The organism is Duganella sp. GW821-FHT01E12, from assembly GCF_059422325.1.
This window is the reverse complement of sequence record NZ_JBWKWR010000008.1, coordinates 112,636-168,580: the sequence shown is the minus strand read 5'-3', so window position 1 is coordinate 168,580 and position 55,945 is coordinate 112,636. Positions and strand designations below refer to the sequence as shown.

At 65.7% G+C, this 55,945-nt stretch carries 53 protein-coding genes and 1 pseudogene (2 of these 54 running past the window's edge); 30 read left to right on the top strand and 24 right to left on the bottom strand.

The genetic code is table 11. From position 1 onward, the window contains the following. Positions 1 to 173 carry the beginning of a hypothetical protein gene (locus AC07WS_RS21760; RefSeq protein WP_494731096.1) on the bottom strand. 343 nt of this gene lie to the left of the window's left edge, so 173 of the gene's 516 nt are visible here — the first part of the coding sequence; its start codon is at positions 171 to 173; its stop codon lies off the left edge, out of view. Continuing rightward, positions 173 to 358, bottom strand: a complete 186-nt coding sequence (locus tag AC07WS_RS21755) for a hypothetical protein (protein ID WP_494731095.1) — start codon at positions 356 to 358, stop codon at positions 173 to 175. The genes AC07WS_RS21760 and AC07WS_RS21755 overlap by 1 nt, the downstream gene beginning before the upstream one ends. Positions 359 to 574: 216 nt before the next feature. Between AC07WS_RS21755 and AC07WS_RS21750 the strand changes: the two genes are divergently transcribed. Next, positions 575 to 1,903: a head GIN domain-containing protein gene (locus AC07WS_RS21750; protein WP_494731094.1), complete on the top strand. Its 1,329-nt coding sequence runs from the start codon at positions 575 to 577 to the stop codon at positions 1,901 to 1,903. Between the two features lie 113 nt (positions 1,904 to 2,016). Here AC07WS_RS21750 and AC07WS_RS21745 read toward each other — a convergent pair whose 3' ends face one another. Further along, positions 2,017 to 2,286: a hypothetical protein gene (locus tag AC07WS_RS21745; protein ID WP_494731093.1), complete on the bottom strand. Its 270-nt coding sequence runs from the start codon at positions 2,284 to 2,286 to the stop codon at positions 2,017 to 2,019. Between the two features lie 279 nt (positions 2,287 to 2,565). Between AC07WS_RS21745 and AC07WS_RS21740 the strand changes: the two genes are divergently transcribed. From AC07WS_RS21740 to AC07WS_RS21690, 11 genes are all read left to right on the top strand, one after another. Continuing rightward, positions 2,566 to 3,435, top strand: coding sequence for a glucosamine kinase nucleotide-binding domain-containing protein (locus AC07WS_RS21740; RefSeq protein ID WP_494731092.1), 870 nt, complete (start codon positions 2,566 to 2,568; stop codon positions 3,433 to 3,435). 4 nt (positions 3,436 to 3,439) lie between these two features. After that, positions 3,440 to 4,174: a GntR family transcriptional regulator gene (locus AC07WS_RS21735; RefSeq protein ID WP_494731091.1), complete on the top strand. Its 735-nt coding sequence runs from the start codon at positions 3,440 to 3,442 to the stop codon at positions 4,172 to 4,174. Then, entirely contained in the window at positions 4,171 to 5,268 is a 1,098-nt protein-coding gene (gene nagA / locus AC07WS_RS21730) for an N-acetylglucosamine-6-phosphate deacetylase (protein WP_486064820.1), read from the top strand. The genes AC07WS_RS21735 and nagA overlap by 4 nt, the downstream gene beginning before the upstream one ends. Before the next feature lie 5 nt (positions 5,269 to 5,273). Next, on the top strand, positions 5,274 to 6,287 hold the full coding sequence (locus tag AC07WS_RS21725) for an SIS domain-containing protein (protein WP_494731197.1): 1,014 nt from the start codon (positions 5,274 to 5,276) through the stop codon (positions 6,285 to 6,287). A gap of 163 nt (positions 6,288 to 6,450) precedes the next feature. After that, the gene (locus AC07WS_RS21720) at positions 6,451 to 7,614 is read left to right on the top strand and encodes an ABC transporter substrate-binding protein (RefSeq protein WP_494731090.1); all 1,164 of its coding nucleotides are present in this window, start codon (positions 6,451 to 6,453) and stop codon (positions 7,612 to 7,614) included. A 1-nt stretch (position 7,615) separates the two neighbouring features. Further along, positions 7,616 to 8,476, top strand: a complete 861-nt coding sequence (locus AC07WS_RS21715) for a carbohydrate ABC transporter permease (protein WP_494731089.1) — start codon at positions 7,616 to 7,618, stop codon at positions 8,474 to 8,476. Beyond that, a complete protein-coding gene (locus AC07WS_RS21710; protein ID WP_494731088.1) occupies positions 8,473 to 9,276 on the top strand; it encodes a carbohydrate ABC transporter permease in 804 nt (267 codons plus the stop codon). The genes AC07WS_RS21715 and AC07WS_RS21710 overlap by 4 nt, the downstream gene beginning before the upstream one ends. After that, on the top strand, positions 9,273 to 10,766 hold the full coding sequence (gene nagZ, locus AC07WS_RS21705) for a beta-N-acetylhexosaminidase (protein WP_494731087.1): 1,494 nt from the start codon (positions 9,273 to 9,275) through the stop codon (positions 10,764 to 10,766). The genes AC07WS_RS21710 and nagZ overlap by 4 nt, the downstream gene beginning before the upstream one ends. Before the next feature lie 24 nt (positions 10,767 to 10,790). Continuing rightward, entirely contained in the window at positions 10,791 to 12,092 is a 1,302-nt protein-coding gene (locus tag AC07WS_RS21700) for an MFS transporter (RefSeq protein ID WP_494731086.1), read from the top strand. 4 nt (positions 12,093 to 12,096) lie between these two features. Continuing rightward, positions 12,097 to 13,203, top strand: a complete 1,107-nt coding sequence (locus tag AC07WS_RS21695; RefSeq protein ID WP_494731085.1) for an ABC transporter ATP-binding protein — start codon at positions 12,097 to 12,099, stop codon at positions 13,201 to 13,203. 105 nt (positions 13,204 to 13,308) lie between these two features. Continuing rightward, positions 13,309 to 14,613: a hypothetical protein gene (locus AC07WS_RS21690; protein ID WP_494731084.1), complete on the top strand. Its 1,305-nt coding sequence runs from the start codon at positions 13,309 to 13,311 to the stop codon at positions 14,611 to 14,613. Between the two features lie 31 nt (positions 14,614 to 14,644). Here the strand turns inward: AC07WS_RS21690 and AC07WS_RS21685 are convergent, their stop codons facing one another. Both AC07WS_RS21685 and AC07WS_RS21680 read right to left on the bottom strand, forming a co-directional pair. Further along, complete coding sequence (locus AC07WS_RS21685; protein WP_494731083.1) at positions 14,645 to 15,949, bottom strand: glycoside hydrolase family 18 protein; 1,305 nt, start codon at positions 15,947 to 15,949, stop codon at positions 14,645 to 14,647. 14 nt (positions 15,950 to 15,963) lie between these two features. Then, positions 15,964 to 16,704, bottom strand: a complete 741-nt coding sequence (locus AC07WS_RS21680) for a GntR family transcriptional regulator (RefSeq protein ID WP_494731082.1) — start codon at positions 16,702 to 16,704, stop codon at positions 15,964 to 15,966. Here AC07WS_RS21680 and AC07WS_RS21675 point away from each other — a divergent pair. From AC07WS_RS21675 to AC07WS_RS21660, 4 genes are all read left to right on the top strand, one after another. Beyond that, entirely contained in the window at positions 16,703 to 16,987 is a 285-nt protein-coding gene (locus AC07WS_RS21675; RefSeq protein WP_494731081.1) for a hypothetical protein, read from the top strand. The two genes, AC07WS_RS21680 and AC07WS_RS21675, sit on opposite strands and share 2 nt — an antisense overlap. A gap of 140 nt (positions 16,988 to 17,127) precedes the next feature. Beyond that, positions 17,128 to 19,869: a TonB-dependent receptor gene (locus AC07WS_RS21670; RefSeq protein ID WP_494731080.1), complete on the top strand. Its 2,742-nt coding sequence runs from the start codon at positions 17,128 to 17,130 to the stop codon at positions 19,867 to 19,869. An 83-nt stretch (positions 19,870 to 19,952) separates the two neighbouring features. Beyond that, positions 19,953 to 20,945: a cupin-like domain-containing protein gene (locus tag AC07WS_RS21665; protein WP_494731079.1), complete on the top strand. Its 993-nt coding sequence runs from the start codon at positions 19,953 to 19,955 to the stop codon at positions 20,943 to 20,945. Then, entirely contained in the window at positions 20,932 to 21,945 is a 1,014-nt protein-coding gene (locus tag AC07WS_RS21660; RefSeq protein WP_494731078.1) for a serine hydrolase domain-containing protein, read from the top strand. The genes AC07WS_RS21665 and AC07WS_RS21660 overlap by 14 nt, the downstream gene beginning before the upstream one ends. Positions 21,946 to 21,960: 15 nt before the next feature. On the opposite strand, the gene AC07WS_RS21655 is transcribed toward AC07WS_RS21660, so the two are convergent. Beyond that, positions 21,961 to 22,236 (bottom strand): acylphosphatase, encoded by a 276-nt coding sequence (locus AC07WS_RS21655; RefSeq protein ID WP_494731077.1) that lies wholly within the window; start codon positions 22,234 to 22,236, stop codon positions 21,961 to 21,963. Positions 22,237 to 22,419: 183 nt separating this feature from the next. Between AC07WS_RS21655 and AC07WS_RS21650 the strand changes: the two genes are divergently transcribed. Beyond that, entirely contained in the window at positions 22,420 to 23,019 is a 600-nt protein-coding gene (locus AC07WS_RS21650) for a hypothetical protein (protein ID WP_494731076.1), read from the top strand. A gap of 25 nt (positions 23,020 to 23,044) precedes the next feature. Here AC07WS_RS21650 and AC07WS_RS21645 read toward each other — a convergent pair whose 3' ends face one another. From AC07WS_RS21645 to rpsP, 8 genes are all read right to left on the bottom strand, one after another. Continuing rightward, positions 23,045 to 25,795, bottom strand: a complete 2,751-nt coding sequence (locus AC07WS_RS21645) for a M16 family metallopeptidase (protein ID WP_494731075.1) — start codon at positions 25,793 to 25,795, stop codon at positions 23,045 to 23,047. A gap of 91 nt (positions 25,796 to 25,886) precedes the next feature. Next, positions 25,887 to 26,222, bottom strand: coding sequence for a DUF3579 domain-containing protein (locus AC07WS_RS21640; protein WP_494731074.1), 336 nt, complete (start codon positions 26,220 to 26,222; stop codon positions 25,887 to 25,889). Between the two features lie 235 nt (positions 26,223 to 26,457). After that, positions 26,458 to 27,426 carry a CobD/CbiB family protein gene (locus tag AC07WS_RS21635; protein ID WP_494731073.1) on the bottom strand — a complete coding sequence of 323 codons (969 nt, stop codon included), beginning with the start codon at positions 27,424 to 27,426 and terminating at the stop codon, positions 26,458 to 26,460. Between the two features lie 55 nt (positions 27,427 to 27,481). Continuing rightward, positions 27,482 to 28,150, bottom strand: a complete 669-nt coding sequence (locus AC07WS_RS21630) for a CoA pyrophosphatase (protein WP_494731072.1) — start codon at positions 28,148 to 28,150, stop codon at positions 27,482 to 27,484. Between the two features lie 67 nt (positions 28,151 to 28,217). Continuing rightward, positions 28,218 to 28,604: a 50S ribosomal protein L19 gene (gene rplS / locus AC07WS_RS21625; protein ID WP_008446022.1), complete on the bottom strand. Its 387-nt coding sequence runs from the start codon at positions 28,602 to 28,604 to the stop codon at positions 28,218 to 28,220. Positions 28,605 to 28,718: 114 nt separating this feature from the next. Beyond that, a complete protein-coding gene (gene trmD, locus AC07WS_RS21620) occupies positions 28,719 to 29,465 on the bottom strand; it encodes a tRNA (guanosine(37)-N1)-methyltransferase TrmD (protein ID WP_117015473.1) in 747 nt (248 codons plus the stop codon). Between the two features lie 18 nt (positions 29,466 to 29,483). Next, positions 29,484 to 30,044: a ribosome maturation factor RimM gene (gene rimM, locus AC07WS_RS21615; protein WP_494731071.1), complete on the bottom strand. Its 561-nt coding sequence runs from the start codon at positions 30,042 to 30,044 to the stop codon at positions 29,484 to 29,486. 14 nt (positions 30,045 to 30,058) lie between these two features. Further along, positions 30,059 to 30,304 (bottom strand): 30S ribosomal protein S16, encoded by a 246-nt coding sequence (rpsP, locus tag AC07WS_RS21610; RefSeq protein ID WP_117015471.1) that lies wholly within the window; start codon positions 30,302 to 30,304, stop codon positions 30,059 to 30,061. Positions 30,305 to 30,523: 219 nt separating this feature from the next. Here rpsP and AC07WS_RS21605 point away from each other — a divergent pair, with 219 nt between their 5' ends. Genes AC07WS_RS21605 through AC07WS_RS21595 form a run of 3 tightly spaced genes read left to right on the top strand, consistent with a single transcriptional unit; the run spans position 30,524 to position 32,592 of the window. After that, the gene (locus AC07WS_RS21605; RefSeq protein WP_494731070.1) at positions 30,524 to 30,952 is read left to right on the top strand and encodes a hypothetical protein; all 429 of its coding nucleotides are present in this window, start codon (positions 30,524 to 30,526) and stop codon (positions 30,950 to 30,952) included. A gap of 13 nt (positions 30,953 to 30,965) precedes the next feature. After that, positions 30,966 to 31,553 carry an outer membrane lipoprotein gene (locus tag AC07WS_RS21600; RefSeq protein ID WP_494731069.1) on the top strand — a complete coding sequence of 196 codons (588 nt, stop codon included), beginning with the start codon at positions 30,966 to 30,968 and terminating at the stop codon, positions 31,551 to 31,553. 49 nt (positions 31,554 to 31,602) lie between these two features. Continuing rightward, entirely contained in the window at positions 31,603 to 32,592 is a 990-nt protein-coding gene (locus AC07WS_RS21595; protein ID WP_494731068.1) for a proline dehydrogenase family protein, read from the top strand. Between the two features lie 90 nt (positions 32,593 to 32,682). On the opposite strand, the gene AC07WS_RS21590 is transcribed toward AC07WS_RS21595, so the two are convergent. The 6 genes from AC07WS_RS21590 to ugpQ all read right to left on the bottom strand — a co-directional run bounded on the left by AC07WS_RS21590 (position 32,683) and on the right by ugpQ (position 40,304). After that, a complete protein-coding gene (locus tag AC07WS_RS21590) occupies positions 32,683 to 34,473 on the bottom strand; it encodes an acyl-CoA dehydrogenase (protein WP_494731067.1) in 1,791 nt (596 codons plus the stop codon). 75 nt (positions 34,474 to 34,548) lie between these two features. Next, entirely contained in the window at positions 34,549 to 35,481 is a 933-nt protein-coding gene (locus tag AC07WS_RS21585) for an electron transfer flavoprotein subunit alpha/FixB family protein (RefSeq protein ID WP_494731066.1), read from the bottom strand. Positions 35,482 to 35,491: 10 nt separating this feature from the next. Beyond that, on the bottom strand, positions 35,492 to 36,241 hold the full coding sequence (locus tag AC07WS_RS21580; protein ID WP_494731065.1) for an electron transfer flavoprotein subunit beta/FixA family protein: 750 nt from the start codon (positions 36,239 to 36,241) through the stop codon (positions 35,492 to 35,494). Between the two features lie 174 nt (positions 36,242 to 36,415). Continuing rightward, complete coding sequence (locus AC07WS_RS21575) at positions 36,416 to 36,673, bottom strand: sulfurtransferase TusA family protein (RefSeq protein WP_229219459.1); 258 nt, start codon at positions 36,671 to 36,673, stop codon at positions 36,416 to 36,418. Positions 36,674 to 36,874: 201 nt separating this feature from the next. Further along, complete coding sequence (gene alaS, locus AC07WS_RS21570) at positions 36,875 to 39,484, bottom strand: alanine--tRNA ligase (protein WP_494731064.1); 2,610 nt, start codon at positions 39,482 to 39,484, stop codon at positions 36,875 to 36,877. Positions 39,485 to 39,551: 67 nt separating this feature from the next. Then, a complete protein-coding gene (gene ugpQ / locus AC07WS_RS21565; RefSeq protein WP_494731063.1) occupies positions 39,552 to 40,304 on the bottom strand; it encodes a glycerophosphodiester phosphodiesterase in 753 nt (250 codons plus the stop codon). 58 nt (positions 40,305 to 40,362) lie between these two features. Between ugpQ and AC07WS_RS21560 the strand changes: the two genes are divergently transcribed. The 8 genes from AC07WS_RS21560 (at position 40,363) to AC07WS_RS21525 (ending at position 52,047) form a co-directional block, all read left to right on the top strand. After that, positions 40,363 to 41,121 carry a M48 family metalloprotease gene (locus tag AC07WS_RS21560; RefSeq protein ID WP_494731062.1) on the top strand — a complete coding sequence of 253 codons (759 nt, stop codon included), beginning with the start codon at positions 40,363 to 40,365 and terminating at the stop codon, positions 41,119 to 41,121. Between the two features lie 36 nt (positions 41,122 to 41,157). Beyond that, entirely contained in the window at positions 41,158 to 42,387 is a 1,230-nt protein-coding gene (locus AC07WS_RS21555; protein WP_494731061.1) for a CaiB/BaiF CoA transferase family protein, read from the top strand. After that, positions 42,387 to 43,184: a hypothetical protein gene (locus tag AC07WS_RS21550; RefSeq protein ID WP_494731060.1), complete on the top strand. Its 798-nt coding sequence runs from the start codon at positions 42,387 to 42,389 to the stop codon at positions 43,182 to 43,184. The genes AC07WS_RS21555 and AC07WS_RS21550 overlap by 1 nt, the downstream gene beginning before the upstream one ends. 171 nt (positions 43,185 to 43,355) lie before the next feature. Continuing rightward, complete coding sequence (locus AC07WS_RS21545; protein ID WP_494731059.1) at positions 43,356 to 45,218, top strand: GAF domain-containing protein; 1,863 nt, start codon at positions 43,356 to 43,358, stop codon at positions 45,216 to 45,218. Beyond that, complete coding sequence (locus AC07WS_RS21540; RefSeq protein WP_494731058.1) at positions 45,215 to 48,895, top strand: response regulator; 3,681 nt, start codon at positions 45,215 to 45,217, stop codon at positions 48,893 to 48,895. Before AC07WS_RS21545 ends, AC07WS_RS21540 begins: the two co-directional genes overlap by 4 nt. A 9-nt stretch (positions 48,896 to 48,904) precedes the next feature. Continuing rightward, positions 48,905 to 49,732: a CheR family methyltransferase gene (locus tag AC07WS_RS21535; RefSeq protein WP_494731057.1), complete on the top strand. Its 828-nt coding sequence runs from the start codon at positions 48,905 to 48,907 to the stop codon at positions 49,730 to 49,732. After that, the gene (locus tag AC07WS_RS21530; protein WP_494731056.1) at positions 49,725 to 50,333 is read left to right on the top strand and encodes a chemotaxis protein CheB; all 609 of its coding nucleotides are present in this window, start codon (positions 49,725 to 49,727) and stop codon (positions 50,331 to 50,333) included. The genes AC07WS_RS21535 and AC07WS_RS21530 overlap by 8 nt, the downstream gene beginning before the upstream one ends. Further along, on the top strand, positions 50,323 to 52,047 hold the full coding sequence (locus tag AC07WS_RS21525; RefSeq protein ID WP_494731055.1) for a PAS domain S-box protein: 1,725 nt from the start codon (positions 50,323 to 50,325) through the stop codon (positions 52,045 to 52,047). Before AC07WS_RS21530 ends, AC07WS_RS21525 begins: the two co-directional genes overlap by 11 nt. Before the next feature lie 15 nt (positions 52,048 to 52,062). Here AC07WS_RS21525 and AC07WS_RS21520 read toward each other — a convergent pair whose 3' ends face one another. The 3 genes from AC07WS_RS21520 to AC07WS_RS21510 all read right to left on the bottom strand — a co-directional run bounded on the left by AC07WS_RS21520 (position 52,063) and on the right by AC07WS_RS21510 (position 53,152). Further along, on the bottom strand, positions 52,063 to 52,398 hold the full coding sequence (locus AC07WS_RS21520) for a hypothetical protein (RefSeq protein WP_494731054.1): 336 nt from the start codon (positions 52,396 to 52,398) through the stop codon (positions 52,063 to 52,065). A gap of 154 nt (positions 52,399 to 52,552) precedes the next feature. Next, on the bottom strand, positions 52,553 to 52,906 hold the full coding sequence (locus AC07WS_RS21515; RefSeq protein WP_494731053.1) for a YkgJ family cysteine cluster protein: 354 nt from the start codon (positions 52,904 to 52,906) through the stop codon (positions 52,553 to 52,555). Between the two features lie 54 nt (positions 52,907 to 52,960). Then, positions 52,961 to 53,152, bottom strand: coding sequence for a CopG family transcriptional regulator (locus tag AC07WS_RS21510; protein ID WP_494731052.1), 192 nt, complete (start codon positions 53,150 to 53,152; stop codon positions 52,961 to 52,963). A gap of 146 nt (positions 53,153 to 53,298) precedes the next feature. Here AC07WS_RS21510 and AC07WS_RS21505 point away from each other — a divergent pair. Then, positions 53,299 to 54,048: pseudogene (locus AC07WS_RS21505) on the top strand (YoaK family protein); the annotation flags it as partial. A 69-nt stretch (positions 54,049 to 54,117) separates the two neighbouring features. On the opposite strand, the gene AC07WS_RS21500 reads toward AC07WS_RS21505, so the two are convergent. After that, complete coding sequence (locus tag AC07WS_RS21500; protein ID WP_494731051.1) at positions 54,118 to 54,318, bottom strand: CopG family transcriptional regulator; 201 nt, start codon at positions 54,316 to 54,318, stop codon at positions 54,118 to 54,120. Between the two features lie 130 nt (positions 54,319 to 54,448). On the opposite strand from AC07WS_RS21500, the gene hyfB reads away from it, so the two are divergent. After that, on the top strand, positions 54,449 to 55,945 hold the 5' portion of the coding sequence (hyfB, locus tag AC07WS_RS21495; RefSeq protein ID WP_494731050.1) for a hydrogenase 4 subunit B. 513 nt of this gene lie beyond the right edge of the window; 1,497 of the gene's 2,010 nt are visible here — the first part of the coding sequence; its start codon is at positions 54,449 to 54,451; the stop codon falls past the right edge of the window.

The window sequence follows — 55,945 nt, the reverse complement described above, 5'->3', positions numbered from 1 at the left end:
GCCTTGAGCAGATAGTCGTAGAAATACAGGTTGTCGGTCTGGTCGCGGCACAGCAGGCCGTTGCCGATGATGGTGCCGAAGGTGGTCGGCACCGACTGCGCGCCGGCGGCGCAACAGGCGGCCGCCAGCCCGGCGGCCAGGACGCCGCGCAGCACAGCCGGAAAGGACGGCATTATAGTTTCGACAGCCAGGAGCGGTTGGCGCTGATGCGCGCCTTGGCCGTGGCTGGAAGGGCTTCGTAACAGCCAGGATATTGTTTCAAAGCGCTTTCCCGAATTTCCTTGTGCAAGCCGTTAATCAAAAAAATATACAGCACCGAGCCGTCCTCTGTATTTTTGGTTCCCATATATCTGATCATGTGTACTCCCTTGATCCGCGCAGGTATTCCCCGGCTATACATGCTGGCGTCCATTATGACATTTAACGGCTGCGCCGGGCCGAAGTTGAATCGCGGTTCACCACCGTTATTTTGCAGCTGATCCCCCCGTTACGCGCGTCCGTCCCATTCCGCGCGCCGCCGGGCGGGAATTATCCTATCGTTCAATCCTCGCCACTTCCCATCATCGAGAACAATATGAAGCAGACGATCAAACATACCGCGCTGGTTTCGGCCCTGTTGCTGGCTTCCCTGGCCGGCGCCGCGGCCCAGGCCGACACCAGGCAGGACGACAGCACCGGCACCGAAACGCGCACCGTCGCGGCCTTCAGCAACATCGCCATCAGCGGCCCGTTCCGCGTGATCGTCACCGCGCAGCCGGGCAACACCATCGAACTGTCCGGCCTGCGCCGCAAGTTCGCCGACATTGAAACCTCGGTCAGCGGCGACACCCTCACCGTGCGCCAGCCGCGCATGAAAAGCAAGGGCTGGACCTTCAATTTCAGCTGGGGCAAGGACAACCACCCGCAGACGACCATCCGCATCAGCGCAGCCGGCCTGAAGAGCCTACGCAACTCCGGCAGCGGTGACGTTGATCTGCAACAGTTCCAGGGGCAACAATTGACCCTGACCTCGGAAGGCCCCGGCGACGTGCACGGCAGCGGCAGCGTGCGCGACCTGACCGTCAACGCCTCCGGCAGCGGCGACCTCGACCTGCGCACGCTCAAGGCGGCCAGCCTGAACCTGGTGATGAGCGGCCCCGGCGACATCAACGCCGGCGGCATGACGCAGGACGTCAACCTGTCCGTCACCGGCTCGGGCGACCTCGACCTCGACGACCTGCACGCGAACAAGATCAACGCCTCGCTGCACGGGCCGGGCTCGGTGTCGCTGCACGGCGCGGCCAAGGAAATCCGCGCCGAAGTGGCCGGCTCGGGCGATCTGGAGGCGTGCACGCTGAACACCGAGGCGGCCAGCGCCATGCTGCACGGCCCCGGCGAAGCCTGCCTGGCCGGCGCCATCAAGAAATTCGACGCCGAAGTGCACGGCTCGGGCGACCTGACCGTGCGCGGCCTGATGGCGCCGAGCGCGCGCGCCCTGCTCAGCGGGCCGGGCAATATGAACCTGTCGGGCAGCGTGGGCGTGCTCAGCGCGGAAGTGAGCGGCTCGGGCGACCTGGAAGGGCAGTCGCTGCAAGTGGCGCGCGCCGTCACGCGCAGCCGCGGGCCGGGCAACATCATCCTGAGCAAGGTCAGCGACGCGCTCGACGCCGAGCTCAGCGGCTCGGGCGACCTGAGCGCCACGGCAGCCTGCAAGAACGTCAAGCTCAACATGCACGGCCCGGGCGAGGTCAAGCTCGAAGGCAAGACCGACACGCTGGTCGCGCAGCTGAGCGGCTCGGGCAGCCTGCACGCGCGCCAGCTGTGGACCAGCCAGGCCGACGTCCACGTCAGCGGTCCCGGCAACGCGATCATCAACGTCGCCGACAAGGCCGTCACCTACGACCGCAAAGGCCGCCGCCAATAAAATTGGGGCAAATAAAATTGGGGTCAAGTCTGACATTCGGACACGAGCTCCGCAGTAAGCGCGCGCTTACTGCGGAGCTCGTGTCCGAATGTCAGACTTGACCCCAAAGTTGTTTAATCGAAGCAGAGGCGCTTCTTGGTGGCGGCGATCAGCTTGGCGTCGTACGGATGCAGGTTTTCGATGAACAGCAGCTCCGTCTCGTCCGGCTCCTCCAGGCACATCGCCAACATCATCGGACCATCCTCCATCCGCCCGATGAAATGCTTGGGCCAGCGATTCTTGCGGTTGGTCTTCATCACTTCCATCCCCAGCTTGGCCAGCGGCGCCTTCACGCCGGCAGCCAACGCTTCCTTCTGCCAGTCGTCCCAGTAATCGTTCATCATCTTGCCTTCAAAAGTGCACTAAAGCCATAGTGTACTCCCTCGCCCCCCTTCCCTACCAAAACCAGACCAAAGTGGCATGCAAATGCGACACCGGACCACTTGCCGCAAAAACCAACAATCACCAATAAAAACAATCACTTAAAAATACATTCCAAGTCGACAACGCAAGTCCACTTCAATATTTTTTAATACCAGTTAAATACCTGTTGACAAGCTGGTTTGCCTGCCCATATAGTGCCCTCAACACGGGACTTCCCGGCACAGCATTCTCGGATAATCATGATCGACTTTTTAATCGGCGTTGACGGCGGCGGCACCGGCACCAGGGTGCGCCTGGCCCGCATCGACGGCATGGAACTGGCCGAAGGCGTCAGCGGCCCGTCCGGCCTGATCCACGGCATCGCCAACGCCTGGGCCGCCGTCGAGGACGCGGCCGGCATGGCCTTCCGCGCCGCCGAACTGGAACTCCCGGCCAGGGACACCATCGCCATCGGCCTCGGCCTGGCCGGCGTGCACAACCGCGCCTGGGCCGCCGAGTTCGTCGCCGCCAATCCCGGCTACGCCCGCGTGGCGCTGGAGACCGACGGCCACACCACCGTGCTCGGCGCCCACCGCGGCCAGCCCGGCGCCATCATCGCGCTGGGCACCGGCAGCGTCGGCGAGATCAAGCGCATGGACGGCGTCCACGTCGAGGTCGGCGGCTGGGGCTTCCCGGCCGGCGACGAGGCCGGCGGCGCCTGGATCGGCCTGCGCGCCGTCAACCACGTGCAGCAGGTGCTCGACGGCCGCGTGCCGGCCAACGCCTTCAGCGCCGACCTGGCGCAGGCCTGCGGCGGCGGCCGCGACGCGCTGCAGAACTGGCTGGCCAAGGCCACGCAGACGCAATACGCGCAACTGGCGCGCATCGTGCTGCAGCACGGCGAGTCGAACGACACCGCGCGCGCCATCCTGCTCGAGGCGGGACGCCAGGTGGAACTGATGGGCAACGCGCTCGACGCCGGCGGCCAGCTGCCGATCGCGCTGTGCGGCGGGCTGGCGGCGCCGTTGCGCCCCTACCTGCCGGTGTCGATGTTGAAGCGGATCGTCGCGCCGCAGGGCGATTCCGCAGCAGGCGCCTTGCGGCTGATCCAACAACGTCTGAAGGAGTAAGCCCGTGCTAGCCCAGTTGAGCGATTTCCAGCCCGATGCCGACAGCGACACCCCGCTCTACATGCAGCTTGCCAACAAGCTGTCCGACGGGATCGCCGCCGGCGACTGGCGCGCCAACGAGGCCCTGCCATCCGAGCGCGTGCTGTCGGACATGCTGCACATCTCGCGTGTGACCGCCCGCAAGGCGATCGACATGCTGTGCGAGCGCGGCATGCTGACCCGCAAGCGCGGCTCCGGCACCTACATCACGCCCAAGCTGGAACAGCCCTTGTCGCGCCTGACCAGCTTTTCCGAGGAGCTGCGCGAGCGCGGCTTCACGGCCGGCTCGCGCTGGCTGCAGCGCGAAATCGGCATCGCCTCGCCGGTGGAGCTGCTCTCGCTCGGCCTGTCGCCCAACATGCCGGTGGCGCGCCTGAAGCGCCTGCGCACCGCCGACGACGTGGTGATGGCGATCGAAACCACCACCATCCCGGCCCAGTACATGCCCAACCCGCACAGCGTGACCGATTCGCTGTACGGCTACCTGGAGGCCAACGGCACCATCCCGATGCGCGCGCTGCAGCACATCCGCGCCGTCAACGCCAGCGCCGAGCAGGCGCGCCTGGCCAATATCCCTGCGGGTGCCGCCATGCTGCACATCACCCGCGTCAGTTATCTCGACAACGGCGCAGCGGTGGAACTGACCCACTCGTATTGCCGCAGTGATTATTATGAATTCGTAGCGGAGTCGCGCAGATGAGCAGTGCAATCCAAGGCAATATCCTGACGTCGGCGGGCTGGGTCCGCGGCGAGATCACCTTCAGCGACCGCATCGCCGCCATCCACGGCAGCAGCACCGATCCTTCGAAAAACGAAGACGCCTATATCCTGCCTGGCTTTATCGACCTGCACGTGCACGGCGGCGGCGGCAAGGACGTGATGGAGGGCGGCGACGCCGTCCACACCATCGCCGCCATCCACGCGCGCCACGGCACCACCAGCATGCTGGCCACCACGATGACGGCGCCGCCGGAGGACATCGACCTGGCGCTGCAAGGCATCGGCAAGGCCGCCGCCCAACGCGGCAAGGGCGAGGCGCGGGTGCTGGGCGTCCACCTGGAAGGCCCGTTCATCAACTCGGGAAAACTGGGCGCGCAGCCGCCCTACGCGCGCACCGCCAAGCTGGCCGACGTCGAGCGCCTGGAGGCGATCGCGCCGATCAAGCTGATCACCGTGGCGCCGGAAATCGGCGGCCACCTGGCGCTGGTGCGCGAGCTGTCCGACGCCGGCATGCGCGTGCAGATCGGCCACACCCTCGGCAGCTACGAGGACGGCGTGGCCGCGCTGGAGCACGGCGCGCACGGCTTCACCCACCTGTTCAACGCCATGACCGGCCTGCACCACCGCGAGCCCGGCATGGTCGGCGCCGCGCTGGCCCACGCGCAGTACGCCGAATTCATTCCCGACCTGCTGCACGTGCACCCCGGCGCCATCCGCACCGCGCTGCGCTGCATCCCGCAGCTGTACTGCGTGACCGATTCGACCGCCGCCACCGGCATGCCGGACGGCGAGTACATGCTGGGCCGCCACACCGTCATGAAGTGCATGGGCGGCGTGCGCCTGCCCGACGGCACGCTGGCCGGCAGCACCCTCACCATGGACCAGGCGCTGCGCAACCTGGTCGGACTCGGCCTCGATCTGGCGGACGCCTCGGCACGGGTCTCAACCTATGCGGCCGATTATCTCGGCCTGCAAGAGCGGGGCCGCCTGGCCCCCGGCGCCTACGCCGACTTCGTGGTGCTCGACCGTGACCTGAACCTCAAAGCCGTCTATATCGAAGGAGAATTGTTGTGACCTCAATGATGTTGAAAGAAGCCCTGTCCGCCGCTGATTGCGTAGCCCTGCAGCTGGCCAGCGATGGAGACCGTTACGCGGAGCTGGGCCGCAAATTGAGGAGCACGTCCTTCTCGACCGCGCTGACCATCGCGCGCGGCAGCTCGGACCACGCCTGCGCCTACGCGGCCTACCTGATCATGGCGCGCCTGGGCCGCGTGGTGGCCTCGCTGCCGATGTCGCTGGTCACCTTGAACAAGTCGCCGCTGATCACCCGCGACACCTTGGCGATCTCGATCTCGCAATCGGGCCAGAGCCCGGACGTGGTCGAGCCGATAAAGTACTTCCGCGACGGCGGCGCCACCACCATCGCGCTGGTCAACGACATCGACTCGCCGCTGGCGCACGCCGCCGAATGGGCGATCCCGCTGCGGGCCGGCAGAGAGCAGAGCGTGGCCGCCACCAAGAGCTTCATCACCAGCATGGTGGCCGGCGCGCGCCTGGTGGCGGCGTGGCAGAACGATCCGGAGCTGCTGGCCGGCCTGGAAGCGCTGCCCGAGTCGCTGCGCGCGGCGGCCAAGGAGGACTGGACCCCGGCCATCGAAGTGCTGGCGCCGGCCCGCAACATCATGGTGGTGGGACGCGGCATCAGCTTCCCGGTGGCGCTGGAAGCGTCGCTGAAATTCAAGGAGACTTCGGCGCTGCAGGCGGAAGCCTTCAGCGGCGCGGAGATCAAGCACGGCCCGATGGCGCTGATCGAGGAAGGCTACCCGCTGGTGATCTTCGCCACCCGCGGCCCGACGCAGGCGAGCCTGCTGCAGCTGGCCTCCGAGATGCGCGGCCGTGGCGCGCGCGTGCTGCTGGCCGCGCCGGCCGACGTGGCCGAACGCGACCTGACCCTGCCGGTGGCGGCCACGCCGGACCTCGATCCTATCGTGGCGATCCAGGCCTTCTACGTGATGGCGGCCCAGCTGTCGGCCGCGCGCGGCATGGACCCGGACGCGCCGCGCCACCTGAGCAAAGTCACCAAGACCAACTAAGTCCGTGAATGCGCCGCGTCCACCCCGCAAGCCGAAGGGGTCAGACCCTGTACAGGGTCTGACCCCGGCATGCCGCCGTGCGGGGTGGCTGCTGGCGTTGGCGGCGTTCTGCGCGAACCCGGCAAGCGCCGCCCCCGAAAAAATCGAATTCTGGACCTTCAGCATGAAGCCCAAGTTCACCCCCTACTTTGAGACGCTGGTGAAGAACTACGAAGCCGGCAATCCGGGCGTGAAAGTGGAATGGGTCGACTTCCCGTGGGACGTGATCCAGACCAAGCTGGTGACGCGCATCGTGGCCGGCACCCCGCCCGCGCTGGTCAACCTGAACGTGCCCTGGGCCGACGAATTCGCCCGCGACGGCCTGCTCGCCCCGGTCGACGCGCTGCTCGGCGAGGCCCGCCAGCGCTACCTTCCCAGCACGCTGGAAGACCTGCGCTTCGGTGGCAAGACCTACGGCTTCCCGATGTACAGCAACGTCGCCGTCATCGCCTACAACACGCAGATATTCAAAGCCGCCGGCATCACGAAAGCTCCGCGCGATCTCGACGAGCAGCTGCTGTTCGCGCGCCAGATCGCCGCCCGCACCGGCAAGGCCGGCCTGTGTCCTGCGCTGTCCAAGATCGACGGCCTGATGATGCAGCAAGGCCTGGCCGTCATCGAGAACGGCAAGGCGGTGTTCAATTCGCCCGCCCACGTCGCGCTGATCAAGAAGCTGGCCGAGACCTACAAGGCCGGCGGCCTGCTGAAGGACGCGCTGTTCGCCGAGGATAACTTCCCCGCCGCGATCGACGCCTACAAGGGCGGCCGCCTTGGCATGCTGCTGGCGCCACCGACGGCCGTCAAGCGCATCGAGAGCGACGCCAGGGACATCTACGCCATCACCGACGTCGCGCCCGCGCCGCTCGGTCCCACCGGCATCGCCGACGGCGGTTGGCTGATCCACTTCGCCGTGCCGAAAAACGTCGACGCCAAGCTGCTGCCGGCGGTCGGCAAGTTCGCCCGCTACCTGACCAATGACGCCAACCAGCTGGCCTTCGCCAAGCAGGCCAGCGTGTACCCGGCGATGGCGCAGGCGGCCAACGATCCCTTCTTCACCACCGTGCCACCGGGCGCCGGCGCGGCCGAAAAGGCCGTATCGGCGGGCGCCGTGTCGATGCCGCATTCGCACACGCTGTACGTGGCCGGCATCACCGACTACGATGAGCTGCGCCGCTACCTGGTGAAGGCCGTCGAAGCCGGCGTCACCGGCAAGCAGGACGTCAAGCAGGCGCTCGACCAGGCGGTGGCGATCTGGAACAAGAAACTCGCCGCGCAGCGGAGCCGCTGAGATGCGCACCAACCACCTCACCGCCTGGCTGTTCCTCGCCCCCGCGCTGGCGCTGCTGGCGGTATTCTCTTTCTGGCCGGTGGCCTTCGGCTCCTTCCTGGCCTTCACCGACTACAGCCTGATACGCGAAACCCACTGGGTCGGCCTGACCAACTTCCGCTACATCTTCGACAACGAGATGTTCGTCACCGGCCTGAAAAACTCGCTGGTCTTCCTGCTGATGGTGCCCTTCGTGCAGATCGGCGCCCTGGGCCTGGCGGTGCTGGTCAACAACCAGCTGCCCGGCATCCGCTACTTCCGCGCCGCCTTTTACGTGCCGGTGGTGACCACGGTCTCGGTGGTCGGCATCATGTGGGGCTTCATGTTCCACGAACAGGGCGCGCTCAATTACGTGCTGATGACGATGCGGCTGGTGGGCGCGCCGGTCGGCTGGCTCTCCAACGACAGCCTGGCGCTGTTCGCCATCATGTTCGTCACGCTGTGGCGCGGCCTTGGCTGGTACATGGTGATGTACCTGGCCGCGCTGCAGGCCGTCCCCGCCGACATGCAGGAAGCGGCCATCCTCGACGGCGCCAACCGCTGGCAGCGCTTCTGGCAAATCACCGTACCGATGCTGCGCCCCACCATCATGGTCTGCTCCATCCTGTCCGTGCTGGCCGCGCTCAAGGCCTACCAGGAAGTGGACGTGCTGACCCAGGGCGGCCCGATGAACTCCACCTTCACCGGCTTGTACTACGCCTACGACCAGGGCCTCAAGCACCTCAAGCTGCCGCGCGCGCTGGCCGCCAGCTTCGTCATGTCGATCTTCTGCATCGGCATCGCCCTGCTCTGCCTGCGCTACATAAGGCCCAAGCACCGATGAAGACCGCCGCCCACTACCTGCTGCTGTGCGCCATCGCGGTGGTCTGCGTGTTCCCGTTCTGGTGGACGCTGGTGACGGCCATCTCCACCGAGGGCAACATCTTCGCCTTCCCGCCGACCTTCTGGCCCAACAAGCCGTCGCTCGAAAACTTCATCGAAGTGTTCAAGGCCATCCCGATCTGGTCCTTCTTCCGCAACTCGGTGCTGATCGCCGCCTGCACCGTGTTCTGGAAGCTGGCGCTGTGCTCAGCCGCCGCCTACCCGCTGGCGCGCATGCGCTTCAAGGGCCGCAAGCTGGTGTTCGGCCTGATCCTCGCCACGCTGGTGCTGCCGTCGGAGGTGAACTTCCTGGTCAACTTCATCACGGTGACGAAACTGAGCCTGGTCGACACCTACACCGGCGTGATCCTGCCCAACGTGGTGACGGCGGTCGCCATCCTGCTGCTCAAGCAGGCCTTCGAGGAAGTGCCGCAGGACCTGATCGACGCCGCCCGCGTCGACGGCGCCTCCGAGTGGACCATCTTCAGCAGGATCATGCTGCCGCTGATCGCGCCGTGGCTGGCCACCGTCGGCATCCTGACGGCGGTCGAGGCCTGGAACGAATACATCTGGCCATCCATCGTGATGAGCAAACCGGACGAATTCCCGCTGTCGGTGGGCGTGCTGTATTTGCGCGGCACCTTCGGCAGCAGCACGCGCGTGATCGCCGCCGGCACCATCTTGACCATCCTGCCCACGCTGGCAGCCTTCCTCTTTACTCAACGATTCTTCATGCGTGGCATGGACGGAGCTGTGAAATGACCCCAACCCAAAACGACCTCAGAAAAATCGCCGGCCAGCTGATCATGATCCGCTTCCCCGGCACCGTGCTCGATGCCGCCACCGCGGACTTCATCCAGGCCAACGGCATCCGCGCGGTGTGCCTGTTCCGCGGGAACATGACCGACTCCGAACAGCTGGCCAAGCTGACCGCCGACCTGCGCGCCGTGATGGGCCCCGAGTCGCTGATCGCCATCGACCAGGAAGGCGGCGCCGTGGTGCGCTCGACCTGGGTGCCGGCGCCGCCGGCCGCCATGGGCCTGGGCGCGGCAGACGACACCGACCTGGCCCGCCGCACCGGCGCCGCCGTGGCGCGCGCGGTCAAGGCGCTGGGCTTCAACTGGAACTTCGCGCCGGTGCTGGACCTGAACAACAACCCGCACAACCCGGTGATCGCCGAGCGCTCCTTCGGCGCCGAGCCGCTACGCGCCGCCGAGCTGGCGATGGCGTGGATGGCCGGCAGCCACGCGGAAGGCGTGGCCTGCTGCGTCAAGCACTTCCCCGGCCACGGCGACACCAACGTCGATTCGCACCGCGACCTGCCGACCGTGAACAAGCCGGTCGAGGAACTGGACCGCATGGAGCTGGCGCCGTTCCGCATCGCCTCCGGCGCGGCGCCGGCGATGATGACCGCGCACATCGTCTACCCGACGCTGGACCCCGACTATCCGGCCACCATGTCGCGCCGCATCCTCACCGGCCTGCTGCGCGACGAGTGGCAGTACAAGGGCATCGTCATCACCGACGGCATGGACATGCACGCCATCGCCGGCCGCTACGGCGTGGGCAACGCCGCCGTGCGCGCGCTGGCCGCCGGCGCCGACATGGTGATGGCGCTGGGCACCACCGAAACCCAGAACGAAACGCTGGACGCCATCGCCGCCGCCATCGCCTCGGGCGAGGTCTCGATGGCGGAAATCGAGCAGCGCCTGGCGCGCCTGTCCACGCTGGCGCTGGCCTATCCATGCAAGCCGCGCTCCTACAAGGAAGACGCGGCCGACCGCGAGCTGATGGCCGAGGGCTGGCGCCGCAGCCTGACCGCGCACGGCGCGCCGGTGCGTCCGGCGCCGGGCGCCAAGGTGCGCCTGGTGGTGCGCCAGGACGTGGTCAGCGACGGCGTGTCCGAGGCCGGCGTGCCGGCCGAGGGCGTGGCGGCATCGCTGCGCCGCCTGTACGACGTCGAGCTGACCACCTTCGCCGACGCCGACACCTTCGACTGGAACGCGCTGCCGCAGGACGGCCGCTTCACCATCCTGGCCTCGACCTCGCGCCTGCGCTACGGCGAGCGCGCGCGCGCGACGTGGAAGCCGGACCTGCACCTGGCGCTGTGGAATCCGTACCAGGCGCTGGACATCGACTCGCCGGCGCTGATGACCTACGGCTTCGCCCAGCCGGCGCTGGACGCCGTCAACGGCTGGCTGTGCGGCGAGCTGGAAGCGACCGGCAGCGCGCCGGTGCCGGGCTTCGCATAACAATTCAATCGGGGAGGAGGCAAGATGGACAACAAAAAAATACGCGATCCGAAGTTCTGGGTTCCCAGCCTGTACCTGGCGCAGGGCCTGCCGTTCTTCGCGGTGGCGATCGTCGCCAACCAGATGTTGAAGAGCATGGGCGTGCCCAACGACGAGCTCAATCACTGGACCGGCTTGATCGGCTTCGCCTGGGTGTTCAAGCCGCTGTGGAGCCCCTTCCTGGAACTGGCCAGCAGCAAGAAGCTGGTGGTGGTCGGCTTCCAGATCTTCGGCGGCTTGTGCCTGGGCGGCGTGGCGCTGGCGCTGCACGCGCCGTTCTGGTTCGCCGCCTGCATGGCCATGCTCGCGCTGGTCGGCATCTCGTCGGCCACGCACGACATCTCGTGCGACGGCTTGTACATCGCCAGCCTCGATGAAAAAGGCCAGGCCAAGTACGCCGGCTGGACCGGCACCTTCTTCAACGCCGGCAAGTTCTTCACCACCGGCGGCCTGCTGCTCCTGGCCGGCCACTTCGAGAAGACGCTGGGCGTGGTGCCGGCATGGACCATCAGCTTCTGCATCCTGGCCGCCATCATGGTGGCGCTGGGCCTGTACAACAGCTGGGCGCTGCCGACGGCGCGCAACGCCGTCACGGCCGACACCAACGCCGGCGCCATCGCCCGCACGCTGTGGGAGGTGATCGTCGAATTCTTCAGGAAGCCCGGCATCTGGGTGTCGATCGTGTTCATCATCCTGTTCCGCGCCGGCGAGGCGCAGGTGCAGTCGATCGGCCCCTTGTTCCTGCGCGAGGCGCGCCACCTCGGCGGCCTGGGGCTGACCACCGCCGAAGTGGGCGCCGTGTACGGCACTGTCGGCACCGTGGCCTTCGTGGTCGGCAGCATCGCCGGCGGCTACTTCACCTCGTGGCTCAGCCTCAAGCGCGCCATCCTGTGGCTGATCCTCGCGGTCAACCTGCCCAACGTCGCGTTCTACCTGTTGTCCGTGTTCCAGCCCACCGAGCTGTCGGTGATCGGCGTGGCGCTCAGCGTGGAGATGTTCGGCTACGGCTTCGGCTTCGTCGGCCTGATCCTGTACATGATGCAGGTGGTCGCGCCGGGCAAATACCAGACCGCGCACTACGCCTTCTCGACCGGCATCATGCAGCTGGGCTTTGTGCTGTTCAAACTGTTCAGCGGCGACATCCAGCTGTCGCTGGGCTACCAGCACTTCTTCGTGTGGGTGATGCTGTGCGCGATCCCGGTGGCGGTGCTGTCGCAGATCATTCCAATGACCGCGCGTCCGCAGGCCGAGGAAGAGCCGGCGCCGCAAGCCGTGCGCGCGGGTTGAGCGGATGGCCAGCGTCAGCCTCAAACAGATCGTCAAGAGCTACGATAAAACGCCGGTCATCCACGGCGTCGACCTCGATATCGCCGACGGCGAATTCATGGTCTTCGTCGGCCCGTCCGGCTGCGGCAAGTCCACGCTGCTGCGCATGATCGCGGGGCTGGAGGACATCGGCGGCGGCACGCTGCACATCGGCGGCGCGCTGGCCAACGACGTCGCGCCGGCGCAGCGCAAGCTGGCCATGGTGTTCCAGTCCTACGCGCTGTATCCGCACATGACGGTGTACGAGAACATGGCCTTCGCGCTCAAGCTGGCCGGGCGCAAGCCGGCCGAGGTGGCGGCGGCGGTCGAGCGCGCGGCGGCCATCCTGCAGATCGCGCCGCTGCTCAAGCGCCGGCCCAAGGAACTGTCCGGCGGCCAGCGCCAGCGCGTCGCCATCGGCCGCGCCATCGTGCGCACGCCGGAGGTGTTCCTGTTCGACGAGCCGCTCTCCAACCTGGACGCCAGCCTGCGCGTGCAGATGCGGGTGGAGATCAGCCGCCTGCACCAGGAACTGAAGACCACCATGATCTACGTCACCCACGACCAGGTCGAGGCGATGACCCTGGGGCAGCGCATCGCCGTGTTCAACGCCGGCCGCATCGAGCAGGTCGGCACGCCGCACGAGTTGTACAACCATCCGGCCAACCTGTTCGTGGCGGGCTTTCTCGGCACGCCGAGGATGAACTTCATCGCCGGCGAGGTCATCGCCGCCTCGCCGGAGCGCACCAGCGTGCTGCTGCCCGGCGGCGCCATCGTCGACGCCGGCCCGCACGCCGGCCCGCAGCACGGCGAGCGCGTCACGCTGGGCGTGCGCGCCGAGCACCTGTCGATCGCCGGCGCGGGCCAGGCCAACGCCATCGAGGTCGGCGTCGGCCACGTCGAATACCTGGGCGACCAGTCCATCATCTACGCCACGCTGGCCGGCGTGGGCGAAATGATCGCCGTCAAACAGGGCGCCGAGGCGCCGCCGCTGCACGCCGGCGGCCGCGCGCGCGTGCATCTGCCGCCGTCGCGCTGCCTGCTGTTCGACGCCGCCGGCCGGGCGCTGGCGCGCGCGCCGCGACACGCTTGAATTCGTAGTTTCTAGCGGTTTTATGTAACAATACGCGGGTTTACACTGTCGCGATGGCATGGCCTACCCGCCAGCCCTCTAATTTGTTTGATAGAAGGATAATTCATGTCCCACATTCGTCTCGCTCGTATTAGCCTGATCCTGGCCGCCATCGGCCTGAACGCCGTACCGGCCGTGCTGGGCATGTCGCCCGTCTACGCCGCCGAAGCCGCCAAGCCGGCCGAGCCGCCGAAGGATGCGGTGCGTCCCGAGATCTACAAACTGATCGACCCGGCCCAGACCAAGGAACTGCTGGCGGCCAAGAACTACGCCGAATACCAGAACCGCATCGACACCGCGGCCGCGATGCCTAACCTGACCCCATACGAAGCGTTCGTGCTGAACCAGGTGCGCGTGCAGCTGGGCCAGGCCAACGGCGACTATCCGGCCACCGTCAAGGCGCTGGGCGAGATGATCGAATCCGGCCGCCTCAAGCCCGAGGACAAGCTGCGCTTCATCGACGCCGTCGCCGGCATCTACTACAGCAACATCAAGGACTACGACCAGGCCATCGTCTGGTTCACCCGCTACGGCACCGAGTCGGGCGACATGCTCAAGCAGCGCCAGTTCATCGTGCGCTCCTACTTCTTCAAGAACGATTTCGCCACCGCCAAGGCCGAGGCGCTGAAGGATATCGAGGCGGCCAAGAAGACCGGCGCCACGCCGCCCAAGGATGAACTGAACCTGCTGGGCAACGTCGGCATCAAGACCAAGGACACCGAGCTGTATCTGCAGGCGGTGGAGGAGCTGACCCGCTACTACCCGACCGAGGACTACTGGTTCGACCTGCTCAACCGCACCCGCGGCAAGAAGGCCTACGCGCCGCGCCTGGACCTGGACATCGCCCGCCTGAAGGCGCTGGCCGCGCCGTCGAAGATGGAGCCTGAGGACTACGCCGAAATCGCCGAACTGGCGGTGCTGGGCGGCTTCTTCACCGAGGCCAAGATCGCCATGGACAAGGGCTACCCCGGCGCCATCCCGGCCGACAAGAACAAGGCCGCGCTGCAGAAGATCCGCGACAGCGCCAACAAGGGCGCCGCCGACGATGCGAAGAACATCGACAAGGGCATCGAGTCCGCGCAGAAGTCCAAGGACGGCGTCGGCCTGGTCAACCTGGGCTACAACTACGTGACCCTGGGCCAGAAGGACAAGGGCATCGAGCTGATGAAGCAAGGTATCGCCAAGGGCGTGGCCAAGAATCCGGAAGACGCCAAGCTGCGCCTGGCCTACGCGCTGGCCATCGCCGGCAAGAAGGACGAATCGGTCAAGCTGCTGGAGACGATCACCGGCAACGACGGCCGCGGCGACCTGGCGCGCTACTGGATCATGTACCAGAACCCGCCGAAGGCGGCTCCGGCGGAAGCCAAGTAATCCCACCAAAACCGGCCTCGCGCCGGTTTTTTTATTTGCGCATCGCCGCCGACAGGGCCCGCAGCATCTGCTGCCCGCCGTCGGCGCTCAACTCCCAGAACATCGCGCCGCGCAAGCCCTGCGCCCTGATGTAGCTGGCTTTCTGCGCGAGCGAGGCCGGATCCTCGTAGGTGATCCACACGCCGTCCGACGCGCGGTACAGATACGGCACCCTGGCCGCGCCGTTCCAGCGGCGCCGGAAGCCCTGGCCGCCGTCGTAAGCCGCCGTCAGGTAGCCCAGCTTGAGCAGATGGCTGAAGCCATACGAATTGCCGCCGTCCACGCCGCCAGTGGCGCCGCCGTCGCAGTCCTGGTACTGGCCGTCGCCGCCGGCGCCGGGCGCGCAGCCCTTCCAGCCGTAGCCGTAGAACGGCACGCCCAGCACCAGCTGGCCCGCCGCCACGCCCGCCCGCAGGTAGCGCTGCACCGAGGCCGCCGCGTAAAAGCCGTCGGCCGTCACCGGATCGGCGGCGTCGGCCAACAGCGCCGCGTGGTGGCCGCTGCGCTTCTCCCACGGCATGTGGTAGTCGTAGGCCATGAGGTTGATCCAGTCCAGGCTGCGCGCCAGCTCGGCGATCCAGCCGCCGCCGGCCGCGCCCTCGCTGACGTAGTTGGCGTTGCCGCCGGCCGCGATGGTGATGCTGTAATGCTTGCGGTCCTGCCGGCCCGCCGCGTCGAAGGCCGCGCGCAGTTCGCGCGCCAGCGTGATGAAGTTGCGCTTGTCGTCCGGCCGCGCACACACCGCGCCCGCCACGCAGGGCACGCCGGCCTGGCCCGGATATTCCCAGTCGATGTCGACGCCGTCCAGGCCGAAGCGCCGCATCAGCTTGACCGACGAGGCCACGAAGTTGGCGCGCGCTTCGGCGCTGTCTGCCACGTTGGAGAACCGGTTCGACCAGTCCCACCCGCCCACCGACACCACCACCTTGAACCGCGGGTGGCGGCGCTTCATCGCCACCAGCGCGCGCAGGTTGGCGCCGTCCCGGGCAGCGTCGCGGAACACCAGCGCGCCGTTGGCCGCCTGCGCGTCGCCAGCCGCGTCCTGGCACGGCGCCACGTAGTTGACCGAGGGTTCGGGGTTGCCGTGGCTGCCGTTCCAGCAGACGTCGAGGAAAGCGTACAAGGCCATCGTCAGCCGGCCGGCGTCGACGTTGGCGGCGGTGACGGGGAAGGCGTCCGATTTCCAGCCGGGGTAGTAGCCGACGATTTCCGGCGCGCCGCCGGCGGTGGCGGTGGCCGGCAGCGCGGCGGCCAGCGCGGCCGCCAGTGTCCAGCGTTTGAGGCGATGGGTGTGCATAGTTCCTTGCAAGGTTAGCTGGCGTTCAGTTCCGCCACGAAGTCGTACATGTCGCCACGGAAGTAGGAGCGGCAGAACTCCACCGCGCGGCCGTCGCGCAGAAAGCCCAGGCGCTCGACCGCGAGGCCGGCGTCGCCCTCCTTGGCCTGCAGCAGCGTGGCCTGCTCGGCGTTGAGCAGCAGCGCCGACAGCCGCTGCAGCGCGCGCACCGGACGGTTGCCGGCCTTCTCCAGCGCGTCGTACATCGACACGTCGACCGCCTCCAGCGACGGCAGGCAGGACGCCACGATGGTCGCGTACTCCAGGCACATCGGCACGTCGTCCGCGTAGCGCATGCGGTGGAAGCGGTACACCGCCGCGCCGGGGCTGAGCCGCAGCCGCATCGCCTCGTCCGGCGTGACCGTGCCCTCGGAGCGCTTGAGCCACACGCTGCGCGGCGTGCGCCCGCGCGCCCGCATGTCCTCGGAAAACGAGGTCAGCTTGGCGAAGTTCTTTTCGATGCGGGTGTTGATGAAGTTGCCCGAGCCGGGCCGGCGCACCAGCACGCCCTCGCCCACCAGGCCGTCGATGGCCTTGCGCACCGTGATGCGCGACACCGACAGGTCGGCCGCCAGCTGGCGCTCGGCCGGCAGCGCGTCCTCCGGCTTGAGCAGATGCTGCTCGATGGCCGAGCGCAGCGCCCGCTGCAGGCGCTGGTACAGCGGCAGGTTACTGGTCTCATTGAGGTGCGCCCGGATGTGTACCAGTGCGGCCATGGAATCGCTGCTCATCACGATGTGGCATCCTGTTTTGTCGTTGTCAATCGATAATACCAAAAAAAGACCAGCGTGCCGCGCCGCCGCACGGCCCGGATCGCAAATATTTTCGGCAACCTGCCGCAAACCCGCATGGATGCTGCATTTCAGCCTGTTGCAGATCGCCACAAACGGGCGCCATACCACCGCATGGCCGGTATTAGATTGCTTCCAGGACCACGTTGTGTATGCCGCATACAACATAACAAAAAAGAATTTTAAAGTGGTAGTGATCTGGTATTAAAAGACAGGTATATTGGCGTTGGATTGGTTTTGTAGGTGGTTTGCAAGAAGTAAAAAAGAATTACACATCAACAATCAGTTGGCTCGGCGGAGCCTTCATCAACGGGAGGGTACATGTATCACAATTCGAATAACACCAAAATGTCCAAACTGACGCCTATCGCGACGGCTGCGGCCATCCTGGCGCTGAGCGTCTCGATGACCGCTCAGGCGCAACAGGCCGCGGCGGAGAAGGAGCCGGAGGTCGTCATCGTCAGCGGCATCCGCGGCTCGCTGCAGCAATCGCTGTCGGTCAAGCGCAACGCGTCGAGCAACGTCGACGTGATCACCGCCGAAGACGTCGGCAAGATGCCCGACAAGAACGTCGCCGACTCGCTGCAGCGCGTGCCTGGCGTGAACATCTCCACCTCGGGCGCCGGCTCGGGCGGCTTCGACGAAAACGACCGCGTCTCGATGCGCGGCACCGCGCCGTCGCTGACCCAGACCCTGATCAACGGCCACGCCGTCGCCTCGGGCGACTGGTTCGTGCTGGACCAGGTGGGTGGCGCCGTCGGCCGCTCGGCCTCGTACTCGCTGCTGCCGTCGGAGATCGTCGGCCAGGTGGTGGTCTACAAATCGCCGACCGCCGACCAGATCGAAGGCGGCTCGAGCGGCTCGATCGACATCCGCACCCGTCATCCGCTGGACTTCAAGCAGCCGATCTCGATGGAGGCCACGGTGCAGGCGGTGTACGCCACGCTGCCGGAGAAGACCGATCCGCAGGTGAGCGCGCTGTTCAACTGGAAGAACGAGGCCGGCACGCTGGGCCTGATGGTGCAGGGCTTCTCGGAAAAACGCAGCCTGCGCCGCGACGGCCAGGAACTGCTGCAGTGGACCCAGGTGGCGCCGACCAACGCCGCCGTCAAGACCAATCCCGACCTGGCCAACGTCTGGTTCCCGCGCCTGATCGGCTCCTCGCTGTTCCAGCAGGAGCGCAAGCGCAAGGGCGGCCTGATCGACCTGCAGTTCAAGCCCAGCCGCGACCTGAGCCTGGAGGCGACCTACTTCCGTTCGAAGATGGACGCGTCCAACTTCAACACCAACTACATGACCGACATGAACGGTTCCGGCATGCTGGGTTCGGGCGTCGCGCCCGATCCGGGCTACGTGATCCGCAACGGCACGCTGGTGTCGGCCTCGTTCGCCAACAAGGGCACGGCCGCCAAGCCGCTGCGCTACGGCATCGTCGACGACATCGTGCGCGAAGGCGCCTACGCCCAGACCGAGTTCTTCGACCTGGACGCCAAATGGCGCGCCACCGACAAGCTGGTGTTCACCGCCAAGGCCGGCTCCACCAAGGGCAAGGGCGTCACGCCCAGCCAGGGCGTGTTCGAGGGCGACGTCAACAACTCCGGCGCCAGCTACCAGTTGAATGGCCTGGGCAGCCCGGCCAACGTCAAGTTCCCCAACATCGATGTGTCCAAGTTCACCGGCACCCCGCTGGACTGGGTGTTCGGCGTCTCGCCGGCCACCACCGACGACAAGGAGACCTACGGCCAGATCGACGCCGCCTTCGCGCTCGACAGCGGCGTGTTCCGCGAGATCAAGTTCGGCGTGCGCGGCTCGCACCACACCCGCGCCAACTTCGAAGTGGCGCAGGGCCCGAACTGGTCCAACACCGACGTCGGCGGCAACACCACCAACCCGGCCTGGAGCGGCACCACCTATCCGGGCAACTTCGGCAAGGACCTGGGCGGCGACTTCCCTAAAAACGTCTGGATCCTGGACCCGGCGATCCTGAACGCCTGGGGCGACCTGCACTCGAACCGCGATGTCTCGCGCACCTACTACCAGGACATGTTCGACCTGAAGGAAAACACCAAGGCGATCTACGTCCAGGGCGAGATGGAGGGCGAAGGCTGGAGCGGCAACGTCGGCCTGCGCGTCGTGCGCACCGAGGGCACCTCGAACGGCTACCAGATCCTGCAGAACCAGCCGGCCGGCGGCACGCTGCCATCCTATCCATGGGGCGGTTTCGTCCAGAAGACCGCGATCGACAACAACAGCACCATCCCGCTGCCTAGCCTGAACCTGAAGTTCGACCTGCGCTCCGACCTGGTGGCCCGCGTCGGCCTGTCGCGCACCATGACCCGTCCCGACTACGGCGCCCTGGGCGGCGCGGTGCTGCTGACCGACGAGACCCACACCGGCAACGGCGGCAACGCGGCGCTCAAACCGGTCAAGTCGAACAACCTGGACGCCAGCCTGCAATGGTACTTCGCGCCGCGCGCCCTGCTGTCGGCCGGCGTGTTCTACATGGACCTGCACGACTACGTCGGCTACGGCGTCAGCACCGGCACCTTCATCGACAGCCGCGCCTCGCAGGAACAGAAGAAGCCAGTGTTCGCGACCTACAGCATCACCTCGCCGATCAACGTCGGCGCCAAGGTCAAGGGTCTGGAACTGGCGGCGCAGGTACCGGTGGGCATGGGCTACGGCTTCGACGCCAACGCCACCTTCGCCGACTCGCACCTGGACTTCGGCTCCTGCCCTGCGATGCAGACCGCCACCTCCGGCGATCCGTGCGACATGCTGGGCGCTTCGAAGAGCACGGCCAACGCCGGCGTGTACTACGAAAACGACAAGTTCAACGTCCGCCTGAGCTACGCATGGCGTTCGGCCTTCCTGGCGGCCCAGGACCGCGGCACGCCGCTGTACCAGGACGCTTCGGGCACCTTGTCGGCCTCGTTCAACTACAACATCAGCAAGAACATCGTGCTGACGCTCAGTGGCCAGAACCTGAACAACCCGATCCTGAAGAACTACATCTACAACAAGGACCAGCCTGCGCGCTTCTACGCCAACGGCGCGCAGTACTACGCTGGCCTGCACATCAAGTACTAAGCTGTAACCGTTTCATTGTGTAGTCTGTTCCCGCCACGGCCGCTCCCGGCCCTGGCGGGTTTTTTTATGCCATCATACGAATCATGAACCAGATCACCGAATACCTGGACCTCGACCCGGCGCGCTTCTACAACGAGATCGCCGGCAGCCACCGGCCCGCCGTCCTGCGCGGCTTCGTGCGCCACTGGCCTGCCGTGCACAAGGCGCTGCAGGCGCCGGAAGCGCTGTGCCGGTACCTGATGGAGTTCGACAGCGGCCACGAAGTGGACGCGGTGATGACGCCGCCGGACCAGCGCGGGCGGCTGTTCTACAAGCCGGACATGGAGGGCTTCAACTTCGTGCGCAACAAGGTGCCGGTGTCGAAAGTGATCGAGCAGCTGGCGCGCTACTCGCAGTTCGAGGCGCCGCCGTCGGTGGCGATCCAGAGCGCGCTGATCGACGACTGCCTGCCGCAGTTCGCCGCGCACAACGTGGCGCCCGCGCTGCCGCCGTCGGTGCGGCCGCGCCTCTGGCTGGGCAACACCATCACCACGCCGGCGCACTTCGACGAATCGTACAACCTGGCCTGCGTGGTCAGTGGCGAGCGGCGCTTCACGCTGTTCCCGCCCGAGCAGGTCGGCAACCTGTATATCGGCCCGCTGGATTTCGCGCCGACGCCCACGCCCATCAGCATGGTCGACTTCCGCACGCCCGATCACGCGCGCCACCCGCGCTTCCGGCAGGCGATGCAGGCGGCGCTGGTGGCCGACCTGCTGCCGGGCGACGCGCTGTTCATCCCGCCGCTGTGGTGGCACCACGTGCAATCTAACGGCATCCTGAACATGATGGTCAACTACTGGTGGAAGAACGAGCAGCCGGCGCCGGATGCCGGCACCACCTTCGAAGCGCTGGTCGCCACGCTGCAAAGCATGAAGCACCAGCCGCCGGAACTGCGCGCCGCGTGGGGCGCGATCTTCCAGCACTACGTGTTCGATCCGGCACAAGACCCGTCGGCCCACATCCCCGCGCACAAGCAAGGCGTACTGCAAAACGCCCGCCCGCGCCCTTCCACTGGAGCAGTCGATGAACCTGAATAAGCACCTGGGCGCCATGCTGGTACTAGCCGCCATCCTGTCCGGCCAGGCGGCGGCGCAGCAGCTGCCCGCGAACGTGCTGGCGGCGTGGGACCACGACGAACGCGCGGACCTGCGCAGCATACTGGTGATGCGCGACGGCGCCATCGTCGCCGAGCGCTATTACAACGGCGAGACCGCCGACACCCTGCACGATGTTCGATCGGCGGGCAAGAGCATCACCGCGCTGCTGGTGGGCGCTGCGGTCGACCGCGGCAAGATCGGCGCGACGACCGACAAGGTCTCCAAGTACTGGAAGGCCGCCGGCCAATCGGCCTTCGCCGGCGTGACGCTCGATAACGTGCTGACCATGCGCTCGGGCCTGGACGCGTTCGACGACGATCCCGCCTCGTCCGGCAATGAAGACAAGATGGACGAAGCAGCCGATCCCGTTGCCTTCACGTTGGCCACGCCCATGAAGGCCACGCCGGGCACGCAATACCGCTACAACTCCATGACCGCCTACCTCGCCGGCCTGACCGTCGAACAGGCGACCGGCATGGAGCTCGAACAATTCGCGCGCGTGAACCTGTTCGCTCCGCTCGGCATACAAAACTGGCGCTGGGGGCGCGACGCGGCCGGCCACGTCAAGGGACAAGGCAACCTGTCGATGCGCACGCGCGACCTGGGCGCGATCGGCCAGATGGTCATGGACAAAGGCGTCTATCAAGGCCGCAGGGTGCTCAGCGCCGCCTGGATCGAAACCATGCTGGCCCCGCACGTGGACATCGGCCCGGGAGACCGCTATGCCGATCGCTATGGCTATTTCTGGTACGCCAAAACCCAGTCCGTCGACGGACGCCAGATCCAGGTCTTCTTCGCATCGGGCAACGGCGGCAATAAGATTTATATCGTTCCCGCGCTGCGCTCGGTGGTCGTCGTCACTTCCAGCGCCTACGGCAAAGGCTACGGCCAACTACGCTCCGAAAACATCCTGAAAGCCGTGCTGGCGGCAAGCGAATAGCGCCGCGCGGCCGGCCTACAGCGTCGGCATGATCTTGAAGCCGCCGTCAGGAGAGGCCCGCTCCATCGTCTCCTCGACGACGACATCCGTCACCATGGCGGCCGGAGGCCCGCGCCTGGCCCAGGCGATGATGGCCTCCACCGCATGCGCCTCGCCCTCCACGGCGGCCTCCACCGAACCATCGCGCCGATTGCGCACCCAGCCGGCCAAACCCAGCGCCTTCGCCCGCTCCGCAAACGAAGCGCGATAGCCGACACCCTGCACACGTCCCTCTATCGTCAGTCGAATCACGACACCTCCAAAATTTCCAACAGAATACAGGGTGGGGTCCTATCTGCACGGCCCTTGGACAGACCTCACTGAATGGGCTCTCTGCTTTGCTCTATTTTCGTCATTTCCGAACTCTTTTTTTGGGCGCTGGTCCAACAGAGAGAAATAGAAGGCGACAGCAAAAACCAGACAGGAGAATCAGTAATGAATACCACAAGGTCTCAAAAAACGTCCCCCAAGGTCCCTCCCGCCGCATACGACGAGCTCTGCGATTTCCTGCACCAGAGCGGCAGCCCGCTGACACCCGCCGAAGCCATCGCCAGCGCCATCAAACTGTGGATAGCGAAGAGCCGCGAAGACGCGGCCCCGGTGCGCGGCTATCAATGGAAGCAGCTGTTCCTGCCCGACGGCACGCGCCTGCGCGTGCACAGCGGCGACACCTGGCAGGGCGCCGACGTGATCGGCGACGACCTCATCTTCCGCGGCGAGGCGGTCTCACCGAATCAGATGGTACAACAAACCTGCGGCGACGCCCGCAACGCCTGGCTGGAACTCTGGATACGCTTCCCCGGCGAAAGGAACTGGACCAGGGCCGCCCAGTTACGCGCCCGCCAGAACGAACTGGCAGCCATGGCGCCCATGACGCCGGCGGAAGCGATGGCGGCCGCCGCCAAAGCGATGAGCGCCGCATTGAGCACTGCGCTGACGCTGGTCGAACACGCCAACCACCAGTCGCAGAACACGCTGGAACGCCGCCTGCCGCGCTACCGCCGCGCGCACGACCAGCTGGACGACATCCACTGACGCCGCCGGGGCATCCCCCGGCAGATTATTTTGCGCTCACGACAGGCGCCGCGCCTTGCGCCTTGGCCTCGTCGCCCGCCGTCACCACGGTCAGCCTGGCCGGATCGATAGCCTTGCGGAAGGCCGCGTTGACCTGCTCCAGCGTGGCAGCCTTCAGCTTGTCCTCGTACTCCTTGCTCCAGCTGTAGGTGCGGTTCATGTACAGATTGCGCGTCCAGCCGGCGGCCAGCACGTTGTCCTTCGAACGGTTCTGCACCCGCTGCTGCAACAGGCCCGATTTCGCGCCCGCCAGTTCAGCCGCCGTGAAGCCGTCCTTCACCGCCCGCTCCAGCTCCTGCCGGATCGCCGCCTCCAGCTTCTTCAGGTTCTGCGGCGCGGCGATGGCGTCGATGCCGAAGCTGCCGGCGCGGTCGATCTCGCCCGGCTGCAGGCCCGAACCGCCGCCATAGGACAAGCCATCCTTCTGGCGGATGCGATCCATCAGCCGCGATTTCAAACCACCCTCGCCGAAGATGTAGTTGGCCAGATCCAGCAGCGGATAATCGGGATCGTTGACGTTCAGGTCCAGGTTCATGCGCGCGGTGTAGAAGCCGTTCTCCTTGTCCGGCGCGTTGATGCTCTTGTACAGCGGCGCCTTGTCCTCATTGGTGGACTTCACCGGCGCATAGGCCACCTTGCTGTCCCAGCCGGCGAAGCTGTCGGCGATGGTCTTGCTGATCGCCGCCTTGTCGAAATCGCCGACGATGGCCAGCTCGCCATGATTGGCGCCGTAGTAGTCGCGATGGAACGCGATCACATCCTCCAGCTTGAGCGCCTTCACCGCCGCCAACTGCTCGTCCACCGACATCGGCGCGCGCACATCGCCCTTGGGATAGTGGTTGAAATACAGGTCCACCTCCGTGCGCGCCAGCGACTGCGGCTCGTTGCGCGACGCCTCGATCGCCACCAGCCACTGCTGGCGCAACTGCTCGAACTCCGCCGCCGGGAAGCTGGCCTCCTTCAGCACATGCGCCACCAGGCGCAGCGCCGCGTCCAGATTCGGCCCGGTGGTGTCGAAGCGATACAGGCTGCCGGAGATCTTCAGCTTGGCGAAGGCGTCGGCCAGCTGCTCGCGGGTGTATTTGCTGGTGCCACGCATCAGCATCTCGTTGGCGGCGTTCGACACGATGGCCGTGTTGAACAGGTTTTTCTCATCGCCCCAGTGCAGCTGCAGGTCCACCGACACCGCCTCGCCGCGGTTCTTCTTGTTCAGCAGCGCGACCTTCAGGCCGCCGATGGTCTTGACCTCGGTGCGCGCGTTGATGTTGGCCTGACTCGGATCGAACACCTCCGACGTCAGCACGCTGTCCTTGCCCTTGAAGTCCTTCATCACCTCCGCCACCGACGGCGCGGCCGGAATCTCGGCGCGCTGCGGCGCATCCTCGGGCACGAAGCTGCCCACCACGCGGTTGTCGCGCTTGAGGTAGCGCCCCGCCGCCGCCGCCACCTGCTCCGGCGTGATGGTCGGCAGCTTGTCGCGGCCCTCGAACAGCAAGCGCCAGTCGCCCAGCGCGATCTCCTCCGACAGGCTCACGCCCACCCGCTGCGGATCGTTGAGCGACTTCTCGATACCGTTGGCGAAGTTGCGCCGCGCGCGTTCCATCTCCTCGGCCGTCGGCGGCGTGCTGGCGAAGCCCTCCACCGTCGCGATCAGCGCGTCGCGCACCGGCACCAGCGGCTGGCCCGCCTTCACCACCGCGCCGATGATCTGCAGGCCCGGCGCATAGCCGGTCTGGCCGAAGCTGAACACCTGCGCCGCCTTGCCGCTTTCCACCAGCGCCTTGTGCAGGCGGCCGGTCGGCGTGTCACCCAAAATCTCGGACATGAAACTGAGCGCGTCGCTATCCTGCTGCAAGGCCGACGGAATCTTGTAGCCCAGCGCGATCACCTGCATGTCGCCCTTGCGCCGCACCACGAAGCTGCGCTCCCCGTCCTGCGTCGGCTCGACCGTCCAGAACGGCGGCAGGCTGCGCTTGGGTTTCGGGATCACGCCGAACGATTTGCTGATCCAGGCCAGCGTCTGCGACGGATCGAATTTGCCGGCCACCAGCAGCACCGCGTTGTCCGGCTGATAGTAGGTGCGATAGAAGGCCTGCAGATTCTCGATGCGCACGTTCTCGATGTCGCTGCGGTTGCCGATGGTGGAGCGGCCATACGAATGCCAGTCGTACGCCACGCTCTGCATGCGCTTGAGCAGCACCGAGAACGGATCGTTCTCGCCGCTCTCGTACTCGTTGCGCACCACCGTCATTTCTGAATCGAGATCCTTGCGGGCGATGAAGGAGTGCACCATGCGGTCGGCCTCCATGTCCAGCGCCCATTTCAGGTTGTCCTGGCTGGCCTGGAACACCTCGTAGTAGTTGGTGCGGTCGTAGGAGGTGGTGCCGTTGAATTCCATGCCGCGGTTGGCGAATTCCTGCGGGATGCTGCGGTTCTTGGGCGCTCCCTTGAACATCATGTGCTCGAGCAGGTGGGCCATGCCGGTCTCGCCGTAGTTCTCGTGGCGCGAGCCGACCAGGTAGGTGACGTTGACCGTCACCGTCGGCTTGGAGGCGTCGGGAAACAGCAGCACCTTCAAGCCGTTCGGCAGGCGGTACTCGCTGATGCCCTCGACCGATGGCCCCTTGGCCACGCCGGCCGGCAAGGCCTGCGCCCACGCGCTGCCGGTGGCGGCAAAGGACAATCCGCACAGCAGCAGGCTGGCGGCGGCGGCGTGTTTCAAGCGGCTGTTGTTCATGATCTCTCGCGAAAAAAAATGAAGAACAGGCAGCATACGCCCTACCCCGCCCCTGTGGGTAGGCGATTAAGCGAATTTTAAATGACGGAGATCAAGCCTTTTCAGGCAGGATGCAGGCGTCGACCATTTGCAGGTCGTTGTCCTTGGCGAAGGAGATGACGAAGTGATAAGCCAGCGGTTCCAGCTGGCGCAGCTTGCCGTTCACCACCACCGACTTGACGCCGTTGATGACGGTCGGCGTGACGTAGGGCGAGAACTGCAGATGGGAGTCGCGGCCGCCGCCGTAACCTTCGGGCTTGAAGCAGGACATCACCCCGCACAGACGCTCGGCCCAGTCGCTGGGACGGAACTGCCTGCCATTGCTGGTGAGGCCGAGGATGAAGAACGAATCGAGCTGTTCTGACGGTTTGTGGGCTGACTCTGCCATGGGCGGCTGCTTAGGAGTAGATACTTGTTGGTAACAAGAATGCGTGAAAGATCCCGGCGGGTGGCCCGGGCGGATATCATTCTGTAAGAATCTTACGTATTATATCTTATAGAAGACCTGAATACGTAAGTCATTGATTTCCATCCGGTTTTCAACGCGATTAACCACTTTGGTGCAGAAAGATCATCATTCTGCACCACAGCAATGCCGTTATTGTACCCGTGTTCGTGCCACGTTACGGGGTCGCTCCGAGCCAGACCGCGCCCGACAACAGCAATAACAACATCATCCACAGCAGCAGCGCGCGCCACACCAGGCCCACCGTGCTCTGCAGGGCGCGCACGCTCGGTTCCTCGCCCGGCAACATGTCCGGCTCCTCGTCGCCCAGGTCCACCGTTGCGGCATCGGCCGGCAACAGCTTGGCCGCGTTCTCCGCCGGCGTGCCCAGGCGCACGCCCATGGCGCCGCCGCCGGCCGACAGGATGATGCCGATCGCCTCGTCCGCCCAGCGGTGGGCGAAGTTGCGCCAGGCGTAGATCGCGTCCTCGAAGTTGCCGACCACGGCAAACGCGACGGCGGTCAGGCGCACCGGTATCCAGTCGATCCAGTAAAAGGCGCGCGCGGCGAACTGGCCGAAGGCCTCGTTGCGCATGTGCTCGGGCTCGTTCCAGGCGCGCGCCAGGTGCTCGGCCACGCGGTACATCACCGCGCAGGCCGGGCCCAGCGGCATCAGGAACCAGAAGAACACGCCGAACACATTGCGGTGCGTGGTGATCAGCGACTTCTCGACCGCGATGCGGGCGATCTCCGACGTTTCCATGCCGACCGTGTCCTGCTTGGTCCACTCGGCCAGCAGCGCGCGCGCGGTGGCGTCGTCGCCGGCGTTGAGCGCCAGCTGGATCGAGGTGAAATAGTGGCTGTAATGGCGGAAGCCCAGCGTCAGGTAGACGATCAGCACGTTCCACAGGAAGGGCATGCCGAACCAGCCGTAGCGGCGCAGCAGCCAGTAGATCACGGCCGTGGGCACCATCAGCAGCGCCATCATCACAAACCAGCCCAGGCGGCCGTGGGTCGAATCGCCGGCGTTGAACCAGATCTCCATCCGCAACGCCAGGCGCTTGATTTCAGCGTAGATCGGATTGTCTGCGCGCAGCGGCTTCATCTGCTCAATCAGCAGCGCGCATAGAATGGAAAGAAAAGTCATTAGTGATCCTTTAAGTCGGCGATGCCTTGATGCCCGCTACGATAACGTAGTGTCTCTATGCGCGCAAGAAATGGAACAGATTGCGCAGCATGCCCGCTGTTGCACCCCAGATGTAATAGTCGCCGTACGGCATCGCGTAGAAGCTGCGGCGCCCGCCCGACAGCTGCACCGACAGGCGCTGGTGGTTGAGCCCATCCATCAGGAAGGCCAGCGGCACCTCGAAGATTTCCGCCACCTCGGACGGATCGGCGGTCAGCTCGAACGGCGGCGCCACCAGGCCCACCACCGGCGTCACGCAATAGCCGGTGCCGGTCAGGTAGCGCGGCAAGGTGCCCAGCACGTCGACATGGCGGCGCGCCAGACCGATCTCCTCCTCCGACTCGCGCAGCGCGGTGTCGACCGCGTCGCTGTCGTAGTCCTCGGCGCGGCCGCCGGGAAAGCTGATCTGGCCGGCGTGGTCGGTCAGGTGGTCGGTGCGCTGGGTCAGCAGGATGGTCAGGCCGTCCGCGCGCGGCACCAGCGGGATCAGCACCGAGGCCGGCGTCGGCGTCGGCCGCTGCGACAGGCTGCCCAGCGACTCCTCGGCGCCCTCGGGCGTCCACAGCGGCGGCGCCGTGAAGCGCCCGCGCAGCCACGCGGGCGTCAAGCGCTCCGGCGCGACGGCCGGCTCGCCGGCGATGGCGTCCACGGGCAGTTCTTTCGGATCAAACAAAGGCTTGGCCAAACGCTACCTCCACATGCAAAAAAGGGGCACCAACGGCGCCCCTTCCATCCAAACACAAACGCGGCTATTAAGCAGCGGTTGCTTTCGCCACTGGGCGACGGTTTGGCAGTTTTTCCTTGATACGTGCCGATTTGCCGGAACGATCACGCAGGTAGTACAGTTTAGCGCGACGTACGTCACCGCGGCGTTTCACTTCGATCGAAGCGATCAGCGGGGAGTACAGCTGGAAGGTACGCTCGACGCCTTCGCCGGACGAGATCTTACGAACGATGAAGTTCGAGTTCAGGCCACGGTTGCGACGGGAGATGACCACGCCTTCGTAAGCCTGGGCGCGCTTGCGGGTGCCTTCGACTACGTTAACGTTGACGATCACGGTATCGCCAGGTGCAAAGTCAGGGATGCTCTTGCCCAGGCGAGCGATTTCTTCTTGCTCGAGTTGTTGAATCAGATTCATTTTTAATGACTCCATAAACCATCATGCTGGCGCGCTGTGAGCCGAAGCTCGATGCCCAGTAGAGGATGGGGTTAAAACACGCGGGCGACATGCCCGCTAGCTACTACAACAGGTTTACAAACCTGCCAAAAACTTTTCGTCAAGCTTGGTGAGCAGCCCCGCCTCACGCGCTTTGACCAGCAAATCCGGACGCTTGCGCGCGGTCGCCTCCAGCATGCGCTGACGGCGCCATTTCTCGATCTCGGCGTGGTTGCCGCCCATCAGCACCGGCGGCACGCCCACACCCTCGTACGTTTCCGGCCGCGTATAGTGCGGCGAATCCAGCAGGCCGTTGACGAAGCTGTCCTCGACCGCCGACGCATCCGTGTTCAGCACGCCGGGTATCTGGCGGATCACGGCATCCATCAAGGCCATCGCCGGCAGCTCGCCGCCGGACAGCACGAAATCGCCCAGGCTGATTTCCTCGTCGACGCAGCGGTCCAGCAAACGCTGGTCCACCGCCTCGTAGCGGCCGCACAGGATCACCAGACCGGGTTCCTGCTTGAGCTGCATCACGCGCTCGTGCGTCAACTGCCTGCCCTGGGGCGACATGAACACCACGCGGGGCGCGGGCAGACCGGCGTCGGTCTGGCGCTGCTTCGCCGCGTTGAGCGTCGCTTCCAGGGGCTTGGCCAGCATCACCATGCCGGGGCCGCCGCCATACGGGCGGTCATCCACGGTGCGGTGATTGTCCGTGGTGAAATCACGCGGATTCCACAACGACAAGCCACATTTATTCTGTTCAAACGCGCGCCGGGTGACACCCGACTGCGTCAGTGCGGCGAACATTTCGGGGAACAGGGTCACGACATCGAATTGCATGGCGGGCCGCCCTTATGTTCAGTAATCAAGGCCCCAGTCGACAGTGATCTTCTTGGCGGCCTTGTCTACCTTGATGATAAACGCGTCCACAAATGGAATCAGGCGCTCCTGCGCCGCAACCTCGGGATCAGCATCGGGCAGAGCGGCTGGCTGTATGCGCAAGATCGACTGCGGACCATTGCTCATCATGTCAGTCACCGTACCGAGGTGCTCACCTTGCAAATTCTCTACATCCAGACCGATCAACTCGGCCCAGTAAAACTCATCGTCGGACAAGGCCGGGAAACGACTGCGCGGAATCGAGACAGCCGCGCCCTTGAGCGCTTCTGCAACGTTCCGGTCGGTCACTCCCACCAGCTGCGCCACCACGTCGCCGCCATGCAGTTTGCACTGCTTGACATCGACATCGTGCAAGCTTGGCTTGTCGATCCACCAGGTTTTCACCGCGAGGAGTGCATCCGCATCTTCCGAGAAAGGACGTATCCTCACCCAGCCAGCGACGCCGTAGGCACCGAAGACAAAGCCTACCTGTGCCAGATCGTCGGGGACTTGCACCCCGGATGCATTCTTATCGGTCAAACCAGCAACCAGACTTAGGCGGCTTTGTTCGAAGCGACCAGACGGGCCACGGTAGGCGACAGCTGCGCGCCAACCGATTGCCAGTGAGCCAGACGGTCAGCGGTGATGCGCAGAGCGACTTCACCACCGGATGCCATCGGGTTGTAGAAACCGATGCGCTCGATGAAACGCCCATCGCGGCGATTGCGCGAGTCGGTTGCAACGATGTTGAAGAACGGACGCTTCTTGGCGCCTCCACGAGCTAAACGAATAACGACCATAATATTTCCAAAAAGTGTGCTAGGACGGAAAAAGCCGCAAATTATAGCGCGCTTTGCCGCGAAGCAGCAAGCGTTAATGAAATAATCGGGCAATGTTGGGGTAATCGAAGATTATCCCCCGAACCGGCGTGCGGGGCAAGAGCCACGACCATAAAAAAGCTCCGCCGGGGGCCGTATTATGACCGATACTGCATGTTTTCCGGCCACCGCTGAACAAACATGACTGTTTCGCACCACACTCCCCACAAAAACAAGACCTTGGCCGCCCTGCTGGCCTTCCTCGCGGGCGGCCTCGGCCTGCAGCGCCTGTACCTGCGCGGCGCGCGCGACCCCTGGCTGTGGCTGCACCTGGCCGCCCTGCCGGCCTCGGCCGCCGTATCGGCCGTCTGGCCCGACGCCGACGGCTTCTACAAGCTGCTGCCCATCATGGTCTCCGGCCTGGCCGGTTTCCTGGAGGCGCTGGTGCTGGGCCTGATGTCCGACGAAAAATGGGACGCCCGCTTCAACCCCGGCTCCGGCAGGCAGTCCGACACCCACTGGCCGCTGGCCGTGGTGCTGGTGGCCAGCATGATGGTCGGCGCGGGCGGCCTGATCGCCACGATTTCCCGCCTGTTTGACTTGTTGTACACTGGCGGTTCCTACGGTTAATAAGGAGAAAAGCATGAACCGTTCTATCCTGATGGCGCTGGCACTGGCCGGCCTGGCCACCACGGCCCAGGCGCAAACACCCAAAGAGCAATTCAACGCGGAATCGAAACGCATCGCCACCCGCTACGCGGAAGACAAGAAGCTGTGCTCGGAAGAAAGCGAATCAGCCGCGCGCATGCAATGCACGCGCGACGCCAAGTCCGAATACGACAAATCGATGGCGCTGGCCAAGGCCCAGCTCAAGGCCAGCCCGGCCAAGCCCGGCAGCTGCATGGAATGCGGCAAGGTGACCTCGGTCGTGGTCAGCGACAAGGCCGGCGAAGGCAGCGCGCTGGGCCTGATCGCCGGCGGCGTGGCCGGCGCCCTGCTGGGCAACCAGGTCGGCAGCGGCCACGGCCGCGAACTGGCCACCGTGGCCGGCGCGGCCGGCGGCGCCTACGCCGGCAAGAAGATCGAAGAGAACGCCAAGTCCAGCAAGCAGTGGACCGTGCACGTGCAATACGAAGACGGCAAACAGGCCAGCTTCAACTTCGACCACGACCCGCGCATGCTGACGGGCGACCGGGTCCGCAACGACAACGGCAACCTGGTCCGCAACTAGGCCCAATCGAAACAGCCTCCGGGCTGTTTTTTTTATCACTGGAGAATCCGTGCACCACCCCGCCTTCCCTCCGCAATGGCAGCCGCTGGTAGACCAGGCCGCCACCACGCTGCGCACGCTGGCGCTCGACGAGAACGCCAAGGAAAAATTCTGCAACGACCCGCTGCTGCGGCCCTATATGCACAAGGTTTCGCAGCGCTACGTGGCCGGACGCACCGTGGCCGAGGCCCTGCAACGGGTCGAGCACATCATCGCCCAGGGCCATGCGGCCTCGGCCGAGTACATGGGCGAGAGCGTGCGCGACGAAGGCTTCGCGATGGCCGAAACGGAAGTGTTCATGGAGCTGACCCGCGCCATCGGCCAGCGCAACCTGAACTGCTCGGTGTCGCTGGACCTGTCGCATATCGGCATGACGGTGGACCGCGAGCTGGGCTACCGCAACGCCCGCCGCATCGCGCTGGCGGCCGCCGAGATCAACCGCGAAGTGATGATCTCGATGGAAGGCGCCGACCGCGCCGACGACATCTACGCCATCTACGCGCGGCTGCACCAGGAAGAAGGCTTGCACAACGTCGGCATCACCGTGCCGGCCAAGCGCCACCGCACCGCGCAGGACCTGCCGTCGCTGATGAAGATCCCCGGCCGCATCCGCCTGGTGAAAGGCGCCTTCCTGGAAGCGGAAGACATCGCATACAACCGCAACAGCCCGGAGCTGGCAGCAGCCTACCGCCGCCACGCCCAAGAACTGCTGCTGAGCGGCCACAAGTGCTCGATCGCCACGCACGACCGCGGCATCCAGCAAGACCTCAGCGCCTTGATCCTGAAAGAGCGCATCGACCCGCGCTGGTATGAATTCGAATCGCTGATCGGCTTGGGCACCGAGCAGATCGCCGGGCTGCACGCGCGCGGCTTCCCCACCCGCGAGTACGCCGTGTTCGGCGACGAGCACTTCCTGTACGTGCTCAACCGCATCGCCGAAGAACCGGTGCGCGTCTACCAGGCCATCATCGACGTGATGCAAGATTGGGGTCAAGTCTGACATTCGGACACGAGCTCTACCCTAAGCGCCTGCTTAAGGTAGAGCCCGTGTCCGATTGTCAGACTTGACCCCAGTGGTTTTAAGACGGGATTAGAACTGGTCTTCGCTCAGCGCCAGCACGCCGGCGCTGCCGTCGATGATGGCGATGCGCAGGCTCGACGACTGCGACAGGATATGGTCGGCGAAGAAGCGCGCGGTGACAATCTTGGCCTTGTAGAAGCTGGCGTCGCCTTCGTTGGCGTCCAACTTCTGCTGCGCCACCAGCGCCGCGCGCGCCATCTGCCAGCCACCCAGCACCAGGCCGGCCAACTTCAGATACAGCACGCTGCCGGCGAACACGCCCTTGATGTCGCTCTTCATATTGACCACCACGAAGTCCACCACCGCCTCCAGGTCCTTGCTGCCGGACGACAGCTGCGCCAGGATGGCCTTGAAGTCCGCGCCGCCAGCCGCAGCCAGCTGCGCCTCGGTCGCGCGCACCTGGGCGATGATGCTCTTGGCCACGGCGCCGCCGTCGCGCACGGTCTTGCGGCCGACCAGGTCGTTCGCCTGGATCGCCGTCGTGCCTTCGTAGATGGTCAAAATCTTCGCATCGCGATAGTGCTGCGCCGCGCCAGTCTCTTCGATGAAGCCCATGCCGCCATGCACTTGCACGCCGTCGCGCGTGACGTCCTGCGACATCTCGGTCGACCAGCCCTTGATCACCGGCACCAGATACTCGTACACCGCCAGGTTGGCCTTGCGCACCTCGGCGTCGGCGTGGCTGTGCGCCACGTCGCTGATGCCGGCGCCGACGTAGGCCAGCGCGCGCGCCGCCTCGGTCTGCGCACGCATCGACATCAGCATGCGGCGCACGTCCGGATGATGAATGATCGAGACCGGACCAGCCGAACCGGCCAGGTCGCGCGACTGCACGCGGTCCTTGGCGAAGGCCACGGCCTTCTGGTAAGCGCGCTCGGCCAGGCCGATGCCCTGCATGCCGACACCGAAGCGGGCCGCGTTCATCATGATGAACATGTACTCCAGGCCACGGTTCTCCTCACCCACCAGCGTGCCGATGGCGCCGCCGTGGTCGCCGAACTGCAGCACGGCGGTCGGGCTGGCCTTGATGCCCAGTTTGTGTTCGATCGACACGCAATGCGCATCGTTGCGCGCGCCCAGCGAGCCGTCGGCGTTGACCAGGAACTTCGGCACGATGAACAGCGAAATCCCCTTCACGCCGGCAGGCGCGTCCGGCGTGCGCGCCAGCACCAGGTGCACGATGTTCTCGGTGAAGTCGTGCTCGCCGTAGGTGATGAAGATCTTGGTGCCGAACACCTTGTAGGTGCCGTCGCCCTGCGGCACGGCGCGGGTGCGCACGGCGGCCAGGTCGGAGCCGGCTTGCGGCTCGGTCAGGTTCATGGTGCCGGTCCATTTGCCCGACACCAGGTTCTCCAGGTAGATGGCCTTCTGCTCATCGCTGCCGGCGGTCAGCAGCGCCTCGATCGCGCCGTCCGACAGCAACGGGCACAGCGCGAACGAGATGCTGCCGGCGTTGAGCATTTCGATGCATGGCGTCGCCAGCAGCTTGGGCAGACCCTGGCCGCCGAACTCCACCGGATGCTGCACACCCTGCCAGCCAGCCTCGGCAAACGCCTTGAAGGCGTCCTTGAAGCCCTTGGAGGTGGTGACCTGGCCGTCGTGCCAGAAGCTCGGCTCCTTGTCGCTCGGATTGTTCAGCGGCGCCACCACGTTGGCGACGAACTTGGCGTTCTCCTCCAGCACGGCTTCGGCCGTGTCCGGGGTGGCGTCCTCATTGCCCGGCAGCGCGTTGACGGCGGCCAGGTCGGCCAGTTCGTTCATCACGAACAGCATGTCTTTCAGGGGTGCTTGATACGGCATCTTATCTCTCCAAGAAAAAGGCCACGGCAATCCGGTCGTCCGGATCAGCGTGGCCCTGTGTTCATAACGGGTTAATTAGCCCAGTTCTGCGACCAGTTGCGGCACGATTTCAAACAGATCGCCCACGATGCCGTAGTCGGCAACGGAGAAGATCGGCGCTTCCGGATCCTTGTTGATCGCGACGATGGTCTTCGAATCCTTCATGCCGGCCAGGTGCTGGATCGCGCCGGAGATGCCGACGGCGATGTACAGCGTCGGCGCGACGATCTTGCCGGTCTGGCCAACCTGCCAGTCGTTCGGCACGTAGCCGGCGTCGACCGCTGCGCGCGATGCGCCCATGGCGGCGTTCAGCTTGTCTGCCAGCGGTTCCAGGATCTTGAACGCTTCGCCCGAGCCCATGCCGCGGCCGCCGGAAACGATGATCTTGGCGGCGGTCAGTTCAGGACGATCCGACTTGGCCAGCTCGCGGCCGACGAAGGCCGACTTGCCCATATCGGCAACAGTGGCAACGGTCTCGGTGGCGGCCGAACCGCCGGTGGCGGCGGCGGCGTCGAAGCCGGTCGAGCGCACGGTGATGACCTTGACCTTGTCCGACGATTGCACGTAGGCGATCGCGTTGCCGGCGTAGATGGGACGCTCGAAGGTGTCAGGCGAGTCGACCTTGGTGATTTCCGAGATCTGCGCCACGTCCAGCTTGGCGGCCACGCGCGGCAGGATGTTCTTGCCGTAGGCGGTGGCCGGAGCCAGGATGTGGCTGTACGAAGCGGCCAGCGCCAGCACCTGCTCGGCGATGTTCTCGGCCAGGCCGTCGGCGAAGTAAGGGGCGTCGGCCACGATGACTTTCGACACGCCGGCGATCTGCGCGGCGGCGGCAGCGGCGGCGCCGGCGTTCGAGCCAGCGACCAGGACGTGCACGTCGCCACCGCATTGGGCTGCGGCGGTCACGGTGTGGAGGGTGCTGCCTTTCAGGCTAGCGTTGTCGTGTTCTGCAATAACTAATGCGACCATGATTTATCCTTTAGATGACTTTAGCTTCGGTGCGCAGTTTCGCGACCAGGGTTGCGACGTCTGCTACCTTGATGCCGGCCGAGCGCTTCGCAGGCTCGACGACCTTCAGGGTTTTCAGACGCGGGGTCACATCGACGCCCAGGTCTTCTGGCTTGGTCACATCCAGCGGCTTTTTCTTGGCCTTCATGATGTTCGGCAGCGTCACATAGCGCGGCTCGTTCAGGCGCAGGTCGGTGGTGACGATGGCAGGCAGGGTCAGCGCCAGGGTTTCCAGGCCGCCGTCCACTTCGCGGGTCACGGTGACCTTGCCGTCTTCCAGCACCACTTTCGACGCGAACGTCGCTTGCGGCCAGCCCAGCAGCGCAGCCAGCATCTGACCGGTCTGGTTGGAGTCGTCGTCGATCGCCTGCTTGCCCAGGATGATCAGCTGCGGTTGCTCTTTGTCGGCCAAGGCCTTGAGCAGCTTGGCCACGGCCAGCGGTTCCAGTTCAACGGCGGTCTCCACCAGGATGCCACGGTCGGCGCCGATGGCCATGCCGGTGCGCAGGGTTTCCTGGCACTGGGTCACGCCGCACGATACGGCGACCACTTCGGTCACTTTGCCGGCTTCTTTGAGGCGCATCGCTTCTTCCAGCGCGATCTCATCGAATGGGTTCATCGACATTTTGACGTTGGCAATATCAACGCCCGTGCCGTCGGACTTGACGCGCACCTTGACGTTGTAGTCGACCACGCGTTTGACGGGTACCAAGACTTTCATAGCTATGCCTTTGGAAAAAGTAAGAATTCGGGACTAAATTATGTGGGCTAGATTATATGAGAAATTCAGCACGCACAAGAAAATAAAGCACGATCGTGCGTTTTTTAGCTAGTAGAAATCGTCTAAAAAATAAATCTGATAGACGATGTTTCTAGGGAAAAAGAAGCGGAAGGCTTATTTGCGCCGCATCAAAAAGACGAATTCGCGGCCGATCTGGACATGCGACAACAGGGCGTTGCCGGTCTGCTTGGCAAATGCCTGGAAATCGCGCACGGAACCGGGGTCGGTCGCCATGATGCGCAGGACCTCGCCACTTTGCAACTCGGACAAGGCTTTCTTGGCCTTGAGAATCGGCAGCGGACAGTTCAGGCCGCGCGCGTCGAGTTCTTTGTGGAATTCCATGATTTCGTTTTCAAGTATCGTGTCGCTCATCAAGAACCCGCATGTTTTGTTAGGACTGTCGTCATACTACTCCAAAACGGAACGCATGACGCGCTGCACCAAAATAGTTCGTAGTGCGTTGCAAGTTTGCAACGGGAGCTGGCAAGTATACAACAGCTCGCTCCAGACAACAACGGCCTGCGTGAGACACGCAGGCCGCATAGTTACTGCATTACAAGGCTTTTTGGCAACTTAAGCGCGCTCGCCCACCCATGCCGGAACAGCCGCCAGCGCCGCTGGCAAACCGCTAGGATCGGTGCCGCCGGCCTGCGCCATATCGGGGCGTCCGCCGCCTTTTCCGCCCACTTGTTGTGCAACGAAGTTCACCAGCTCGCCGGCCTTGACCTTGGACGTGGCGTCCGCCGTCACGCCCGCGATCAGGCTGACCTTGCCGTCGGCCACGCTGGCCAGCACGATGGCGGCGGTCTTCAGCTTGTCCTTGAGCTTGTCCATGGTTTCGCGCAGACGCGCCACGTCGGCGCCCTCCAGCACCGCCGCCAGCACCTTGATGCCGTTGACGTCCACCGCCTGCGTGGCCAGCTCGTCGCCCTGGCCCGAAGCCAGTTTCGATTTCAGCGCGGCCAGCTCCTTCTCCAGCGCCTTGACGTGGTCCTGCACCTGGCCGATACGCGCGGTCAATTCCTCCGGCGTCGACTTCAGCGCGGCCGAAGCGTCCAGCAGGCGGCGGTTCATGGTTTGCACCAGCGCCAGCGCGCCCTCGCCCGTCACGGCCTCGACGCGGCGGATGCCCGCAGCGACGCCGCCTTCACCGGTGATCTTGAACAGGCCGATGTCGCCGGTGCGGTGCACGTGCACGCCGCCGCACAGCTCTTTCGACGAGCCGATGTCCAGCACGCGCACTTCGTCGCCGTACTTCTCGCCGAACAGCGCCATCGCGCCGTGCTTGACCGCGTCGTCGAAGGACATGTGCTGCGCCTTGGTCGCCTGGTTTTCCAGGATCTCTTTGTTGACCTTGGCTTCCACTTCGGCGATCTGCTCGGCCGTCAGCGGCGCGTTGTGGCTGAAGTCGAAACGGGTCTTGTCGGGATCGACCAGCGAGCCCTTCTGCGCCACGTGCGAGCCCAGCACTTCACGCAGGGCCTTGTGCATCAGGTGGGTGGCCGAGTGGTTGCGGATGGTGCGCGCGCGCTTGGCCTCGTCCACGTTGGCGCTGACCGCGTCGCCCACCTTCAGCGAACCGGATTCCAGCACGCCGTGGTGGCCGAACACGTCGGCCTGGATCTTCAGCGTGTCGCTGACGCTGAACTGCGCCGCGCCCGTGCCGATCACGCCCTGGTCGCCCACCTGGCCGCCGGATTCGGCGTAGAACGGCGTGGTGTCCAGCACCACGATGCCGGCCTGGCCGGCCTTCAGTTCCTGCACCGGCGTGCCGCCCGCGTACAGCGCGACGATCTTGCTGTTGTGGCTCAGGTTGTCGTAGCCGACGAATTTGTTCTTCTCGCCCGAGTACTCGACCTTGGCATCCTTGGTGGTCTTGCCGCCTTTGCGCGACAGTTCCTGGCTTTCCTTCAGCGCGGCGTCGTAGCCGGCCTGGTCGAACTCGATGTTGCGTTCGCGGCAGATGTCGGCGGTCAGGTCAGGCGGGAAGCCGTAGGTCTCGTACAGCGTGAAGGCGGTGGCGCCGTCGATGCCCTTGCCGTCCTTGGCCAGCTGGGCTTCCAGCACTTTCATGCCGGTCTCCAGCGTCTCGCCGAAGCGCTCTTCCTCGGCCTTGAGCATCTGGGCCACGCGGTCCTTGGCTTCCTCCAGCTCCGGATAGGCGGCGCCCATCTCGATGGCCAGGTCGGCCACCAGCTTGTAGAAGAACGGCTTGGTCTGGCCCAGCTTGTGGCCGTGGCGCAGCGCGCGGCGGATGATGCGGCGCAGGACGTAGGCGCGGCCTTCGCTGCCGGGGATCACGCCGTCGACGATCATGAACGCGGCGGCGCGGATGTGGTCGGCGATCACGCGCAGCGATTTGTTTTCCAGGTCGGTGGCGCCGGTTTCGCGCGCGGCGGCCTTGATCAGGTGCTGGAACAGGTCGATCTCGTAGTTCGAGTGCACGTGCTGCAGTACGGCGGCCAGGCGCTCCATGCCCATGCCGGTGTCGACGCACGGCTTCGGCAGCTTGTGCATCACGCCCGCTTCGTCGCGGTTGAACTGCATGAACACCAGGTTCCAGATCTCGATGAAGCGGTCGCCGTCTTCGTCGGGCGAGCCTGGCGGGCCGCCTGGAATCTCGGCGCCGTGGTCGTAGAAGATCTCGGTGCACGGGCCGCACGGGCCGGTGTCGGCCATCTGCCAGAAGTTGTCCGACGCGTAGCGCGCGCCCTTGTTGTCGCCGATGCGGATGATGCGCTCCTTCGGCACGCCCACTTCGTTGGCCCAAATGTCGTAGGCCTCGTCGTCTTCCTGGTAGACGGTCACGGTCAGCTTCTCGACCGGCAGGCCGTAGACCTTGGTCAGCAGTTCCCACGCGAAGCTGATGGCGTCGCGCTTGAAGTAGTCGCCGAAGCTGAAGTTGCCCAGCATTTCGAAGAAGGTGTGGTGGCGCGCGGTGTAGCCGACGTTTTCCAGGTCGTTGTGCTTGCCGCCGGCGCGCACGCAGCGCTGCACGGAGGTGGCGCGGGTGTACGGACGGCTGTCGGTGCCGGTGAACACGTCCTTGAACTGCACCATGCCGCTGTTGGTCAGCAGCAGGGTCGGGTCGTTGCCAGGCACCAGGGAGCTGGAACGGACAATCGAATGACCCTTGGATTCAAAAAACTTGAGGAATTTGTCGCGGATTTCAGATGATTTCATGTCGTAAGCAGTGGTAGCTGGCAGATGCAAAGGGTTGATTATATATGACCGTGAGGCGCATAGGGTCTTAGGTGAAAGTGGGTCCGATCAAATCGATCCGGTCGGTGCAGAAGCCGTCCACGCCCCAGGACAGGATCTCCCTGCCCCGTTCGGGATCGTTGACGGTGTAGCAAAACAGCCCGTAGCCGGCGGCCTTGATCTGCGCCGCCAGCTCGGGCGTCAGGTGCTTCTGGTTGGTGTGGATGGCCACCGCGCCCAGTTCGCGCGCCTGCGCCTGCCAGTCGGCGGGGATCTTGTCCAGCAGATAGCCGCGCGGCAGCTCGGGCGCCGCGTCGCGGGCGGCGGCCAGCGCCTCGAAGCTGAACGAGGACAGCAAGGGCACGGCGGCCGGCTCGCCGGCGGCGATCTCGGCGGCGTAATGCTCGCGTGTTATTTTTGCAACCCAGCTGCCGGTCTCGCGCTCGAAACCGCCGGCAGGCTTGATTTCCACGTTCATCCAGATACGCTGCTGCTTGCAATAATCGATGAACTGGGTAAAGAATGGCACCGGCTCGTCGCGGAATTGCGGCCCGAACCAGCTGCCCGCGTCCATCGCGGACAGGTCGATGGCGTCGGTGGCCGCCACGCTGCCCTGCCCCGCCACCGTGCGGCCGAACTCGGGATCGTGCATCACCATGCCGATGCCGTCGCGCGACAGCATGACGTCGAACTCGACCGCGTGAAAGCCGTAGGCCAGGCCGGCGCGCAGGCCGGCGATGGTGTTTTCCGGCGCCAGCGTACCGCCGCCGCGGTGTGCAACGATTTTTGGGTAGGGCCACATGGTGGATGCCTCGAAAGCTGAGATGGAAACGATGTCAACACTACCACGAATGCCGGGCGTGTCAAATAGCTGGGCCGCGCGCTTGCTGTTGCTCGCGCTGCTGGCCGCCGCGCCCGCCGTCGCGCAGGAGGCCGCCGCCCTGACGCAGCAGCTGATCGTCGCCCGCGCCGCCGAGGTGTACGCCACGCGCCTGAACGATCACGTGCTCGACGCCGACGCCCGCTTCACGGCCCGCGTCAACGCCATCGCCGCCACGCTGATCGCCCGCGCCCGGCGCGACTACCCGGAAACGGCGGACTGGGCCTGGGAAGTCCACACCACAGGCGATCCCGAGCAGAACGCCGACTGCATGGCCGGCGGCAAAATCCTGGTCAGCCTGGCCTACGTGCAGCGGCTGGAACTGAACGACGCCGAGCTGGCCATGCTGCTGGCGCACGAAATCGAACACGCCGCGCTGCGCCACAACCTGAAGGAATACCAGCAGGCGCTGCGGCTGGACCCGCGCTGGGCCGGCCGTCCCTTCCTGGAGCTGGAACACGCGGTCGACCACGACAGCGATCTGATGGACCAGCTGGCGCCCACCAACTACGCGCAGGAGGTCGAAGCCGACCGCGAAGGCCTGCTGCTGGCGTGGCGGGCCGGCTGGCCGGCGGCGCAGCTGGCGGCTTACTTCCGGAAGATGTACCGCGGCAGCGCCGAGCCGCGCCGCAGCAAGCCGGACTACCCGTCGCCGCAGCTGCGCTGGCAGGCCGCGCGCGAACTGGCGGCCGCCTTGCAAAAAAATTATGTGCAAGCGCCGGGCGAGCCACTACACTAGCGGCCTGATCGGTTTACTCAAAAGGTTACACACATCATGACAGCTCCAAAAGCGCTAGGCCATATCCGCGTCCTCGACCTGAGCCGGGTGTTGGCGGGACCGTGGTGCTCGCAGAATCTGGCCGACCTCGGCGCCGACGTCATCAAGATCGAACGGCCCGGCAGCGGCGACGACACCCGCGCCTGGGGCCCGCCCTACGCCAAGGACGCCGACGGCCACGACACCACCGAGGCGGCCTACTACCTGGCCGCCAACCGTGGCAAGCGCTCGGTCACGATCGACATCGCCAGCGCCGACGGCCAGGCGCTGATCCGCGAGCTGGCCAGCCATTGCGACGTGGTGCTGGAAAACTTCAAGGTGGGCCAGCTCAAACGCTACGGCCTCGACTATGAATCGCTGAAGGCTATCAAGCCCGACCTGGTCTACTGTTCGGTGACCGGCTTCGGCCAGGACGGCCCGTACGCGCACCGCGCCGGCTACGACTTCCTGATCCAGGGCATGGGCGGCCTGATGTCCGTCACCGGCGAGCGCGACGACCTGCCCGGCGGCGGCCCGCAGAAAGCCGGCGTGGCGCTGACCGATTTGATGACCGGGATGTACGCCACCATCGCCATCCTGGCCGCGTTGACCCACCGCGACCGCAGCGGCGAGGGCCAGTACATCGACATGGCCCTGCTGGACGTGCAGGTGGCGATGCTGGCCAACATGGGCAGCAACTACCTCAACAGCGGCAAGCCGCCCAAGCGCTGGGGCAACGCGCATCCGAACATCGTGCCCTACCAGACCTTCCAGTGCGCCGACGGCTACATCATCGTCGCCACCGGCAACGACGGCCAGTACCAGAAGTTTGTCGAAGTGGGCGGCCGCGCCGACCTCGCCACGCACGCGCGCTACGCCACCAACCCGCTGCGCGTGCAGCACCGCGACGAGCTGGTGCCGCTGCTGGCGGACATGGTGCTGGCGCAGCCGCGCGACTTCTGGATCGAGCAGCTGGAGGCGGTCGGCGTGCCGTGCGGCCCGATCAACAACCTCGACGACGTCTACAAGAACCCGCAGGTGCTGGCGCGCGGGCTGGTGATGGACGTGCCGCATCCCACCGCCGGCAGCACCAAGCTGGTACGCAGCCCGATGAAGATGTCGGCCACGCCGACCGGCAACGCGGTGGCGCCGCCGCTGCTGGGCCAGCACACCGACGAGATCCTGCGCGGCCTGCTGGGCCAAAGCGACGAGGACATCGCCGCGCTGCGCGCGCAGGGGGTGCTGTGATGGACAAGCTGGTCGCGGAACTGAAACGGCTGTACCTGCTCGACGACCAGGAGTGCTTCCCGGCCGGCGCGCTGACGGCGGACATCCTGGCCCAGCACCTGGGCGGCGAGAAGACCAGCGCCATCAACCTGGTGTCGGACAACGGCCTGGTGCGCACGCTGATCGTCGACTTCAACCGCATGGGCGACGCGCCGGCGCTGCAGCACTGGGACCGCCTGTGCGGCGTGGCCAACGCGCTGCAGGACCAGCTGGGCCTGCCCGCGCCGGCGGTCAGCATCAGCGGCGGCGCGGGTTATTCGCTGTGGCTGTCGCTGGAGACGCCGGTGCCGCTGAACCAAGCGCAGCACTTCCTGCACCTGCTGCGCAGGACCTACTTCCCCGACATCCCGAACGAAGAGATCGGCCTTCGGCCCGACACGCTGACCAGCACCACGGCCGAGCTGCCACCCTGCCTGCACGTGGCCAGCAACACCTGGGCCGCCTTCATCAATCCCGGCATGGGGGCGTCCTTCGCCGACGAGACCGGCCTGGAGATGATGCCGCCCCACGCCGCCCAAGCCGCGTTCCTGGAAGGGCTGCAAAGCATCGGCGACCGGCAGTTCACGCAGGCGATCAACATCATGCATCCGCCGCAAGGCCGGGAACGCCCGCACAAGGCCGCTGCGCCGGCGCCGCACGCCAGCCCGGCCGGCCTGCTGCTGAAGGACGCGACGCTGGAAGACATCATCCAGCACCTGCACGCCAAAAACATCGAGCCCACCTTCCGCCATCTGATGCCCAAGGACTCGGCCTTTTAACCGCTTGCGCTTGTCCTGGTCAAAACGCCCGATCCGCCGCGATTAGCAACACCCCGCCACACTTGCCCCAAATATATTCGTTGGCGTAAGTCAATACCCCTATAATCATTCGAAACAACCGCGACGGCGCGCGGGGCGGGAGCGGCGTCCTGTCCGCGCCTGGGAGGGGACATGAATGGCTGGCTGAACCGGCTCTTGCTGAGGCAAAAATTCTTCATGCTGGCGCTGTTGGCGGCGGCCATGGTGGCGCTGCCCTCGGTATTGTTTGTCCTGGAAGCGAACAAGTCGGTCCAGATCGCCCAGGTCGAGGCGCAAGGCATCGCGCCGGCGCGCACGGTGCTGCGGCTGGTGCAACTGGTCCAGCAGCACCGCGGACTGCAGGCCATGCGCCTGAACGGTTACAACGACGTCCGGCCCGAACAAGAAGCCAGGCACGCCGAGGCCGACCGGGCGGTCGCCACCGTCGAAGGCCAGGTCCGCCGCCTGGACGAGCGCGCCGTCAACGTCGCCTGGCTACGTATCCGCGAGGACTGGACCACGCTCAGCAACGACATCACCCGGCAAGCCCTGTCGGCCGAGGCCAGCTTCGCGGCGCACACGGAACTGATCGTGCGCCTGCTCAAGCTGGAGCTGCTGATCGCCGACCTGTTCAAGCTGCGCCTCGATCCCGAGCCGGAAACCTATTTCCTGATCGACGCGGCGCTGGTGCGCGCGCCCGCTCTGCGGGAAACGCTGGCGCAGTTGCGCGGCCTCGGCAGCGGCATCCTGGTGGAGCGGAAGGTCAGCCACGCCCAGCGCATGCTGATCCGTTCGCGCACCGACCGCGCGCTGGACTATTACGACACGATCGACGACGCCCTGGCGCTGGCCATGGGCAGCAACGAGGCGCTGCGCGACACGCTGGCCGAGGTGGTCCAGGCCAACCGCAACAACGGCGCCCAGGTGCTGCAACTGGTGCAGGAGCAGATCATCGCGCCCGAGCAGCTGCGCTTCCCCGCGCTGGAATACTACCGCCTGTACAGCGAGACCATCGACGACCAGTACCGCGTGAGCGAGCTGGTGCTCGACCAGCTGAACGCGGCGCTGACCCAGCGCGTCGGCCGCCTGACCCGCGCCGCCAACACGCTGATCGGCGCCATCGTGCTGCTGTCGCTACTGGCGGTGGCGCTGGGACGGCGCATCGTGCGCTCGGTGACGGCGCCGCTGGGCGTGGCGCTGGAGCTGGCGCGCGCCATGACGGCCGGCGCGGCCGACAAGATCGCCGTCACCCAGGCCATCGCCAGCGGCGACCTGACGCGCGACCTGGTGCCGGCCGCCGCGCCCGCGGTCGCGCCGGACCAGATACCCGGCGACGAGGTGGGCGAGCTGCTGCGCTCGGTGCTGCGCATGAGCGACGTGCAGCGCTCGCTCGACCTGGCGTTCGGCCAGATGACGGCGGCGCTGCGCGCCAACAGCGCGGCCGAGAGCGCCCGCGACTGGCTCAAGTCTGGCTTGAACGAGCTGGGCGACTTGATGCGCGGCGAGCACGAGACCGGGCCGATGGCCGAGCAGGTGCTGCTGTGCCTGGCGCACAGGCTGCAAGCCCAGGTCGGCGCCTTTTACCTGTACGACGCCGCCGCGCAGCAGCTGTACCTGTGCGCCAGCTACGCCTACACCCGCAGGAAGTCCCTGGGCGAACGCTTCAACCTGGGCCAGGGCCTGGCCGGCCAGGCCGCGCTCGAACGCAGCTGCATCTGCATCGGCGAGGTGCCGCCGGACTACGTGAGCATCGCCTCCGGCCTGGGCGCGGCGGCGCCGCGCAACGTCAGCGCCGTGCCGCTGCTGCACGGCGAGACGCTGGTCGGCGTGCTGGAGATCGGCGCCTTCCATGCCTTCACCGACGCCGAGCTGGAATTCCTCGAGCGCGCGCGCGACAGCATCGCGGTCGGCTTCGACGCCAACCTGTCGCGCCAGCGCATGCGCCTGCTGCTGGCGCGCATGGCGCAGCCGGTCGCCGGCCCGTCGCCCTCGCTGGCCGGGAGTGGCGCGACATGACCTCCCTGCTGGCGCGATCCATGTTCTGGAAACTGTTCGTGCCCATCGGCGCGCTGTTGCTGCTCAGCGCGCTGGCGGCGGCGATCCTGCTGCCGCTGGTCATACAGCACAACGCGGAACAGGAAGCCATCGTGGCCGGCCAGGAAACCGTGCGGCAGTTCCAGTTGCTGCGCAAGTACTACACCGACAACGTGGTGTCCAAGGTGATGGCCAACAGCCAGCTGCGCGTGTCCTTCGACCATCTGGCGCGGCCCGACACCGTGCCGCTGCCGGCCACCATGATCCTGGACCTGAGCGCGCTGCTCAAGGAATCGGGCACCAGCCTGCGCCTGTACAGCCCCTATCCCTTCCCCAACCGCCGCGACCGCGTGGTCGACCAGTTCGGCGAGGATGCCTGGACCTTTTTGCAGGGCAGTCCCGACAAGGTCTTCACCCGGGTCGAGAACGTCGGCGGCAAGACCATGGTGCGGGTGGCGATGGCCGACCGGATGGTGGCCCAGGCCTGCGTCAACTGCCACAACAGCCTGCCCGGCAGCCCGCGCACCAACTGGAGGCTGGGCGACGTGCGCGGCGTGCTGGAAGTCGATTCGAGCCGGCAGCTGGCCAGCGGCCAGTCCATCGTCTACCAGGTGCTGGCCGGGCTGGCGCTGACGCTGCTGCTGGTGGCGCTGTTCATCCGCATCTTTTACCAGCGCAGCATCGCGCGGCCGCTGTCGACGGCGCTCGCCGCCGCCCGCACGCTGAACGCCGGCAGCGCCGAGAAGGTCCAGGCGGTCGAGGCCATCGCCGGCGGCAATCTGGAACAGGAGATCGCCCTGGCCCGCCTGCCCGAGCTCGATCCCCGCGCCATTTCCAGCGACGAGGTGGGGCAGTTGCTCAAGTCCGTGTTCAGCATCGGCGAAGCCCAGCTGGCGCTCGACCACGCGATGCGCAAGATGAGCCATGCGCTGCGCGCCGGCCGCGACGCGGAACAGGCGCGCGACTGGCTCAAGAGCGGCCAGAACGAGCTCAACACGCTGATGCGCGGCGAACAGGAGACCGCCCTGCTGGCCGACAAGGTCCTGCGCTACCTGGCCGCGCGCACCGGCGCCGGCGTCGGCGCCTTCTTCCTGCACGACGAGCAGAGCCAGCAGTTCTATCTGGCGGCGGCCTACGCGCTGCCGGCCGCCGTCGACCTGGGCGCGCGCATCGCCAGCGGCGACGGCTTGCTGGGCCAGGCCGTGCGGGAACGGCGCATCCTGCTGGTGGACAATGTTCCGGCCGGCTATCTGCCGGTGGGCTCCGCGCTGGGCCACGCCGATCCCGCCCACCTGGCGCTGGTGCCGCTGCTGCACGGCGACAATCTGGTGGGCGCCATCGAGCTGGCCGCCTTCCGCGCCTTCCGGGCGGCCGAGCTGGACTTGCTGGAAGCGGTGCGCGAAGCGCTGGCGGTCGGCTTCGAAGTCAATCAATCGCGCCAGCGCACCAAGGGCTTGCTGGTGGAGACCGAGCAGCAGGCCGAGGAGTTGCGGGTGCAGCAGGAAGAGCTGCAACAAACCAACGAGGAACTGGCCGAACGGGCCGACCTGCTGGAAGCCCAGCGCGAGCAGCTGCGCCTCAAGCATGCCGAGGTGGAGCAGGCCAGCCGCGACATGTGGCGCAAGGCCGAAGAGCTGCAAAAGGTCAGCGCCTACAAGAGCGAGTTCATGGCCAATATGTCGCACGAGCTGCGCACGCCGCTGAACAGCATGTTGATCCTGTCGGGCCTGCTCAAGGAAAACAAGAGCCAGACGCTGACGCCGAAACAGGTCGACTACGCCAGCACCATCCACGGCGCCGGCCAGGACTTGCTCAACCTGATCAACGACATCCTCGACCTGTCCAAGGTCGAGGCGGGCCAGGTGGAGTTCAGCTATCAGCCGGCGCCGCCGGCCCAGCTGTGCGCGGACATGCAGGACCTGTTCCATTTGCAGGCCGAGCAGAAGGGGCTGCGCTTCCAGACCGCGGTCGCGCCGGACGTGCCGGCGCGCGTGCCGCTCGATGTGCAGCGCACCGGGCAAATCCTGAAGAACCTGATCGCCAACGCCATCAAGTTCACGCCGGCCGGCGAGGTGGAGCTGCGGGTGTCGCTGGCCGCCGCGGCCGCCAATCCGCTGGGACAGCCGGCGCTGTGCTGGGCCGTCCGCGACACCGGCATTGGCGTGCCGGCCAGCAAACAGGACGTGATCTTCGAAGCGTTCAAGCAGGCCGACGGCGGCATCAGCCGCCAGTACGGCGGCACCGGCCTGGGCCTGTCGATCTCGCTGCAGCTGGCGCGCAAGATGGGCGGCAGCCTGGGCATGCACAGCGTCGAGGGACAAGGCAGCACCTTCACCTTGTGCCTGCCGCTGGCGGCGCCCGCCGCCGCGCCCGTCAACGTCGCCGCCACCGCCGTGGACGCCCCCGCGCCGCCCGCTACGGCGGCGGCCGGCGCGCCGCTGCCGCCGCCGGCGCTGGCCGACGACCGCGCCACGCTGGAACCGGAGGCGCGCTGCATCCTGATTGTCGAGGACGACCGCAACTTCGCCGGCATCCTGATGGACTTCGTGCGCCAGCGCGGCTACGCCGCCCTGGTCGCGGTCGATGGCGCCGGCGGCATCGCGCTGGCCCGGCACTACCTGCCCAGCGCCATCCTGCTGGACGTGATGCTGCCGAGCATAGACGGCTGGGGGGTGATGCGCAGCCTGAAGGATGACGCGGCAACCCGCCACATCCCGGTCCACTTCATCACCTGCCTGGAGGAGCGCCAGCGCGCCATGGAGATGGGGGCGATCGGCCTGGTCACCAAGCCGGTCAGCGCCGAACAGCTGGACGAGGTGCTGGGCACGGTCGAAAGCGCGCTCGACCACTCGCTCAAGCAATTGCTGATCGTCGAGGACAATCCGGCCGAGGCGGCCAGCCTGCGGGCCCTGCTGGGCGAGCGCGAGGTGGTGCTGACGGTGGCCGCCAGCGGCCGCGAGGCGATGGCGCTGCTGGCGGCCGGCCGCTACGACTGCATGGTGCTCGACCTGGGACTGGCCGACATGTCGGGCTTCGAATTGCTCGAGCATATACAGGGCATGGAGCAGGCGCGCCGCATCCCCGTCATCATCCACTCCGGCCGCGAGCTGACGCGCGAACAGGAGCGCCAGTTGCAGCGCTACGCCGAGCGCATCATCATCAAGGGCGCCAAGAGCCCGGAGCGCCTGCTGAACGAGGTGACGCTGTTCCTGCACATGGTCGAAAGCAAGATGGAGCCCTCCCGCCAGCGCATGATACGGGCCGCGATCGACAAGGAGGCCATGCTGGACGGGAAGACCGTGCTGATCGTCGACGACGACATGCGCAACATCTTCTCGCTCACCAGCCTGCTGTCCGAGAAGGGCATGCGGGTGCTGGAGGCCGACAACGGCCGCGAGGCGCTGCTGCGGCTCGACGCCCACCCCGAGGTCAGCGTGGTGCTGATGGACATCATGATGCCGGAGATGGACGGCTACCAGGCGATGCGCCAGATCCGCGCCGAGCGCCGCTACGCCACCCTGCCCATCATCGCGATGACGGCCAAGGTGATGCAGGGCGACCACCAGAAATGCCTGGAGGCCGGCGCCAGCGACTACCTGGCCAAGCCGATCGACACCGACAAGCTGATGTCGCTGCTGCGGGTCTGGACCAGCCGCTAGGAAGCCGCCATGGACCAGGACGCCATCGAGGATGTGGAAATCGGCCTGCTGCTGCAGGGCGTGCGCCAGGTGTACGGCCACGACTTCGGCGGCTACGCCGAGGCCTCGCTCAAGCGCCGCCTGCGGCACTGGCTGGCCGCTTCCGGCCACGCCACGTTCTCCCAGGCCCAGGACCGGCTGCTGCGCGATCCCGACCATTTCGAGACCCTGCTGCAAGGGATCACCGTGAACGTGACCGAGATGTTCCGCGACCCGGCGTTCTTCCTGGCGCTGCGGCAAAAGGTGATCCCGTTTCTGCAGACCTATCCCTTCATCAAGATCTGGCACGCCGGCTGCGCCAGCGGCGAGGAAGCGTATTCGATGGCGATCCTGCTGCAGGAATCCGGGCTGGCCGGGCGCTACCGCATCTACGCGACCGACCTCAACGAGGCCGTGCTCAAGCGCGCGCGCGACGGCATCTACCCGCTGCGGGCCATGCAGGCCTTCACCCGCAACTACCAGCTGAGCGGCGGCACGGCCTCGTTCGCCGACTACTACACGGCCTGCTACGACAACGCCATCCTGGCATCCGGCCTGCGCGAGCATCTGGTGTTCGCCCAGCACAACCTGGTCACCGACAGCGACATCGGCGAGATGAACCTGGTGTTGTGCCGCAACGTCATGATTTATTTTAAGGGCGAGCTCAAGGAGCGCTGCCTGCGCCTGTTCGAGCACAGCCTGCTGCCGGGCGGCTTCCTGTGCCTGGGCATGAAGGAGCGGCTCGACAACCGTCCGCAGGGCCAGCCCTACGAGCGCTTCGCGCCCCACCTGAGCATCTACCGGAAGCCCTATGCCTAGGCGCGCGCCATACCGGGCCATCGTGCTGGGCGTGTCGGCCGGCGGCGTCAGCGCGCTCAAGGCGCTGCTGGCGGCCTTGCCGGCCGACCTGCCCTGCCCCCTGCTGATCGTGCAGCACATCGCGGCCGCCTCGGACGGCTCGCTGGCCGCCGTGCTGGACCAGGGCTGCCCGCTGCGCGTCAAGGAGGCCGAGGAGCGCGAGCGCATCGCGCCGGCCACGGTGTACCTGGCGCCGGCCAACTACCACCTGATGGTCGAGCGCGACGGCACGCTGGCGCTGAGCACGGACGCGGCCGTCAGCTACGCCCGGCCGTCGATCGACGTGTTGTTCGAGTCGGCGGCGCGCGCTTTCGGCCCCGCCCTGATCGGCGTAATATTGACTGGAGCAAACGCCGACGGCAGCCAGGGACTACGGGCGATCAAGGAAAAAGGCGGGCTGGCCGTGGTCCAGGACCCGGCCGACGCCGCCAGCCCGAGCATGCCGCTGGCGGCGCTGGCCGCGGTGCGGGCGGACTATGTGGTGCCCCTGGCCGGCCTGGGGGCGCTGTTGCAGGCCCTGGCCGGCGCGCATGGACGGAAAGGAAAACGCAGTGGACGCTAACAAGATCCCGGTGCTGATGGTCGACGACCGTCCCGAGAACCTGACGGCGCTCGCCGCCCTGCTGTCGGACATGGAGCTCGATCTGGAACTGGTGGCCGCCCACTCCGGCAACGAAGCCCTGCGCCACAGCCTGAAATGCGACTTCGCCCTGATCCTGCTCGACGTCCAGATGCCCGAGATGAACGGCCTGGAGACAGCCACGCTGCTGCGCTCCAATCCCAAGACCTGCCACTTGCCGATCATTTTCGTGACGGCCGGCATGAACGAGAAACATCATCTGTTCAAGGGTTACGAATCGGGCGCGGTCGACTACCTGATCAAGCCGATCGAACCGCTGGTGTTGCGCAGCAAGGTCAGGGTGTTCTGCGAACTGTACGCCCAGCGCATGGAGATCGAGTACCGCAAGGTCAACCTGGAAGGCATGGTGCGCGAGCGCACGGCCGAGCTGTCCGCGCTGGCGGACAGCCTGCGCCAGGAGTGCAAGGCGCGGCAGGCCACCGAGGAGGCGCTGACCGAGAGCGAGCTGCGCCTGCGCCGCGTGCTCGACAGCGCCTACGAAGCCTTCATCGGCATGGACGGCGAGGGCATCGTGTTCGACTGGAACCATCAGGCCGAGCTGATGTTCGGCTGGCAGCGCGCCGAGGCGCTGGGCCGTCCGGTGGGCGAGCTGATCGTGCCGCTCCCGTTCCGCGAAGCGCACCGGCGCGGCTTGCGGCATTTCCTGCGCACCGGACGGGGCCCGGTGATCAACGAGCGGGTCGACTTGACCGCGCTGCACCGCGACGGCCGCGAGTTTCCGGTCGAACTGAGCGTCTGGCAGATCCCCAGCGCCAGCACGCGCCTGTTCGGCGCCTTCGTCCGCGACATCACCGAACGCAAGCGCTCGGTGGAGGCGCTGCGCCAGCTCAACGAGGAGCTGGAGGCGCGGGTCGAACAACGGACCCAGGAACTCAGGCGCGCGATGGACCAGATCGTCGAATCGGAAAAGCTCGCTTCGCTGGGCAGCATCGTGGCGGGCGTGGCGCACGAACTCAACACGCCGATCGGCAACATCGTCATGATGGCGTCGGCGCTGGGCGACCGCCTGGTGGAGCTGTCGAAGGCCGTGACCGGGGGCACGCTGACCAAGAGCGTGCTGTTCGCCTCGGTGGACGAGTGCCTCAACGCCAGCGCCATCCTGGTGCGCAGCGCGCAGCGGGCCGGCGAGATGATCGATAGCTTCAAGAAGGTGGCGGTGGACCAGACCAGCCAGCGCCGCCGCGTGTTCGACCTGCGCGACACGGTGGCCGATATCCTGCACACGCTGGGCACGGCGATGCGGCATGCCCATGTCTGCGTGGATTTGCGGATACCGGCCGGCATCGAGATGGACGCCTTCCCCGGCGACCTGGAACAGATTTTCAGCAATCTGATCATGAACTCGATACGCCACGGCTTCGACGCCGCCGGCGGCTGCATCGTGATCGACGCCCGGCGCCTGCAGGAGCAGATCGAGATCATTTACCAGGACGACGGCGCCGGCATCGCGCCCGAGTTGCACCGCAAGGTGTTCGAGCCCTTCTACACCACCAAGCTGGGACAGGGCGGCTCCGGCCTCGGCATGTTCATCGTCCACAACCTCGCGCATGGCGTGCTCAAGGGCGACATCAAGCTCGACAGCGAGTGCGGCAAGGGCGTCACCTTCACGCTGACCGTGCCGGCCGTCACGCCGTAGCGGGCGCCGGCGGCGTCACGCGCCGCCCCGCATATCCCGCTTGAGTTCCTGAAGCTGGCCGTGCATATAGCTGACCGCGCCGCGCAGCTGCGACGACAAATGCGGGACGTTGAGGCAGACTTGCCGGGCCCGCTCGGCAAGCCGCTCCATGTCGTGCAGCAGCTGCTGGACGCGCGCCAGCTCCTGCGACAGCAGCACCGCCTTCGCCGTGTCCGAATAACGGTCCAGGCGCCGGATGCTCTCGCGCAGTTCGCCGGGAACGTCGCGCTCGGCCGAGCAGGCTTGCGCGGCCTGCCCTATCGCTTGCTCCAATAAATGAAACCGATGCCGGATATCGTTCGCTTGCAGCATGATGCAACCCTCCTCTGTCTGGTCGGGCACAGGCGTGCCAGTGCAGATTCGACAGTGGAGGCCAGCGCCAGTTTCGGCGCGCCGGGGGCAAAACGGGGAGGCGCTGACGCAGATCAGCGCGCCGTCGAATATATGGGCCGCCGCCGGCCCGCGCTCACAGCAGCACGTGGCGCACTTCCCTGAAGTATTTGAAGAGTTCCTCCTCGACGCGCGGCGAAATCATTTCCGCCGGCCGCCGTCCGTTCGGACACGGCAGTTGTGGCGTGGTGCCGAACACCCGGCAAATCAGCGGACGCTCGTCATACACCTCGCAGCCTCCCTCGCCAAGATAGGGACAACTCCACGCGGCGAGCGCGGCCTCGTGCTCCGCCGCGCTCTTTTCCGGCAGCCTGGCGATCTCCTCCGTCGAAGTGCGCACCGGGCCGCAACAATCGTGGCAGCCAGGAACGCACTCGAAGCGCGGAATGCGGCTCCGGAAGAAGTGTATTTTTTGACTATGTCCTGTCATCCCATGCGCCTCATGTCCATGCCCACACACCCGTCGACGCAGTTGCGCCGGAGGCTATTTTTTCTGGGGCGGCAAGCCCAGGGTATTTTTCGTGCTGTAATCAATGCCGTGCTGTTCAAGGTATTCGCGCATCAGCCGGCGCAAGACCTGGGAAGGCGTCAGGTCTTGTGCCGCGCACAACTCCTCGAACGCCTTTTTCTTGGCGGGGTCCAGCAAAATGGTCATGCGGGCGGATTTGGTTTCCATTGGGCTATGCATAGCATGGAGGGTCAATTATAATTTCATTATAATGAGATTTCCGGGACGTGTGGCCTGCATCCCGGCGCGCAACGCACGGGACTGCAAGCCCCGCAGCGTTCGCGGCGCCCAGGCGGTTATCGGAACGAAATAGCATGGCAATTTTCTTTCTTCGCCGTTTGAGTGGCAGGCGGCGCACTCCCAAGGCCAATCAGCACTTGGGCAGGGCCCTCAGCTTTGTGGCGGGCGCCGTCAACGCCGGCGGTTTCTTCGCGGTACATCAGTACACCTCGCACATGACGGGCATCATCTCCACAATGTCGGATCAGATTGTGCTGGGCAATCTTACCCTGGTCCTGGCGGCGCTGGGCGCCCTGCTGTGCTTTCTCGCCGGCGCCGCGTGCTCGGCGATTCTGATCAACTGGGCGCGCCGTAAACGCCTGCACAGCGAATATGCGCTGTCGCTGTTACTTGAAGCAGCCTTGCTGCTGGCGTTTGGCATGCTTGGCGCCAAATTATCGCACCACATGGGTCTGTTTGTCTCTGAAACCGTCATGCTGCTGTGTTTCATCATGGGCCTGCAAAACGCCATTATCACCAAGATTTCTCGCGCTGAAATACGGACCACCCATGTCACCGGCCTGGTGACCGATATCGGTATTGAACTGGGTAAATTATTGTATTGGAATATAGAGCGCGAACATCCGACCCGCTCGCTGGTCAAGGCCAACCGACAACGCCTGGCGCTGTTGTCCTCGCTGCTGGCCATGTTCTTCACCGGCGCGCTTACGGGTGCCCTGGGTTTCAAAACCATAGGGTTTATCTCGACCGTGCCACTGGCCGTGTTATTGCTATTGCTGGCGTTGATCCCCGTGCTGGACGATGTCCGGGCCGCCTGGCGCAAGCTTCATCGATGACCACCCATCCAGCGGCGCAGGGATCGCCCCTGCGCTGCCGGCAAGCGTCAACGCGCGCTATGCCACTTCCGGTTCGGCCTGCTTCTTGCCGATGCGGCTCTTGGTGCTGTAGTCGACCCCAAAACTTTCCATGTAGTCCCGCATCAGCTGGCGCAATACTTGCGACGGCGTCAAATCCTGGCTCGCGCACAGCTGTTCGAACGCCTGTTTCTTTACCGGGTCAACCAGCACGGTCATCCGCGCCGTTTTGCTTTCCATGATCGTGTCCTAAGCCGCTGAGAATGCTGATATTATAATTGAATTAGCATTCCATTCCAAAACCTGTCCCTCCATGGGCTGATGGCAAGCGCCTGCAGAACGATGACGGGATGTGACGTAGGGAGTTTCGATGGCACAAGCGATGCGTCTGGACTACCTCCTCCTGATCGCGGCAGGGTGGCTCGTCCTCGGCGGCTGCGGCTTGCTGTTCATGAAGCGCACCGCGCTGATCGCGCACCTGCTGTTTCCGCTGGGCGCCTTGCTGGGCGCGGCCTTGGCCATCCTCGGATTGCTCGCCACCGGCGCGCCCCCCGAAGTGGCCGCGCTGCCGCTGGGATTGCCCGGCCTGCCCTTTCATGCCAGGCTCGACAGCCTGTCCGCCTACTTCCTGTTCATTCTTGGCATGGTCAGCACCGGGGTCTCGCTGTTTTCAGCGGGCTATTTCCGGCCTGGCAGCGGCACGCCGCCGGGACTGCTTTGCGCCGAATATCATGCCTGCCTGGCCAGCATGGCCTTGCTGCTCGTTGCCGACGACGCCTATTTTTTCATGGTGGCCTGGGAAACCATGACGCTGGCGGCGACCTTGCTGGTGCTGACCAACCACCGGCTGCCCGAGGTACGGCACGCCGGCTTCCTTTACCTGTTGATTTCACATGTGGGCGCGCTGGCCCTGCTGCTCTGCTTTGGCTTGCTGCAAGCCGACACCGGCATTTACACCTTCGCCAATATGCGGCTGCAACACCTGGCCCCACCATGGGCTTCGGTCGCGTTCATGCTGGCCTTGTTCGGTTTCGGTGCCAAGGCCGGCATCCTTCCGCTGCATATCTGGCTGCCCGAAGCCCATCCCGCCGCGCCGTCGCCGGTCTCCGCGCTGATGAGCGCGTTCGTCCTCAAGACCGGCATCTATGGCGTGCTGCGGCTGACGTTCGACTTGCTGCATACGCAAATCTGGTGGTGGGGCGGCGCGACCCTGGCGCTGGGCCTGTCAACGGCCATCTTCGGCGTCGTGCAAAGCACCGTCCAGACCGACATGAAGCGCCTGCTGGCCTACTCGTCGATTGAAAATATCGGGCTGATGTTTGCCGGCATCGGCCTGGCCATCCTGTTTCGCGCCTACGCCATGCCGTCCATGGCGGCGCTGGCGCTGGCCGCGGCGCTGTACCACATCGCCAGCCATGGAGCGTTCAAGAGCCTGCTGTTCCTGACCGCCGGCACCGTGCTGCACGCGACCGGCGAACGCAATCTGGGACGGCTGGGAGGATTGATGCGCTTCATGCCCTGGACCGCGTGGCCCGCCTTATTGGCTTGCCTGGCGGCGGCCGGACTGCCGCCGTTCGGCGGCTTCGTTTCCGAGTGGCTGCTGTTGCAGAGTTTTTTGTTTTCGCCGGGCCTGCCCAACTCCTTTTTGAACATGCTCATCCCCATCGTGGCGGCCCTCATTGCCCTGGTCGGCGCGCTCGCCGGCTACGCGATGGTCAAGTTCTTCGCCATTATCTTCCTCGGCCAGCCGCGCGAGCCCAAGCTCCATCAGGCCCACGACGCCGACGCCTGGGAACGCGCCGGCTTTGCCTGGCTGGTCCTGGCCTGCGTCTTCCTGGGGCTGGCCCCGGTGCAGATGCTCGCGCTG

Excerpts from the sequence above, each read along its gene's own strand:
- AC07WS_RS21520 (WP_494731054.1), bottom strand. The coding sequence starts at position 52,398 with ATGCTGCAAGCGAACGATATCCGGCATCGGTTTCATTTATTGGAGCAA.
- AC07WS_RS21600 (WP_494731069.1), top strand. The coding sequence starts at position 30,966 with ATGAACCGTTCTATCCTGATGGCGCTGGCACTGGCCGGCCTGGCCACC.
- AC07WS_RS21750 (WP_494731094.1), top strand. The coding sequence starts at position 575 with ATGAAGCAGACGATCAAACATACCGCGCTGGTTTCGGCCCTGTTGCTG.
- AC07WS_RS21685 (WP_494731083.1), bottom strand. The coding sequence starts at position 15,949 with ATGCACACCCATCGCCTCAAACGCTGGACACTGGCGGCCGCGCTGGCC.
- AC07WS_RS21640 (WP_494731074.1), bottom strand. The coding sequence starts at position 26,222 with ATGGCAGAGTCAGCCCACAAACCGTCAGAACAGCTCGATTCGTTCTTC.
- AC07WS_RS21720 (WP_494731090.1), top strand. The coding sequence starts at position 6,451 with ATGAAGCCCAAGTTCACCCCCTACTTTGAGACGCTGGTGAAGAACTAC.
- AC07WS_RS21530 (WP_494731056.1), top strand. The coding sequence starts at position 49,725 with ATGCCTAGGCGCGCGCCATACCGGGCCATCGTGCTGGGCGTGTCGGCC.
- AC07WS_RS21660 (WP_494731078.1), top strand. The coding sequence starts at position 20,932 with ATGAACCTGAATAAGCACCTGGGCGCCATGCTGGTACTAGCCGCCATC.
- AC07WS_RS21605 (WP_494731070.1), top strand. The coding sequence starts at position 30,524 with ATGACTGTTTCGCACCACACTCCCCACAAAAACAAGACCTTGGCCGCC.
- AC07WS_RS21500 (WP_494731051.1), bottom strand. The coding sequence starts at position 54,318 with ATGGAAAGCAAAACGGCGCGGATGACCGTGCTGGTTGACCCGGTAAAG.
- nagZ (WP_494731087.1), top strand. The coding sequence starts at position 9,273 with ATGACCCCAACCCAAAACGACCTCAGAAAAATCGCCGGCCAGCTGATC.
- trmD (WP_117015473.1), bottom strand. The coding sequence starts at position 29,465 with ATGCAATTCGATGTCGTGACCCTGTTCCCCGAAATGTTCGCCGCACTG.
- AC07WS_RS21540 (WP_494731058.1), top strand. The coding sequence starts at position 45,215 with ATGACCTCCCTGCTGGCGCGATCCATGTTCTGGAAACTGTTCGTGCCC.
- AC07WS_RS21695 (WP_494731085.1), top strand. The coding sequence starts at position 12,097 with ATGGCCAGCGTCAGCCTCAAACAGATCGTCAAGAGCTACGATAAAACG.
- AC07WS_RS21740 (WP_494731092.1), top strand. The coding sequence starts at position 2,566 with ATGATCGACTTTTTAATCGGCGTTGACGGCGGCGGCACCGGCACCAGG.
- AC07WS_RS21515 (WP_494731053.1), bottom strand. The coding sequence starts at position 52,906 with ATGACAGGACATAGTCAAAAAATACACTTCTTCCGGAGCCGCATTCCG.
- AC07WS_RS21715 (WP_494731089.1), top strand. The coding sequence starts at position 7,616 with ATGCGCACCAACCACCTCACCGCCTGGCTGTTCCTCGCCCCCGCGCTG.
- AC07WS_RS21680 (WP_494731082.1), bottom strand. The coding sequence starts at position 16,704 with ATGGCCGCACTGGTACACATCCGGGCGCACCTCAATGAGACCAGTAAC.
- AC07WS_RS21725 (WP_494731197.1), top strand. The coding sequence starts at position 5,274 with ATGATGTTGAAAGAAGCCCTGTCCGCCGCTGATTGCGTAGCCCTGCAG.
- AC07WS_RS21635 (WP_494731073.1), bottom strand. The coding sequence starts at position 27,426 with ATGACTTTTCTTTCCATTCTATGCGCGCTGCTGATTGAGCAGATGAAG.
- nagA (WP_486064820.1), top strand. The coding sequence starts at position 4,171 with ATGAGCAGTGCAATCCAAGGCAATATCCTGACGTCGGCGGGCTGGGTC.
- AC07WS_RS21545 (WP_494731059.1), top strand. The coding sequence starts at position 43,356 with ATGAATGGCTGGCTGAACCGGCTCTTGCTGAGGCAAAAATTCTTCATG.
- rplS (WP_008446022.1), bottom strand. The coding sequence starts at position 28,604 with ATGAATCTGATTCAACAACTCGAGCAAGAAGAAATCGCTCGCCTGGGC.
- AC07WS_RS21710 (WP_494731088.1), top strand. The coding sequence starts at position 8,473 with ATGAAGACCGCCGCCCACTACCTGCTGCTGTGCGCCATCGCGGTGGTC.
- AC07WS_RS21550 (WP_494731060.1), top strand. The coding sequence starts at position 42,387 with ATGGACAAGCTGGTCGCGGAACTGAAACGGCTGTACCTGCTCGACGAC.
- ugpQ (WP_494731063.1), bottom strand. The coding sequence starts at position 40,304 with ATGTGGCCCTACCCAAAAATCGTTGCACACCGCGGCGGCGGTACGCTG.
- AC07WS_RS21580 (WP_494731065.1), bottom strand. The coding sequence starts at position 36,241 with ATGAAAGTCTTGGTACCCGTCAAACGCGTGGTCGACTACAACGTCAAG.
- AC07WS_RS21555 (WP_494731061.1), top strand. The coding sequence starts at position 41,158 with ATGACAGCTCCAAAAGCGCTAGGCCATATCCGCGTCCTCGACCTGAGC.
- AC07WS_RS21665 (WP_494731079.1), top strand. The coding sequence starts at position 19,953 with ATGAACCAGATCACCGAATACCTGGACCTCGACCCGGCGCGCTTCTAC.
- AC07WS_RS21650 (WP_494731076.1), top strand. The coding sequence starts at position 22,420 with ATGAATACCACAAGGTCTCAAAAAACGTCCCCCAAGGTCCCTCCCGCC.
- AC07WS_RS21690 (WP_494731084.1), top strand. The coding sequence starts at position 13,309 with ATGTCCCACATTCGTCTCGCTCGTATTAGCCTGATCCTGGCCGCCATC.
- AC07WS_RS21645 (WP_494731075.1), bottom strand. The coding sequence starts at position 25,795 with ATGAACAACAGCCGCTTGAAACACGCCGCCGCCGCCAGCCTGCTGCTG.
- AC07WS_RS21675 (WP_494731081.1), top strand. The coding sequence starts at position 16,703 with ATGGAATCGCTGCTCATCACGATGTGGCATCCTGTTTTGTCGTTGTCA.
- AC07WS_RS21755 (WP_494731095.1), bottom strand. The coding sequence starts at position 358 with ATGATCAGATATATGGGAACCAAAAATACAGAGGACGGCTCGGTGCTG.
- AC07WS_RS21745 (WP_494731093.1), bottom strand. The coding sequence starts at position 2,286 with ATGATGAACGATTACTGGGACGACTGGCAGAAGGAAGCGTTGGCTGCC.
- alaS (WP_494731064.1), bottom strand. The coding sequence starts at position 39,484 with ATGAAATCATCTGAAATCCGCGACAAATTCCTCAAGTTTTTTGAATCC.
- rpsP (WP_117015471.1), bottom strand. The coding sequence starts at position 30,304 with ATGGTCGTTATTCGTTTAGCTCGTGGAGGCGCCAAGAAGCGTCCGTTC.
- AC07WS_RS21575 (WP_229219459.1), bottom strand. The coding sequence starts at position 36,673 with ATGAGCGACACGATACTTGAAAACGAAATCATGGAATTCCACAAAGAA.
- AC07WS_RS21535 (WP_494731057.1), top strand. The coding sequence starts at position 48,905 with ATGGACCAGGACGCCATCGAGGATGTGGAAATCGGCCTGCTGCTGCAG.
- AC07WS_RS21590 (WP_494731067.1), bottom strand. The coding sequence starts at position 34,473 with ATGCCGTATCAAGCACCCCTGAAAGACATGCTGTTCGTGATGAACGAA.
- AC07WS_RS21510 (WP_494731052.1), bottom strand. The coding sequence starts at position 53,152 with ATGGAAACCAAATCCGCCCGCATGACCATTTTGCTGGACCCCGCCAAG.
- AC07WS_RS21670 (WP_494731080.1), top strand. The coding sequence starts at position 17,128 with ATGTCCAAACTGACGCCTATCGCGACGGCTGCGGCCATCCTGGCGCTG.
- AC07WS_RS21585 (WP_494731066.1), bottom strand. The coding sequence starts at position 35,481 with ATGGTCGCATTAGTTATTGCAGAACACGACAACGCTAGCCTGAAAGGC.
- AC07WS_RS21700 (WP_494731086.1), top strand. The coding sequence starts at position 10,791 with ATGGACAACAAAAAAATACGCGATCCGAAGTTCTGGGTTCCCAGCCTG.